The 55,951-nt window shown below is 62.2% G+C and carries 60 protein-coding genes and 1 tRNA gene (1 of these 61 only partly in view); 12 read left to right on the forward strand and 49 right to left on the reverse strand.

Features of this window, described 5'->3' with window-relative positions; translation table 11 throughout:
• The 36 genes from PY254_RS15375 to PY254_RS15550 all read right to left on the reverse strand — a co-directional run.
• A protein-coding gene (locus PY254_RS15375) for a MinD/ParA family ATP-binding protein (protein ID WP_281012913.1) crosses the window boundary here: on the reverse strand, positions 1-542 show its 5' portion. The gene continues 412 nt to the left of window position 1, outside the view; 542 of the gene's 954 nt are visible here — the first part of the coding sequence; the start codon lies at positions 540-542; its stop codon lies beyond the left edge, outside the window.
• A complete protein-coding gene (gene flhF / locus PY254_RS15380; protein ID WP_281012914.1) occupies positions 539-1,879 on the reverse strand; it encodes a flagellar biosynthesis GTPase FlhF in 1,341 nt (446 codons plus the stop codon). Before flhF ends, PY254_RS15375 begins: the two co-directional genes overlap by 4 nt.
• A 103-nt stretch (positions 1,880-1,982) precedes the next feature.
• Positions 1,983-4,076 carry a flagellar biosynthesis protein FlhA gene (gene flhA, locus PY254_RS15385; RefSeq protein WP_281012915.1) on the reverse strand — a complete coding sequence of 698 codons (2,094 nt, stop codon included), beginning with the start codon at positions 4,074-4,076 and terminating at the stop codon, positions 1,983-1,985.
• A 12-nt stretch (positions 4,077-4,088) separates the two neighbouring features.
• Positions 4,089-5,228: a flagellar biosynthesis protein FlhB gene (flhB, locus tag PY254_RS15390; RefSeq protein WP_281012916.1), complete on the reverse strand. Its 1,140-nt coding sequence runs from the start codon at positions 5,226-5,228 to the stop codon at positions 4,089-4,091.
• A gap of 4 nt (positions 5,229-5,232) precedes the next feature.
• Positions 5,233-6,003: a flagellar biosynthetic protein FliR gene (fliR, locus tag PY254_RS15395; protein ID WP_281012917.1), complete on the reverse strand. Its 771-nt coding sequence runs from the start codon at positions 6,001-6,003 to the stop codon at positions 5,233-5,235.
• Positions 6,000-6,269 (reverse strand): flagellar biosynthesis protein FliQ, encoded by a 270-nt coding sequence (fliQ, locus tag PY254_RS15400; protein ID WP_281012918.1) that lies wholly within the window; start codon positions 6,267-6,269, stop codon positions 6,000-6,002. Before fliQ ends, fliR begins: the two co-directional genes overlap by 4 nt.
• 64 nt (positions 6,270-6,333) lie before the next feature.
• A complete protein-coding gene (fliP, locus tag PY254_RS15405; RefSeq protein WP_281012919.1) occupies positions 6,334-7,080 on the reverse strand; it encodes a flagellar type III secretion system pore protein FliP in 747 nt (248 codons plus the stop codon).
• On the reverse strand, positions 7,077-7,472 hold the full coding sequence (locus tag PY254_RS15410) for a FliO/MopB family protein (RefSeq protein ID WP_281012920.1): 396 nt from the start codon (positions 7,470-7,472) through the stop codon (positions 7,077-7,079). Before PY254_RS15410 ends, fliP begins: the two co-directional genes overlap by 4 nt.
• Positions 7,472-7,819, reverse strand: a complete 348-nt coding sequence (gene fliN, locus PY254_RS15415; RefSeq protein ID WP_281012921.1) for a flagellar motor switch protein FliN — start codon at positions 7,817-7,819, stop codon at positions 7,472-7,474. The genes PY254_RS15410 and fliN overlap by 1 nt, the downstream gene beginning before the upstream one ends.
• Positions 7,816-8,832: a flagellar motor switch protein FliM gene (fliM, locus tag PY254_RS15420; RefSeq protein ID WP_281012922.1), complete on the reverse strand. Its 1,017-nt coding sequence runs from the start codon at positions 8,830-8,832 to the stop codon at positions 7,816-7,818. The genes fliN and fliM overlap by 4 nt, the downstream gene beginning before the upstream one ends.
• 15 nt (positions 8,833-8,847) lie before the next feature.
• Positions 8,848-9,447, reverse strand: coding sequence for a flagellar basal body-associated FliL family protein (locus PY254_RS15425; protein ID WP_281012923.1), 600 nt, complete (start codon positions 9,445-9,447; stop codon positions 8,848-8,850).
• A 177-nt stretch (positions 9,448-9,624) separates the two neighbouring features.
• Positions 9,625-10,818, reverse strand: coding sequence for a flagellar hook-length control protein FliK (locus PY254_RS15430; RefSeq protein ID WP_281012924.1), 1,194 nt, complete (start codon positions 10,816-10,818; stop codon positions 9,625-9,627).
• Positions 10,819-10,915: 97 nt separating this feature from the next.
• A complete protein-coding gene (fliJ, locus tag PY254_RS15435) occupies positions 10,916-11,338 on the reverse strand; it encodes a flagellar export protein FliJ (RefSeq protein ID WP_281012925.1) in 423 nt (140 codons plus the stop codon).
• Entirely contained in the window at positions 11,335-12,702 is a 1,368-nt protein-coding gene (fliI, locus tag PY254_RS15440) for a flagellar protein export ATPase FliI (protein ID WP_281012926.1), read from the reverse strand. The genes fliJ and fliI overlap by 4 nt, the downstream gene beginning before the upstream one ends.
• The gene (locus PY254_RS15445; RefSeq protein ID WP_281012927.1) at positions 12,699-13,340 is read right to left on the reverse strand and encodes a flagellar assembly protein FliH; all 642 of its coding nucleotides are present in this window, start codon (positions 13,338-13,340) and stop codon (positions 12,699-12,701) included. The genes fliI and PY254_RS15445 overlap by 4 nt, the downstream gene beginning before the upstream one ends.
• On the reverse strand, positions 13,340-14,356 hold the full coding sequence (gene fliG / locus PY254_RS15450; protein ID WP_281012928.1) for a flagellar motor switch protein FliG: 1,017 nt from the start codon (positions 14,354-14,356) through the stop codon (positions 13,340-13,342). The genes PY254_RS15445 and fliG overlap by 1 nt, the downstream gene beginning before the upstream one ends.
• Entirely contained in the window at positions 14,346-16,097 is a 1,752-nt protein-coding gene (gene fliF, locus PY254_RS15455) for a flagellar basal-body MS-ring/collar protein FliF (protein ID WP_281012929.1), read from the reverse strand. The genes fliG and fliF overlap by 11 nt, the downstream gene beginning before the upstream one ends.
• Positions 16,098-16,145: 48 nt before the next feature.
• Positions 16,146-16,487, reverse strand: a complete 342-nt coding sequence (fliE, locus tag PY254_RS15460) for a flagellar hook-basal body complex protein FliE (RefSeq protein WP_281012930.1) — start codon at positions 16,485-16,487, stop codon at positions 16,146-16,148.
• Between the two features lie 137 nt (positions 16,488-16,624).
• Complete coding sequence (locus PY254_RS15465; RefSeq protein ID WP_281012931.1) at positions 16,625-18,052, reverse strand: sigma-54 dependent transcriptional regulator; 1,428 nt, start codon at positions 18,050-18,052, stop codon at positions 16,625-16,627.
• Positions 18,053-18,418: 366 nt separating this feature from the next.
• Positions 18,419-18,976 carry a PilZ domain-containing protein gene (locus tag PY254_RS15470; RefSeq protein ID WP_281012933.1) on the reverse strand — a complete coding sequence of 186 codons (558 nt, stop codon included), beginning with the start codon at positions 18,974-18,976 and terminating at the stop codon, positions 18,419-18,421.
• A gap of 420 nt (positions 18,977-19,396) precedes the next feature.
• Complete coding sequence (locus PY254_RS15475; protein ID WP_281012934.1) at positions 19,397-19,699, reverse strand: flagellar protein FliT; 303 nt, start codon at positions 19,697-19,699, stop codon at positions 19,397-19,399.
• A 2-nt stretch (positions 19,700-19,701) separates the two neighbouring features.
• Positions 19,702-20,109: a flagellar export chaperone FliS gene (gene fliS, locus PY254_RS15480; protein ID WP_281012935.1), complete on the reverse strand. Its 408-nt coding sequence runs from the start codon at positions 20,107-20,109 to the stop codon at positions 19,702-19,704.
• A gap of 16 nt (positions 20,110-20,125) precedes the next feature.
• Positions 20,126-21,520: a flagellar filament capping protein FliD gene (gene fliD / locus PY254_RS15485; RefSeq protein ID WP_281012936.1), complete on the reverse strand. Its 1,395-nt coding sequence runs from the start codon at positions 21,518-21,520 to the stop codon at positions 20,126-20,128.
• Between the two features lie 289 nt (positions 21,521-21,809).
• Positions 21,810-23,255: a flagellin N-terminal helical domain-containing protein gene (locus PY254_RS15490; RefSeq protein ID WP_281012937.1), complete on the reverse strand. Its 1,446-nt coding sequence runs from the start codon at positions 23,253-23,255 to the stop codon at positions 21,810-21,812.
• A gap of 124 nt (positions 23,256-23,379) precedes the next feature.
• Positions 23,380-24,582 carry a flagellar hook-associated protein FlgL gene (gene flgL, locus PY254_RS15495; protein ID WP_281012938.1) on the reverse strand — a complete coding sequence of 401 codons (1,203 nt, stop codon included), beginning with the start codon at positions 24,580-24,582 and terminating at the stop codon, positions 23,380-23,382.
• A gap of 3 nt (positions 24,583-24,585) precedes the next feature.
• Entirely contained in the window at positions 24,586-26,463 is a 1,878-nt protein-coding gene (gene flgK / locus PY254_RS15500; RefSeq protein ID WP_281012939.1) for a flagellar hook-associated protein FlgK, read from the reverse strand.
• 231 nt (positions 26,464-26,694) lie between these two features.
• Positions 26,695-27,771, reverse strand: coding sequence for a flagellar assembly peptidoglycan hydrolase FlgJ (gene flgJ / locus PY254_RS15505; protein ID WP_281012940.1), 1,077 nt, complete (start codon positions 27,769-27,771; stop codon positions 26,695-26,697).
• Between the two features lie 16 nt (positions 27,772-27,787).
• Positions 27,788-28,861, reverse strand: a complete 1,074-nt coding sequence (locus PY254_RS15510; protein ID WP_281012942.1) for a flagellar basal body P-ring protein FlgI — start codon at positions 28,859-28,861, stop codon at positions 27,788-27,790.
• A 128-nt stretch (positions 28,862-28,989) separates the two neighbouring features.
• A complete protein-coding gene (gene flgH / locus PY254_RS15515) occupies positions 28,990-29,673 on the reverse strand; it encodes a flagellar basal body L-ring protein FlgH (protein WP_281012943.1) in 684 nt (227 codons plus the stop codon).
• Positions 29,674-29,684: 11 nt separating this feature from the next.
• A complete protein-coding gene (gene flgG, locus PY254_RS15520) occupies positions 29,685-30,470 on the reverse strand; it encodes a flagellar basal-body rod protein FlgG (protein WP_281012944.1) in 786 nt (261 codons plus the stop codon).
• 66 nt (positions 30,471-30,536) lie between these two features.
• Positions 30,537-31,277 carry a flagellar basal-body rod protein FlgF gene (flgF, locus tag PY254_RS15525; protein WP_281012945.1) on the reverse strand — a complete coding sequence of 247 codons (741 nt, stop codon included), beginning with the start codon at positions 31,275-31,277 and terminating at the stop codon, positions 30,537-30,539.
• 90 nt (positions 31,278-31,367) lie between these two features.
• Positions 31,368-32,588 (reverse strand): flagellar hook protein FlgE, encoded by a 1,221-nt coding sequence (gene flgE / locus PY254_RS15530; protein WP_281012946.1) that lies wholly within the window; start codon positions 32,586-32,588, stop codon positions 31,368-31,370.
• A gap of 37 nt (positions 32,589-32,625) precedes the next feature.
• Positions 32,626-33,273 carry a flagellar hook assembly protein FlgD gene (locus tag PY254_RS15535; protein ID WP_281012947.1) on the reverse strand — a complete coding sequence of 216 codons (648 nt, stop codon included), beginning with the start codon at positions 33,271-33,273 and terminating at the stop codon, positions 32,626-32,628.
• Between the two features lie 46 nt (positions 33,274-33,319).
• Complete coding sequence (gene flgC, locus PY254_RS15540; protein WP_281012948.1) at positions 33,320-33,742, reverse strand: flagellar basal body rod protein FlgC; 423 nt, start codon at positions 33,740-33,742, stop codon at positions 33,320-33,322.
• Positions 33,743-33,747: 5 nt separating this feature from the next.
• Positions 33,748-34,158: a flagellar basal body rod protein FlgB gene (gene flgB, locus PY254_RS15545; protein WP_281012949.1), complete on the reverse strand. Its 411-nt coding sequence runs from the start codon at positions 34,156-34,158 to the stop codon at positions 33,748-33,750.
• 167 nt (positions 34,159-34,325) lie between these two features.
• Positions 34,326-35,282 carry a chemotaxis protein gene (locus tag PY254_RS15550; RefSeq protein ID WP_281012950.1) on the reverse strand — a complete coding sequence of 319 codons (957 nt, stop codon included), beginning with the start codon at positions 35,280-35,282 and terminating at the stop codon, positions 34,326-34,328.
• 166 nt (positions 35,283-35,448) lie between these two features.
• Here PY254_RS15550 and PY254_RS15555 point away from each other — a divergent pair, with 166 nt between their 5' ends.
• The 5 genes from PY254_RS15555 (at position 35,449) to PY254_RS15575 (ending at position 39,756) form a co-directional block, all read left to right on the forward strand.
• Positions 35,449-36,753 carry a methyl-accepting chemotaxis protein gene (locus PY254_RS15555; protein WP_281012951.1) on the forward strand — a complete coding sequence of 435 codons (1,305 nt, stop codon included), beginning with the start codon at positions 35,449-35,451 and terminating at the stop codon, positions 36,751-36,753.
• Positions 36,750-37,472 carry a flagellar basal body P-ring formation chaperone FlgA gene (gene flgA / locus PY254_RS15560; RefSeq protein ID WP_281012952.1) on the forward strand — a complete coding sequence of 241 codons (723 nt, stop codon included), beginning with the start codon at positions 36,750-36,752 and terminating at the stop codon, positions 37,470-37,472. The genes PY254_RS15555 and flgA overlap by 4 nt, the downstream gene beginning before the upstream one ends.
• 109 nt (positions 37,473-37,581) lie before the next feature.
• Positions 37,582-37,917, forward strand: a complete 336-nt coding sequence (flgM, locus tag PY254_RS15565) for a flagellar biosynthesis anti-sigma factor FlgM (RefSeq protein ID WP_281012953.1) — start codon at positions 37,582-37,584, stop codon at positions 37,915-37,917.
• A complete protein-coding gene (locus PY254_RS15570) occupies positions 37,914-38,360 on the forward strand; it encodes a flagellar protein FlgN (RefSeq protein WP_281012955.1) in 447 nt (148 codons plus the stop codon). The genes flgM and PY254_RS15570 overlap by 4 nt, the downstream gene beginning before the upstream one ends.
• Positions 38,361-38,463: 103 nt before the next feature.
• Positions 38,464-39,756 (forward strand): EAL and HDOD domain-containing protein, encoded by a 1,293-nt coding sequence (locus tag PY254_RS15575; protein WP_281012956.1) that lies wholly within the window; start codon positions 38,464-38,466, stop codon positions 39,754-39,756.
• A 101-nt stretch (positions 39,757-39,857) separates the two neighbouring features.
• On the opposite strand, the gene PY254_RS15580 is transcribed toward PY254_RS15575, so the two are convergent.
• The 6 genes from PY254_RS15580 to rsmD form a co-directional block, all read right to left on the reverse strand.
• Positions 39,858-40,892, reverse strand: a complete 1,035-nt coding sequence (locus PY254_RS15580; RefSeq protein ID WP_281012957.1) for a TMEM43 family protein — start codon at positions 40,890-40,892, stop codon at positions 39,858-39,860.
• A gap of 101 nt (positions 40,893-40,993) precedes the next feature.
• On the reverse strand, positions 40,994-42,727 hold the full coding sequence (gene ggt, locus PY254_RS15585; RefSeq protein WP_281012958.1) for a gamma-glutamyltransferase: 1,734 nt from the start codon (positions 42,725-42,727) through the stop codon (positions 40,994-40,996).
• Positions 42,724-42,984 (reverse strand): YfhL family 4Fe-4S dicluster ferredoxin, encoded by a 261-nt coding sequence (locus tag PY254_RS15590; protein WP_281012959.1) that lies wholly within the window; start codon positions 42,982-42,984, stop codon positions 42,724-42,726. The genes ggt and PY254_RS15590 overlap by 4 nt, the downstream gene beginning before the upstream one ends.
• Positions 42,985-43,133: 149 nt before the next feature.
• Positions 43,134-43,637: a hypothetical protein gene (locus PY254_RS15595; RefSeq protein WP_281012960.1), complete on the reverse strand. Its 504-nt coding sequence runs from the start codon at positions 43,635-43,637 to the stop codon at positions 43,134-43,136.
• A complete protein-coding gene (coaD, locus tag PY254_RS15600; protein ID WP_281015244.1) occupies positions 43,630-44,169 on the reverse strand; it encodes a pantetheine-phosphate adenylyltransferase in 540 nt (179 codons plus the stop codon). The genes PY254_RS15595 and coaD overlap by 8 nt, the downstream gene beginning before the upstream one ends.
• Before the next feature lie 39 nt (positions 44,170-44,208).
• Positions 44,209-44,790, reverse strand: coding sequence for a 16S rRNA (guanine(966)-N(2))-methyltransferase RsmD (gene rsmD / locus PY254_RS15605; protein ID WP_281012961.1), 582 nt, complete (start codon positions 44,788-44,790; stop codon positions 44,209-44,211).
• An 89-nt stretch (positions 44,791-44,879) separates the two neighbouring features.
• Here rsmD and ftsY point away from each other — a divergent pair, with 89 nt between their 5' ends.
• From ftsY to PY254_RS15630, 5 genes are all read left to right on the forward strand, one after another.
• A complete protein-coding gene (ftsY, locus tag PY254_RS15610) occupies positions 44,880-46,016 on the forward strand; it encodes a signal recognition particle-docking protein FtsY (RefSeq protein ID WP_281012962.1) in 1,137 nt (378 codons plus the stop codon).
• A 27-nt stretch (positions 46,017-46,043) separates the two neighbouring features.
• Positions 46,044-47,114, forward strand: a complete 1,071-nt coding sequence (locus PY254_RS15615; protein ID WP_281012964.1) for an AsmA family protein — start codon at positions 46,044-46,046, stop codon at positions 47,112-47,114.
• On the forward strand, positions 47,111-48,172 hold the full coding sequence (gene mutY / locus PY254_RS15620) for an A/G-specific adenine glycosylase (protein ID WP_281012965.1): 1,062 nt from the start codon (positions 47,111-47,113) through the stop codon (positions 48,170-48,172). The genes PY254_RS15615 and mutY overlap by 4 nt, the downstream gene beginning before the upstream one ends.
• A 67-nt stretch (positions 48,173-48,239) precedes the next feature.
• Positions 48,240-48,518: an oxidative damage protection protein gene (locus PY254_RS15625; RefSeq protein WP_281012967.1), complete on the forward strand. Its 279-nt coding sequence runs from the start codon at positions 48,240-48,242 to the stop codon at positions 48,516-48,518.
• An 82-nt stretch (positions 48,519-48,600) separates the two neighbouring features.
• A tRNA-Phe gene (locus PY254_RS15630) sits at positions 48,601-48,676 on the forward strand.
• A gap of 100 nt (positions 48,677-48,776) precedes the next feature.
• Here the strand turns inward: PY254_RS15630 and PY254_RS15635 are convergent.
• From PY254_RS15635 to PY254_RS15645, 3 genes are all read right to left on the reverse strand, one after another.
• Positions 48,777-48,977, reverse strand: a complete 201-nt coding sequence (locus tag PY254_RS15635) for a helix-turn-helix transcriptional regulator (RefSeq protein ID WP_281012969.1) — start codon at positions 48,975-48,977, stop codon at positions 48,777-48,779.
• Between the two features lie 238 nt (positions 48,978-49,215).
• On the reverse strand, positions 49,216-50,061 hold the full coding sequence (locus tag PY254_RS15640) for a ParB/RepB/Spo0J family partition protein (RefSeq protein ID WP_281012971.1): 846 nt from the start codon (positions 50,059-50,061) through the stop codon (positions 49,216-49,218).
• A 205-nt stretch (positions 50,062-50,266) separates the two neighbouring features.
• Positions 50,267-50,650: a hypothetical protein gene (locus PY254_RS15645; protein ID WP_281012972.1), complete on the reverse strand. Its 384-nt coding sequence runs from the start codon at positions 50,648-50,650 to the stop codon at positions 50,267-50,269.
• A gap of 591 nt (positions 50,651-51,241) precedes the next feature.
• Between PY254_RS15645 and PY254_RS15650 the strand changes: the two genes are divergently transcribed.
• Complete coding sequence (locus PY254_RS15650) at positions 51,242-52,186, forward strand: DNA-methyltransferase (RefSeq protein WP_281012973.1); 945 nt, start codon at positions 51,242-51,244, stop codon at positions 52,184-52,186.
• On the opposite strand, the gene PY254_RS15655 is transcribed toward PY254_RS15650, so the two are convergent.
• The 4 genes from PY254_RS15655 to PY254_RS15670 all read right to left on the reverse strand — a co-directional run bounded on the left by PY254_RS15655 (position 52,183) and on the right by PY254_RS15670 (position 55,266).
• A complete protein-coding gene (locus PY254_RS15655; RefSeq protein ID WP_281012974.1) occupies positions 52,183-52,917 on the reverse strand; it encodes a BglII/BstYI family type II restriction endonuclease in 735 nt (244 codons plus the stop codon). The genes PY254_RS15650 and PY254_RS15655 overlap by 4 nt on opposite strands.
• A complete protein-coding gene (locus PY254_RS15660; protein WP_281012976.1) occupies positions 52,914-53,138 on the reverse strand; it encodes a type II toxin-antitoxin system RelB family anti-toxin in 225 nt (74 codons plus the stop codon). Before PY254_RS15660 ends, PY254_RS15655 begins: the two co-directional genes overlap by 4 nt.
• Before the next feature lie 169 nt (positions 53,139-53,307).
• Positions 53,308-54,270, reverse strand: coding sequence for a tyrosine-type recombinase/integrase (locus PY254_RS15665; protein ID WP_281012978.1), 963 nt, complete (start codon positions 54,268-54,270; stop codon positions 53,308-53,310).
• A gap of 795 nt (positions 54,271-55,065) precedes the next feature.
• On the reverse strand, positions 55,066-55,266 hold the full coding sequence (locus PY254_RS15670; RefSeq protein ID WP_345781840.1) for a hexameric tyrosine-coordinated heme protein: 201 nt from the start codon (positions 55,264-55,266) through the stop codon (positions 55,066-55,068).
• Between the two features lie 343 nt (positions 55,267-55,609).
• On the opposite strand from PY254_RS15670, the gene PY254_RS15675 reads away from it, so the two are divergent.
• Positions 55,610-55,933: a hypothetical protein gene (locus tag PY254_RS15675; protein ID WP_281012979.1), complete on the forward strand. Its 324-nt coding sequence runs from the start codon at positions 55,610-55,612 to the stop codon at positions 55,931-55,933.
• The last annotated feature ends 18 nt before the right edge of the window (positions 55,934-55,951 follow it).

Genomic DNA, 55,951 nt, shown 5'->3' on the forward strand with positions numbered 1-55,951 from the left:
GCTGCTGCAGCGAACATGGTGACGTTGTCGGAAAGCCCGGCCGCCGTATCCACCAGCAGGTACTCGGGCGGATGGGCCAGTTCATCGAAGGCGCGGATGATTGCCGCGTGCTCGCCATTGTTCAGCTGAGCCAGGCGGCGCGTGCCGGACCCGGCGGGAACGACCTGCAAGCCGCGTGCGGCCGGCAGCAGCAATTCCTCCAGCGTGCACTCACCGTCAAGCAGGTGACCGATATGACGCGACGGGGTCAGACCCAGCATCACGTCGACATTGGCCAGCCCCATGTCGGCGTCCAGCAGCATCACGTCGTGGCCGGCGATCGACAGCGACATGGCCAGGTTCACCGCGACCGTGCTCTTGCCAACGCCACCCTTGCCGCCCGCCACGGCAATCGCGCGACAAGGCGTGCGGTTGCGGCCATCCAGCAGACTGCTGGCCTGATGCCCGGGTTTTGGCAAAGCCATCGGTGCCGGAGCCGCACCCGCCGAAGCTGCCAGCATTTGTTGCAGCCCGGCTGCCTGATCCAATGCTATTTCGCTCATGCGCTAGCCACCGCGAGACCAAAACGTTCGGCCATCAGGTTATCGTCGGGAACGTTCCCCTTCAGTGATTGCGCGGCGCGGCAAACCAGCACGCGCGCATCAGCGGCGGAAATATCCTCGGGAACGCGCTGGCCGTCGGTAGTGTAGTCCAGCACCAGCCGGTGACGGATAAGCACCGACAGCGCACCGCCAAGACTTGGTGCCTCGTCCAGCTTGGTCAAGATGACCGACTGCGGCTTCAGCGGCAGGTAAGCGCGTACCGCATCGTCCAGCGACTGTGCGTGGGTATTGGCCGCCAGTACGAGAGTGGAACGCAGCTCCCTGGCATCGACGAGAATGTCCAGCTGCTGATTGAGCCGCGGGTCACTGTAGGCAACCCCGGCGGTGTCGATCAACACGGTGTGGTGACCGCGCAGCATTTCCAGCACCTTGCGCAGGCTGTCGCCGTCGTAGGCCGGATAGACGCGCACGCCCAGCAGGCGGCCGTAATGTTCAAGTTGTGCGGCAGCGCCAATGCGGTAATGGTCGGTGCTGACCAGCGCCACCTGGTTGGCACCGTGACGCATCACCGCGCGAGCGGCCAGTTTGGCGATGGTGGTGGTTTTGCCTACTCCGGTAGGGCCGACCAGAGCGGTGACGCCAGGCGTGTCATCGGCCAGACCGCGTCCACTGACCAACAGGCGGCGGCTCAACATGCCCAGCGGCAAATAACGGGCCTGCTCGGCATTGATCTGCTCAGGCAGCTCATCCACCAGCACGCGCGCCACGTCGGCATCAATGCCGATGCGGGTCATCTCGCGCAGCACTCTGGCCTGCAGCGGCTGGCGGCGCTCCATGTCGTTCCACGCCAGACTGGACAGCTGCAGCTCCAGCATGTCGCGCATGTTGCCCAACTCACGCCGCAGTTGCGCGGTGTCTTGCGCGGCGCGTTCCATGACGGGACTGGTCTCTACCGGCTTTGCCGCCGACTGAGCGGCGGCAGCCTGTGCGGCCATCGCACGTGCCACCTGGGCAACCCGGGTGGCGCTGGGTGCAGGCGGCTGCGAAATAGTGCTCGCTGGCAGCGGTGGCGGAGGGGGCAGCATGGGCGGCCTCGATGCGACCAGCGCGGCAGGCAGCGCCTCCGCCGGCGTCGTGGATACCGCCTCCACCTCTGCCGGTGAACCTTGACGCGAGGCCTCGCGCATCAGCGCCTCATCGTAATCCAGGGCAGCGATGATCTCGATGCCATCGGCAATTCGCCGGGTCGACAGAATGACCGCTTCAGGCCCCTGCTCCTCGCGGACATCGCGCATGGCCTGGCGCATATCGGCGGCTACGAATCGTTTGATCTTCATGCTGCGTTGCTCCGCCGGACGGCTGACCGGCTCAGGCGGTGGTTCCGCCGTGGGGAATGCTTGCTTGTGTACTGTGTGGCAGTGGCCATGTCATCGGTCCTGTTCATCGCCCCAGCGCCTGGACCAACCGCACACGACGGTTGTCAGGCACCTCGTTGTAAGCGAGTACGTGCAGGTTCTGTGCCACATGACGGGTGAAGCGTGCGAGCCATGGCCGAAGTTGTGGTGCAACCAGCAAAACGGCTGGTTCACCACTCATTTCCTGACGACGCGCCGCGTCGGCGACGCTCTGCTGCAAACGATCAGCCAAACCCGGTTCCACGGCTGCACCAGCCACGCCACCACCACCAGAAAGCGAGTTCAACAGGATCTGTTCCAGCTCCGGAGCCAGCGTAATCACCGGAACCTCGGTGCCCAGGCCGGTGATCTCCTGCACGATCTGGCGGCCCAGCGCGACGCGCACGGCGGCGCTCAAGACGCCGGGATCCTGACTCTGACCAGAGTGCTCCGCCAAGGATTCGACGATGCTGCGCATATTGCGGATGGGTACGCGCTCGGCCAGCAGGTTCTGCAACACCTTGACCACCACGCCCAGCGACAGACGCTTGGGCACCAGGTCCTCGACCAGTTTGGGTGCAGTTGCGGCCAGACGGTCCAGCAGTTGCTGCACGTCCTGGTGACTGAGCAGCTCATGCGCGTGGTTCTGCAGGATGTGCGACAGATGGGTCGCGATGACCGTGGCCGGATCGACCACCGTGTAACCGTAGCTTTGCGCCAGCTCCCGCTGGCCGCTCTCGATCCACACCGCCTCCAGACCAAAAGCCGGGTCCTTCGTGGCAATGCCTTGCACGGTTCCGTGCACCTGCCCGGGATTGATCGCCATGAGGCGGTCGTTGTAGACCTCTGCCTCGCCCATGGGCACACCCATCAAGGTGATCCGGTAGGCGTTGGGGCCAAGATCAAGGTTGTCGCGGATATGCACCGCGGGCACCAGAAAGCCCAGCTCCTGCGACAGCTTGCGGCGCACCGACTTGATTCGCCCCATCAGTTCGCCGCCCTGATGAATATCGACCAGCGGAATCAGCCGGTAGCCCACTTCCAGGCCCAGTGGATCGACGCTGGCCACGTCCTCCCAACCCAACTCCATGCGTTCCGTCGGAGCGCTGATCGCCGGCATCTCGGCCACCACTTCGGCCAGGCGCTCGCGCGTCTCATTCTGGCGTTTGTGCAGCATCCACGCGGCGCCACCACAAACCATACCCAGCAACAGGAAGGCCACATTGGGCATGCCCGGGATGACGCCCATGACGCCAAGCACCACCGCCGCCACACCCAGCGCGCGCGGCTGACCAAACACCTGGCCGATCACCTGCGTGCCCATGTCCTGTGACTTGGAAACACGGGTAACGATGATCGCCGCGGCCACCGACAGCATCAGTGCCGGCACCTGGGCAACCAGGCCGTCACCAATGGTCAACAAGGTATAGGTTCTGGCCGACTCACCGGCCGACAGCCCGTGCTGCATCACGCCGACAAAAAAACCACCGATGATGTTGATGAACAAGATCAGGATGCCGGCGGTGGCGTCGCCACGCACGAACTTGGACGCACCATCCATCGAACCGTAGAAGTCCGCTTCCTCGCGTACTTCCTGGCGGCGTTCGCGAGCCTGCTCCTGGGTCAACAGGCCGGCGTTGAGATCCGCGTCGATCGCCATCTGCTTGCCGGGCATCGCGTCCAATGTGAATCGCGCGGTCACCTCGGACACACGCGTGGCGCCCTTGGTGATCACCACGAAGTTGATCACCACGATGATCGCGAACACCACCAGACCGACGGCGAAGTTGCCGCCGATGACGAACGCGCCGAACGCCTCGATCACCTTGCCGGCGGCGCCGGGGCCGTCATGACCATGCAGCAAGACCACGCGTGTCGAGGCGATGTTCAGCGCCAGTCGCAGCAAGGTGGCCATCAGCACCACGGTGGGGAACGCAGCGAATTCCAGCGGCCGCAACACGTAGACCACCGCCAGCAGGATCACCAGCGACAGCGCGATGTTGAAACTGAACAAAATGTCCAGAATGAACGGTGGCATCGGCAGCATCAGCATGCCGAGCATCGCCAGCATCACTATCGGAGCGCCAACGCCCCGTCGTGCCAGCTGTTTGAAGTTACCCAGGACATCCGCACCCGTCATGGTTTTGACTCGTCAAGCGTCTCGATAAGGGCCCATCAGGTCTGGATCAACCTCGGGCCTGGGAGCGGCCGGCGGGCTCTCACCCTGCGCCACGGCTTGCTTTAGCTGATAAACATAAGCAAGCACCTGGGCTACCGCCACGTACAACGAGGCAGGAATTTCCCGGCCCAGTTCTGTCGTGGCATACAAGGCTCGTGCCAACGGCGGCGATTCCACCGTTGGAATGCGATGACCGGCTGCCACCAGGCGGATCTGGCCGGCCAGCACGTCGATACCCTTGGCGATGACCCGGGGCGCGCCCATGCGTCCATCGTCGTAACGCAGCGCCACGGCGAAGTGGGTCGGGTTGACCACCACCACGTCCGCCTTGGGCAATTCTTCCATCATGCGGCGCCGCGACTGCGCCTGCTGCACCTGGCGAATGCGTCCCTTCATTTCGGGGTTGCCCTCGCTCTCCTTCATTTCATCGCGGATTTCCTGCTTGGTCATGCGCAGGTTCTTGGCGTGGTCGTACTTCTGGTACAGCGCATCGATGGCACCGATCAGCGCGAGAATCGAGCCAAACCACAACGCCGCCCGGCCCATCAGACCGATCGACTGGGCGATACCAGCGGTAACCGAACCGCGACCGGTGGCCTGCAATTCGCCCTGCCAGTGCCGCAGCAGCAGCGCCAGCACCAGACCAATGAACAACAGCTTGAGTAAAGCCTTGCCCAGCTCGACCAGTCCGCGCAGCGCGAAAATCTTGCCGAAACCCTTGATCGGATCAAGCCGCTCAAACTTCGGCTGCAGCGCTTCTGCGCTGAAATTCAGGCCACCCAGCAGCAGCGGTGCGGCCAGCGTGGCCAGCATCGTGGCGATCGCCACCGGCCCGAACAGCAGCAAGGCCTCGTAGATGGCCGCGTGCAAGGTGCGCCCGGGCAGCGCGTCGGAAAACAGCGCGTCACGGGAATAACCCAGCCCCAGCTCGAAGATCCGCTGCACATGGCGCAAACCGCTCTGACCACTGTTCATCAACGCAGAAACGCCGGCCAACACCACCAGCGCACCCGACAAGTCACGCGATCGCGGAACCTCGCCCTTCTCGCGAGATTCGCGCAGGCGTTTTTCGGTAGGTTCTTCGGTTTTCTCCTGGTCGCTGTCCTCTGACACGGCATCAGCTCCCGAACAGATTTCGCATCAAGGACCACGCATCGGCCTGCAAGGCCTCGACAGCGCCAGGCAGACTGCGCAACGCCAGCCACAGGGCAATGAAGCCGAGCGAGACGGTGATCGGAAAACCCACGGCAAACAGGTTCATCGACGGTGCCGCGCGACTGATCGCGGCAAAGCCGATGTTCACTACCAGCAACGAGGTCATCGCGGGCAAGGCCACGCGCACCGCGCCGGAAAACAACTCCCCGGCAAACGTCAGCACCGCGTACAGCCCATTGGTACTGATCGCCGGCACGCCCGGAGGCAAGGTGTGGAAGCTGTCCGCCAGCAGCGCAATCAGTTGCAGATGACCATTCATCACCAGGAACAACAAGGTCGCCAGCAGCAGATAGAACTCGCTGAGAATGGTGGAGCTGCCGCCGGCCTGCGGATTGATTACCGAGGCAAAACCCAGGCTCATGCTTTGCGCCACCAGTTCACCGCCGAAAGACACCGCATCGAACACCAGCTTGAGCACGAAGCCCACCGCAGCGCCAACCAGTAGCTGGCCGACCAGCGTCGCTATGCCGGCGCCGCTGAGTGGATCAATGGTGGTCGGTGCCAGCGGCGCCAGCACCAGGGTCAGCATCACCACCAGCCCAAGCCGGACCCGAGCGGAAACCACCTTGGCGCTGAAGATCGGGGCGATCAGCAGCAGGCCGCTGACCCGAGCCAGCGCCCAGTAAAAGCTGCCCAGCCATGCCGGCAGCAAGGCCAGATCCAGCGCAGTCATCTGATTGCGCCAGGCAGGCTCTGGATCAAACCGGTCGTGAATTGCACCAGCATGCGCAACATCCACGGCCCGGCGATCAGCCCGACCAGGGCCATGGCGATCAACTTGGGAATGAAGCTGAGCGTCATTTCATTGATCTGCGTGGCGGCCTGAATCACGCCGATCAGCAGGCCGACCGCGAGCGCAGTGAGCAGCAACGGCGCGGCCACCATCATCGCCACATACAAGGCTTGCTGGCCAATCTCCATGACTGATTCGGGCGTCATGCGCACACTCCCGCGTGGTGGGTAGTCAGCGAAGCCCGTTCAGCCATCGACGGCGGGCGGATGCTCACGTGTAGAAACTCCCTGCCAGCGTTCCCAGCAGCAGCGTCCAGCCGTCCACCAAGACGAACAGCATGATCTTGAACGGCAGCGAGATGATCATTGGCGAAACCATCATCATGCCCATCGACATCAGCACGCTGGCCACCACCAGATCAATGATCAGGAACGGGATGAACAGCAAAAATCCCATCTGGAATGCGGTTTTCAGCTCGCTGGTAAGAAACGCCGGCATGGCGACCTTGAACGGCACATCGGCTTTGCTGGCATAGGGCTTTTCCTTGGCCAGGCGGGTGAACAGCTGCAGGTCCGCATCGCGTGTCTGGTCAAGCATGAATTGCTTGAACGGCATCGACGCGGCCGGCAGCGCCTGTTCGGCAGTGATCTGGCCGTCCATATACGGTTTGACGCCATCGTCGTAGGAACGCGTCAGCACCGGCGACATCACGAACAAGGTGAGAAACAACGCAAGGCCAAGCAAGACCTGGTTCGGCGGGGTGGACTGCGTACCCAGCGCCTGGCGCAGAAAGCCCAGCACAATGATGATCCGCGTAAACGAGGTCATCATCAGCGCGATCGCCGGCAGCAGGGTCAATGCCGTCAGCAACGCCAGTGTCTGCAGCGACAGCGTCCAGTTCTGCACCCCGTTCGGCGCATTCTGCACGTTCACCAGGGGTATGCCCGGCGGGCCTGCCAGCGCAGCCAATGGCAAAATCAGCAGGGTGAGCGCAACCATCCAGCGCCAGTGTTTCATGTGCGCGGCCTCCAGCGTGCCAGCAGTTCGGCAAAGGCCGGTTGCTTGCCCGCAGCCAAGTGCGCAGGCGGAATAACCTCGTCCGGTACAGTGCCATCGTAGACATGCAAGGTCTGCATGCCCGCCGGCCCCATGCCAATCAGCAGCCGCTTGCCGTCAGCCTCCAGCAGCAACAGACGGTCACGCGTGCCCACCGCAAAAGACTCAATGCAACGGATACGCCGCCCACCGGCGCCAGGGCGACGCTGCATGCGGCGGCTCAGCCACCCAGCCAGCAAGATCAACGCAATGATGCCGACCAGGCTGAGCGTCACCCGCGCCAGCTCGGCACCGGCATTGAACTCCGGAACAGCCGCTGGCGCAGCGGCGAGAATGAGTGACAGGCTGATCATCAGCGCAGCTTTCGCACCCGCTCGGCAGGGCTGATCACGTCAGTCAGCCGAATGCCGAACTTCTCATTGATGACCACCACCTCGCCATGCGCAACCAGGGTGCCGTTGACGAATACATCCAGCGGCTCGCCGGCTGCGCGATCCAGCTCCACCACCGAACCTTGATTGAGTTGCAGCAAATTACGGATGCTGATACGGGTGCGACCGACCTCCATGGCCAGCGTCACTGGCACATCGAGGATCATGTCCAGATTGACCTCACCGGCCTCGGATGTCGCCGCGCTCAGTGCATCAAATTGAACGCGCTCGCCAGCCTCGGCTGCGGCACTTTCTGTGGACTGGTTCATGCTGGTTTCTTCTCCAGGGATGGAATGCCGGCCGCCGGCTTTTCGCGCCGCGCGGTCTGAGCGTGAAAACGAATGGCGTTGCGACCGTTGGACTGACCATAACGGCCGCGGAATACGGGTACATCCTCGGCGTAAACCAGCGCGAGCTCGGGCAGCTGAATCGGAATTACGTCGCCGGGACGCAGATGCAGGAATTCACCCAGGCTCAGCCGCGTTTCCAGCAGCAACGAGCTCAGGTCAACCTCGGCGTCGAGCACTTCTTCCTGCAACAGTTCCGCAAAGCGACCGTCGCCATCCATGCGGTCGCTCTGCACACCCGCATCAAGCAAGGTGCGAATCGGTTCGACCATCGCATAGGGCATGGTCAGGTGCACATCGCCGCCGCCGCCATCAAGCTCCACATGGAAACGTGAAACCACAACGGTCTCGGTGGGGCTGACAATGTTGGCAAACTGCGGGTTGATTTCCGAACTGAGATATTCAAACTCCAGCCCCAACACCGGTGCCCAGGCTTCGGCCATCGCGGTGAACAATTCAGCCAGCATGATCTGGATTACGCGGTTCTCGGTGGCGGTAAAATCACGCCCTTCGATACGCGCGTGGTAGCGGCCATCGCCGCCGAAGAAATTGTCGATCACGGTGAATACAAGGCGCGGCTCGAACACCACCAGCGCGGTACCGCGCAGCGGCTTGATCTTGACCAGGTTCATGTTGCTTGGCAGCGCCAGGCCATGCACGTACTCGGCGAACTTCACCATTTTCACGCCCAGCACCGAAACCTCGCAGGTCTTGCGCAGCACGCTGAACAGCCCGGTGCGGAAGAAGCGCGCAAAACGGTCGTTGACCATTTCCAGGGTAGGCAGACGCCCCCGGACAATGCGGTCCTGCTGGGCAAAATCAAAATTGACCACCGCACCGGGTGGCAGCGGCTCGTCGCCACCGGTGGCAACGGCACCACCCGTCACGCCATCCATCAGCGCGTCAATTTCGTCCTGGGAAAGCAGGTCACTCATGCGCGCGAACCCCGATTATTGAATGACGAAACTGGTGAAATACAGGGCGTCGATTCCGGGGCGACCAAGCCGCTTCTCAACGATCTTGCGTACCGCAATCAGGGCGTCCGCCTGTAACTTCTGGCGGCCCGCGGCCTCACTGACAATTTCGAATTTCTGGCTGCTGAACAAGGCGACCAGGCTGTCGCGTACCACCGGGTCAGCTTCCTTGGCCACCCCGATCGCCGCCGCGTCATGCGACATCAAGGTCACGCCCACCTGCAGGTAGCGCAATGCGTCGCCGTCGCCTTCGCGAAAGGTCACCACAAAGGCCGGCTCCAGCGGCAGATAGATCTCCGGCTTGACCTCGCCCGCGACTGCCGCCTTGGGATCCTTGGCGTGACTGGCTGAGCGCGACATCCAGAAATATCCACCACCCAGCCCGGCCAGGACCAGCACCACCACGACAATAAGCAGTGGTTTGCGACTGCGCTTTATGGGCTCAACTTCAGCGCCTTCGGGATCTACATCATTAGCCATGAAAACCTCTTGCTGCATTGAACGAAAAGAAGGCGCCGGCAATGGCACCAGTGACCAATGCAATCCACGTGCCACAGATAAAACACGCTTCAGCATCAAATACTTGAGCCGTACCACACCACCACTCGGCACGTTATGGCGTTTTCTTGACGACCGCCAATCAAACATCGCGACGCAAACACAGCATGTCGCCGAGCCCACCGCGCTGAAAAAACTTCCGCCCGGATCAGACTACTCCGGGCGGTGGGCGGGGTGCGCTGTGAGCGCAAAACCTCAGGCGAAGGCGTCGAGCAAACCGATCTGACTCAGCGGCGTGACCAGACTGGCACCATGAACTTCTGCCGCATCCGCCACGCCGCCTTCGGACCTGGCCTGACTGCCCCGATCACCTTGTTGCTGCTGTTGACCGACTTCGGCATTGCCCAGCGAAAGTCCGTGCTGAGCCAACATGTCACCAAGCTGCGGCAAGCTCTGCTGCAACGCGGTCACCGCACCGGGGTGCTGTGCCTGAAAGCTGACGTCAACCCGACCGTGGCTCACGCTGATCTTCAAATCAAGCGAACCCAACTCTTCCGGATGCAGACGGATACTGGCCTGTTTCACGTCGTGACTGACGAACCAGGCAACCTGCTGACCCAGCTCCTGGGTGAACGCCGGAGTGCCTACCGGTGAGGCCAGCGGAACACTGACCGGCGCAGCCGGCGCAGTGGCAGCGGGCATGGTCGACGCGGCCAGCAGCTGCGCCGAGGCCGCATCCGACGAGGCCGACGCGTGCAAGTCCTTGTGGTCCGCCAGCAGGCCGTCGATGGCTGCGTGCAGCACGGGCATGGCAGCCGCAGTCGAGGCCGTATTGCTCAGCATCGTCGTCACATCCACAACGGGAAGCAGCACGGCAGTACCACGTTCTGCACTTGCCGCGGTCGGCTTGGCTGCCGGAGCGGCTACAGGCTGACCAGCCAGCACCTTCCCAACGGCGGGCCCGATCATCGCCAACATTGCACCTACCAGCGCGGAAGCGCCCTGTTGGTTGCCGTCGGTGGACTTTTCGCCAGCCGAAGGCTCCTCTGCAGTCGCCGTGGCGGAAACCGGCGCTGATGCCAGCACCGCCGCAGCGGTTGCTGCCGGCGAACTGGCAGCGGCGGCGGCCTCTGCCTGGGCCGCCGTATCGGACGGCGCAACCAGCTCGACTTTATCCGACTCGCGAGCTTTGCTGGCAGCCTCCGGGTGACGCATGTTTGGACCCACCGGTGACGGATCGTCACGGCGATTGCGACCGGGGTCGGGCCCGCGCTGTGGATGCGACTCGTGCGCTGAAGGGGGCTTCTGCGCGTTGGTGTTGCGCTCTTGATGCGCAGCATGCAACTGCTGTTCGAATGGCTTGGCTGCCGGGTCTTGCGGCGCGCTCCTTGCTGCGCCCCTGGATGCGGCAGCAGCGGCCGACGGTGAGTTGACGGCGTGGGCGGTCATGGCTGGAGTGCTCCTGCTGTGGACAACGGACTACGACTGCAAATACGCGCCGCCGAAACAGCTTGGCGACGTGGGGGATGGATGACGACGCGCCGTATCACGTGCGCCTCCGCTGGAAGCGCTCATCCATTTCGGACTGCTCATGGCGATCTTCGGCACGGCGCTCGAATTCAAGATGCTGGGACACCACCGTGCCCAATGCACTTTCGCGCGCATGCGTGTGCTTCCAGTGATCGCGAACGTGTTCCAGCTGACGCTGGTGGCGCGCCACTTCGGCAACCTGCTGGGTGATGGCCTGATCAATGCGCTGGATGAAACCTTGTCGATTGAGCATCGCGCTGACGCTTACCAGGGTATCGCTGCTGGTGGCATATTCCTCACGATAACGATGCAACTCAGCCAGCTGATGCTCGGCTTTCGCCAGCAACTGCTGTTGCGCGGCAAAGCGACTCAAGGCGTCTTCGCTACGTTGTTTTGCCTGGTCTACCGCAGGCTGCAATCGGCTGGCACGTGATTTCATTCGCGCACCTGTTCGGCAAGTTCGGCCAGCGCCAGAATCGCCTGCTCCAGCGTCATCGGCTCATCGACTTCCTGCTGCAGGAAGGCACGCAATTGGGGCCACATCTCGATCGCCAGATCGACCTGCGGGTCGGAACCTTTTTGATACGCACCTACGGCAATCAGGTCACGTTGCTGGCGATAAGCGGAATAGACCTGGCGAAACCGCTGCGCCGCGCGCATGTGCTCGCGCGTGGCCACGGCCGGCATTACACGGCTGATCGAAGCCTCGATATCAATGGCCGGGTAGTGACCCGCTTCCGCGAGATCACGCGACAACACGATATGGCCGTCCAGAATCGCGCGGGCAGCGTCAGCAATCGGATCGTGTCGGTAGTCGTCGCCTTCCGTCAACACCGTGTAGAAAGCGGTGATTGAACCGCGCCCCTCCGCATCGTTGCCGGCGCGTTCAACCAGCGCAGGCATCATCGCGAACACCGATGGCGGATAACCTTTGGTCGCCGGCGGCTCTCCAATCGCCAACGCAATCTCGCGCTGCGCCTGGGCATAGCGGGTCAGCGAATCCATCAGCAACAGCACGCGCTGGCCGCGATCACGAAACCATTCCGCAATCGCGGTGGCGTATTGCGCACCCCGCAGTCGCTTGAGCGGCGGCGCATCAGCGGGCGCTGCCACGATCACCGCACGGCGGCGGCCTTCTTCACCAAGCGTCTGCTCGACGAATTCCTTGACCTCGCGGCCACGTTCGCCAATCAGCCCCACCACCACCACATCGGCGTTCGTGTAGCGCGTCATCATGCCGAGCAGCGTGGACTTGCCGACGCCGGAACCGGCAAACAAACCAAGTCGCTGCCCGCGTCCCACGGTAAGCAAGGCGTTGATCGCCCGCACGCCAACGTCCAGCGGCGCATCAATCGGCTTGCGCGCCATCGGATTGATCGGTTCACGCTTGAGCGCGGCATGTTCGTTCGAATCCAGCGGACCCAACCCATCCAGCGGCACACCATCCGCACCGACTACGCGACCCAACAGGCCCGCGCCCACCGGCAAGCCGCCGCTGCTTGCGCACGGCCGCACGCGAGCGTTGGGCAGTACGCCATGCATGTCGCCCACCGGCATCAGCAACAGCCGTTCATCGGCGAAGCCGACCACTTCGGTATCCAGCTTGTGACCATCGGCCGTGTCGACAAGACAGCGCGCACCTAGCGCCGCTTCGCAGCCTTCCGCCTCCAGCGTGAGGCCGACCACCCGCCGCAGGCTGCCTTCCACCGCCAGCATGCTCGCGCGTTCCACCCGCTCGCGGCGAAGCGCCAACTGTTCCTGCCAGCGCAGCTTGCGTGCCCGTTCGGTGACGTCGGAATTCATGCGTCTCCCTCGTCCGCAGCGGCCTCGTCGCCAAGCAACGCGTCAATGACTGCCGCCAGTCGCGTTTCCACGCGTGCATCCAGGCGGGAGCGCTCACTTTCGAGCCGGCAATCACCACGAACCAGACTGTGATCACCCAGCAATTGCCAATGCGGTTCGGCTGTACCCAACTCTTGCAGCAAAGCCAGATCCTGTGGATTGACATGGATGCGCAATTCACGCGTGGCCATGGGCAGCGCCCTGGCTGACTGACGCACCACATTCGCAATCAATTCCGGTGAAGTTTTCAGTTCATGCATGACTACCCGGCGTGCGATCACGCCAGCCAGCCCGGCCAGTTCATCCGCCGCCTGATCGTCAAGCAGCTGCAGCGGACGCGCTGCCGCATCGTAAAGTGCCTCCAGTTCGGCCATGCGCTGGCGCAATTGCTGCTGTGCTGCCGCGCGACCTTCAGCGAGACCTTCAGCCATGCCAGCGGCGTAACCTTCATCGCGCGCCTGCTGCTCAAGCGCTTCCAGGTCGCGCACTGTCGGCTGAGCCGGCCCACTGGGCGCAGCCGCCATGGCCGCGCGGGAGCCCACTTCCGGCAACTCCCAGCGCTGAAAATCCTGATCGGCGGCGTTGAACATGTTGGTCATCAGACAAACTCATCGCCGCCACCGGCCAGGCTGAGCTGACCGGCATCGGAAAGTTTGCGCGCGATACCCAACACTTCCTTCTGCGCGGCATCGACTTCGCTCAGACGCACCGGGCCTTTCACCTCGAGGTCGTCGCGCATCATGTCGGCGGCACGCTTGGACATATTGGCAAAAATCTTCTCGCGAATTTCCGGCTCGGCACCCTTCAAGGCGGTGATCAAGGTGGCCGACGGCACTTCGCGCAGCAGGGTTTGCATGCCGCGATCATCCAGCCCGACCAGATCGTCGAAGACAAACATCAGGTCTTCGATCTTTTCGCCAAGCGCCTCGTCGTGCGTGCGGATGGCCGTCATCAACTCAGCTTCGCGACTCCCCTCCATGGCGTTAAGGATGGCTGCGGCAGCCTTGAGCCCGCCGACATTGGCGGACTTCAGCTTCTTGTTGTTGCCGGAGAACTGGCGTTCCATGATCTCGTCCAGTTCATTCAGCGCATGCGGTTGCACACCGTCGAGCGTGGCAATCCGCATCACCGCATCAGAACGCACGCGCGGCGGCAGATAGCCGAGCACTTCTGCCGCCTGATCCGGCTCCAGATGGGCCAGCACCAGCGCAATGATTTGTGGGTGCTCCTGGTTGATCATTTCGGCAATGGCGCGACTCTCCATCCACTTCAGTGACTCCAGGCCCTTGCTGCTGCGGCCAAGCAGGATGCGATCGATCAGGCCGCCCGCCTTGCTTTCGCCTAGTGCATTGACCAGCACCTTGCGGATGTACTCCTCGGTGCCCACGCCGAACGAAGTCTGCTGCCCCATGTCCTCGTTGAGCCGATCCAGCACGCCCTGCACGTGCTCACGCGACACGCTGGACAGCGCAGCCATGGCGGTACCGATGGTTTGCACGTCACGCGCACTGAGATGCTTGAGCACCTCGGCGGCATCCTGCTCACCCAAAGTAAGCAGCAGAATGGCTGCGCGCTGGGCGCCGGTAATCGGCGCTTCCTGTTGATTAGCCGCCATCTTCGCTCACCCAATTCTTGACGACCTGCGCCACTTGTTTGGAATTCTCGCCAACCATCTGACGGGCCAGGCCAATGCGTTGCTCGTATTCCAGCGTGGGGCTGGCGTCGGGTAGCCGGGCGGCCTGACCGGCCTTGGGCTCATCGTGGTCGCCATCAACCTTCACCGATATCCTGGGCATCGGCGCCGGCAATGTCTTGGCAGCCGGTGCAGCGCGCGTCACTCCTTTGAGCAATGGACGCACCAACCCAAAGGCCACCAGCAAGGCAATCAACACGCCCAGCGCCTGCTTGATCAGGTCCATCATGCCGGGCCGTTCCCAGATTGGTATCTCGGGCAGCGCATCGATAGCGGCCGGCCGATGAAACGCCTGGTTCACCACGCTGACACTGTCACCGCGGGCGGCATCAAAACCCACCGCGTTCTTGGTCAGCTCGGTCAGTCGCTGCAACTCCTCAGCGCTGAACGGCACGCCGTCATTGACCGGTGGGGCCGCAGCGGCGCTGGAACTCTTTGCCGGCGCCGCGACTTTGTTGGACAGCTTGTTGTCCAGCACCACCGCTACAGTCAGGCGTGCCAGCCGGCCGGCCGGGTCGCTTACATGGCTGATGGTGCGGTCAAGCTCGTAGTTGCGCGTGGCGCTGCTTGAACTGTCACCGGCAACCGTCGTGGTCGCCGCCGTGGCCGATGCTGCGCCGTTCTTGCCGGCAACTTTCGCTGCCGCCGTGCCGGCATCGGGATTGGCCGCCGTGGGTTGCGCCACCAGGGTTGGCGGCTGGTTGCTCAATGCCCCGGGAATGCCGCCCGCACCGCCGCCAGCGCTGTGTTGCTCACTATTGGTCTGCTCGCTACGCAGCGCCGGATGGTCGTGTCCGAAGGTTTCGGTAGCCTTTTCCTGCTGGCTGAAATCAAGATCTGCATAAACCTGTGCACGCACCCGGCCCGGCCCCACCAGCGGCGTCAGCAACTCCTCGATGCGCTGGGCATAGGTGTTCTCGATGCGCGTAGCCATGCGCAGGCGATCATCACCCACGGCCGACGGACTGTTCGGGTCAGAGGTAAGCAGCTGACCTTGCTGATCAACCACCGACACCTGATTGGCATCCAGTCCCGGCACGCTGGAAGCAACCAGGTGCACAATGGCCGCCACCTGACCGGCATCCAGTTGGCGGCCCTGATAAAGCGTCACCAACACTGATGCGCTGGCTTCACGATTGTCACGAATGAACGCGGACGGTTTGGGTAGCGCCAGATGCACACGGGCAGCGCGTACTGATTGCAGTCCCGTGATCGTCGAGCTCAGGTCCGACTCCAACAGTTGCTGGTATCGCGTGCGTTCGGCCAGATCGCTCATGCCGAACGGCGAATCCGTGGCTGGCATCACGCCGCTGTTGGCGGTGCCTTGCGGCAGACCTTTGGCCGCCAGTTTCAGGCGCAAGGCCGCCAGATCGGCGGCAGGCGCCATGATCGAGGCACCATCACTACTCAGTTGAAACGGGGTGTTGCTGGTCTGCAGTTCCTGTGCAACGGCAGCGGCGTCTTTCTGATCAAGACCCGCATACAACAGGCCGTAGTTCGGCCCGCGCGACCACAACACCACCGCCACGCCAAACGCCACGGCCGCAGCAATCGCCACCAGCAAAACGGCCTGACGCGCGCCCGGACTGCGGACAAACTGCCTGAGCGGATCGGGTCTGGCGCCGTTGTCGTTGTCACTGACTGCGATGGCGTTATCTGCCATGGTGTTGCTCGCTTGAAAAGTACGAAATCAAGATCTGATCGAGCCGCATCAGACCGGCATGTTCATGATGTCCTTGTAGGCATCGACCAATTTGTTGCGTACTTCCACCACCGTGCGCAGTGACAAATCCGCCTTTTGCACCGCAATCATCGTGCGGCCAAGGTCAGCGCCGGGATCACCACGCTCAAAACTTGCGGCCATTCGGCCCGCTTCCATCTGGGTGCGGCCCACCGCAGAAATCGACTGTTTGAGGATCGACGAGAAATCTGACGGCTTGCCCAGAGTTTCCGCACCGATCGGCGCCAACTTGGGCGCAATCTCCGCAGGACGCACCTGCGCCGTCATCTGGCGCATTTGCGAAAGCAGGTTATTGACATCAATCGTGCTCATCTCGACATTTCCTGGTGACGGATTTCCGGCACATGGCGGGTTTTCAAGAGATGGCTGCATGAGCCGTGCCAACGACTATGCCCAGCCGGCAAGGGCAGCAATTCGGCTCTGGATGTGTGACGGGGACCGCTAAGAGATCAGGCGGCCAAACTGCTGTGCAGTCCGTACTTGCGCAGCTTTTCCACCAGCGTGGTGCGCTGCATGTGCAGCAATCGGGCAGCATGGGCTACCACGCCGCCACTGACGTCGAGCGCCTGGCGGATCATGCAAACCTCGATATCGGCCAGGTGATCCTTGAGATCCAGGCCATCCTCCGGCAGCAATCGCTCCGAACCATGGCTTGCATGCGCCGCGTTCTCACCAACCGTTTGCGTTTCGGCATCCATCATCGCCAGCAGCGCCGCGCCATGCACTTCGCCCGCATCCAGCGGCCCCCGATATTTTTCCGGCAGGTCGCTGCTGCGCACCTCACCGTGCGGAAACAGAATCGCCATGCGTTCAACGAGGTTGGACAGTTCACGCACATTGCCAGGCCAGGCATGCGCATGCAGCGCCTGCATCGCCCCGGCACTGAAACGCACCAGGCTCAAGCCTCGACGAACAAGGCGCATGTTGAACTCGGCAATCAGCGTCGGCAGGTCTTCCAGTCGCTCGCGCAGCGACGGCAATTCCAGCGGGAACACGCTCAAGCGGTAATAAAGGTCCTCACGGAAGCGGTCCTTGGCAATGGACTGCTCCAGATTGCGGTGCGTGGCGGCAATGATGCGCACGTCGCAGCGCTGGGTCTTGTTGCCGCCGACGCGCTCATAGGCACGTTCCTGCAGCACGCGCAGCAACTTCACCTGCATCGGCAAGCTCATGTCGCCGATTTCGTCGAGGAACAGCGTGCCACCCTCGGCCATCTCGAAACGCCCTTTGCGTGCGCTGATGGCACCGGTAAAGGCGCCCTTCTCATGGCCAAACAATTCGCTTTCCAGCAGTTCGGCCGGAATCGCTCCGCAATTGATCGCCACGAATGGCTGATGACGACGGGGCGATTGCTCGTGGATCGCACGTGCAACCATTTCCTTCCCGGTGCCGGACTCACCCAGCACCAACACGCTGGAGTCAAACGGCGCCACCTGGCGAATCAAGGCGTTGACCCGCTGGATGGGCTTGGCATTACCCACAAAACGCTGACCACCTGACTGGTCACCTAGTAGTCGGGCGTAAAGATTGCGCATGGCTTCGGTCAGCTTCTCGTAGCTCAGCGGGAAGCTCAGCGTAGCCAGACGATTGGCGAAGGGTGATTTTGAGGCTGTGAGTCGCTCGACCCAGGGAGATTCCTCAGCCAGCAGCATCGGCACGTGGCCGGCATACTCACCCAGCAGGGCAAGCTGGCGCTCGGCTTCGGAGACATCGGCCACGCCGCCGACGTAAACCGCCCGCCAAGCATGGGACGCATCGCTGGTAGCGGCACAACTGGAGCCATGTTGCGGGTGGTAGCCAAGAAAGTGCAGCGCCGCCATAACCACGTTGACTCGTTCTGCATCTGACTCAATGACTAGAAAATCGTATTTCTGCATCGCACTTCTCCGCACTGCATCTATAGGTTCGGTCTTGCTTGCCGCACGACCGTTTTCCATCGGTGCCAACGATTCGTCGTTGGCGTAATGGACCATGAGCAACAATGGGGCCAACTTTGACGCCACTGCGACGGCGAAACGTCACGCGTCGAAACTTTCTCCCTGGAAAGGCTTCTCGATGCGTTCAAGTGGATTGATGTAAACATCTGAAACGAAAAGTTTTTTGCAGACTACGGCGTAGAATTCGCCGCCCCCCCGGGCAGGAAAGACCGTATGACAAGAGTTCACAAAACGGAGCCGATCCACGCGACAACTTTCCGTTATGCCAACTGCGTCACACGACATCTACAACATACGCCGGGGGATTCAAGCTGGCAACTGGCGCGCACCTGCCACTTTGCGTCGGTGATGGCGAAAAACTAGTCGCTCAATTGCGTCACCCAAGGCATCGTTTGGCATCAAAAAGCATACAAACGTTCGACCGTCGTCAACTTGACGTTCCGCCTTTGCCGGTAGCTCCAGCGGCAGGCTTGGGCAATTGTCGAAGCGCAGGCTCAGCAACAACGCCTCAGCGGAGGCGGGCACCATTTCGCTGGGAATGACCGCGCCACGCGCATTGAAACGGATCAGGCGCTGCACCGGCAATTTGTCGGTCGGCGTCAGCAGACGATTCACCACATCCACCAGCGCCGTGAGCTTGGCATCCATACGGCGAATTTCCTGCAGCAGAGGATTGTCGTCGTCGGCTGGTTCAACCCGTCGCTCTTCCAGGGCGGCAATCGCCGCCAGCGTATTGCCGTTGCGCTCAACCAGCGCCACCGCCTGCGCTTCCGGAACCGGCCAGACCAGCGGCGTCACCGCTACATGCAGCAACTCCTCGACACTGACCAGTTGTTCGAACTCATTCCAGTTGACCGTGCTCATGGTGCCCCCAAAGCATCCGTTGTTCGGGCGCCCAGGCCGATGCGGGCGTCATGCTGCGGTGCTGATTCATTGAATCACACAATCTCTGGCAGCGCTCCACGGCGGCGCCGGCTGTGGCGCTGAGGACCACGGGCTTCACGCGGCTGGCGGACCACACACTGTAATGGCGCCGTCAATGCCCCGACGCTTTTCACTCGCCGTCGTGTTGCTCAAACAGGCATCCGCCGCGGACTCGCACCCTTCGCAATATTGGCGTCACTGGATTCCCGCTTTCGCGGGAATGATGGTGACTGGAAGGAATACCGGCTGCTGGCAGGCATCGCATAGCGGGCGCACGCAATGCAGCACTTTCTGCCCACTCAATGCATCGGCGATGGGCAACCAGACGAAGTGAGGAGGGTCGCGTTGAAGTCGTACCACTCAGGGCTGTTCGTATGCCGCTATGGCGCGCGCACGGCCGCGGTCGTCCTGCCACTGCGCGGCCACGGCGTCACGAGCGGTGGCCAATAGCACTTGCAACTGGCGATCACTGGCCAACACTTCACCTATCTGGGCGCGACTGACGTCGTCAGCCGGGTGTTCACGGTGCAACAACGGCTCACGCTGATCTTCCAGCCGCCGCAATTGTTCCCAGTCAGATTGCTTGGCAGCCTGCAACATCGCGTGCGTCATGACCAACGCCTGCGTCAACGGCGATTCGGAATCGCTGGCTGACGGCTTCATGCTCACGCCGTTGCCACGCCACCGGCGTGCGCGGGTGCAACCTGCACCCACGTGTCGCGAACCTGCTGCATCAGGGCGCTGACCTCATCGATGATGTTGGCATCGTCATGCATATTGGCTTGCAACAGACGCCGGCTCATGTACTCGTAGAGCGAGTCCAGTCGATCCACCAGCGCTGGCTCCACCTTGCGATCCAGTGAATCGCGCAGGCCACCGATGATGTCAATGCAACGACTGATGGTTTCACCCTTGGCCGCGATTTCCCCACGCATGATATGAGCGCGAGCCTTCACCAGACGCTCCAGCGCGCCGTCCATCAGCAGCGTGATCAGGCCATGCGGGCTGGCTGACTCCACACCGCCGTGCGAGCGAACTTGTTGATACGCGTTGGCGCCGTAACCGAATCCCATGATCGTCTCCGTAGACTTACTTCTTGTTGCTGTTGTTCAGCGCATCAAACTGTTGTTGCAGATAGCTGCTGGTGCTGTTGAGCTTGCTCATCAACGTGTCCAGCGCGGTGAACTGCGCCTGGTAACGCGCCGTGAGATCGGCCATGCGGTTGTCCAGCGTGGCCTGCTGCGCGGTCAGATCCTTCAGTTGGGCGGCAATACTGGTGGTGCGATTGGCCAGCACGCCAGTGCTTCCCACCCAGTTATTCAACTGGCTGTTCAACTGTGCGGCGAAACCGTTGTCGCCGCCGAACACGTTACCAACCTGCTTGCCGCCGTCACTGAGCGCCGTACTCAACTTGCTGCTGTCCAGCTTCAGCGTGCCATCCACCTGCAATGAAATGCCGATGGAAGAGAGTGTGGTGCCGTTGGCCGTGCCGCCAACAATGCGCGACAGCGTGCTGTTGATGCTGTTCAGCGTGGCATCGCCAATCATCGCGCCGGCGGTGCCGCTGGTGGCGTCGTACTTGGTCAGGTTCTGGTAGATACCCACAAAACTGTTGTAGGTGCTGACCAGATTGGTCAAGGCCGAAGTTGCCTTGGAGCTGTCGTTGGTTACCGTAAGCGTGCTGGTGCCGGCGGCAACCAGGTTGAGCGTGAGCCCATCGATAGCCGTGCTGACGCTGTTGCCGGCACTGGTGCCGGCCAATCCGTCGATCGTGTAGGCGGCATCGCTCGCTGCTGTGATCACGGACAGGGCGTTGCCACTGCTCGCGTTCACGTCATAGTTCAACGCGGCCAGCCCGCCATCACCGCCGCTGCTGCTGACGCTGAAACCATTGGCGGCGCCGGTACGGGTGCCACTGAGTACGAGGTGCGCGCCATCAGTACCCGTGACAATGGTGGCGCTGATACCCGGATTGTCGCTGGCCTTGTTGATCGCATCGCGCACCTGAGCCAACGAATTGTTGGTGCTGTCGAGCTGCAGGCTCATCGACTGGGCGCCCACCGCAAAAGTCAACGTACCGGTACCGACCTTGGCGTTGTTGTCGACAAACGCGCCGGAAGAAGTCTTGAGCGAACTGGCGAGGTGATCAACCACCACTTCATAGCTGCCGCTGACCGGATTGCCACTGCTGCTGGCACTGAACACTTTGGGGTCGCTGGTACCTACCGAGCGGGCACTGAACGCGCTGCCGTCGGTGAGCGAAGCCATCGCTGATTGCAGCGCCGACAACGCAGCGCCAACCTGCCCCAAACCCGAAAGCTGGGTGTTGGCGTTATTCGACGCATTGGTGATCTGATTCTGCTGCGGCGCTTTCTTGGCTGCCACCAGCTTGTCCACCAGCGAGGCCACATCGATACCGGAGCCCACGCCCATGGATGTCAGCAAACCCGAGGTGGGTGTGGTGGAACCGACGGTAATGGCCATGAGCGTGTTCTCGTGTAGATGAAGAAGTGGCGGCGTTATTCTGCACTCACTCCGGGATCAAACCATGATTGCAAAAGCCTTGTCACACGTTGTGTCAGCGTGCCGGGCCAGTCGTCCATCTGTACACGGTCCAATTGTGGGATGGCAAGAAACACTGAAACCGCGCCCATTTTAGGTATCGGCAGAATCGGCATGAACTTGATGGTGTGGATCGCGTGATTCCTGAACGTAAACTCCAGGTACGACGAAGGGGCCGCGTGATCAACGCGGCCCCTTCGAGATCAAGCGATTACTGCAACAGCTTCAGCACACTCTGCGTGCTGGCGTTGGCCTGCGCCAGCACCGAGACACCAGCCTGTTGCAGGATGTTCGCGCTGGACATGTTCGCGGTTTCCTGGGCGAAGTCGGCATCCTGAATCTGGCTGCGCGACGAGCTCAAGTTCTGCGAAATGGTCTGCAGGTTGGCGATGGTCGACGTGAAGCGGTTCTGCACCGCACCCAAATCACTACGCATCGAGCTAATGGTGCCCAGCGCAGAATCGATGCGGCTGATGGTGTCGTTGGCACCGTTGACCGACTTCACATTGGCGGTGGCAAGATCACCACCGATTCCAATCTCCGTGGTCGCAAAGCCAAGGTTGCCGGCACCCGAGCCACCCTTGGTACCGCCGACCGTGAGCGCTTCCTGCGAGGCCAGATGCAAGGTGCCTGTAGCCGGATCAGCAAAGGCCGATACGCCGCTGATGCCCTTGGCATTGATGGCAGTAGCCAATGAAGCAGCGTCCTTGAACGTGCCTTCGATACCCACGGCCGAACCCGAAGCGGTCTTCAGGGTAAGGTCGCCCGTGCCGAGGACAAGCGGAGTCGCATCGCCCACCGCTACTGCAGCCGTACCTGCCACGACCGCGCCCGCGCTGCCGTTGGTGATACCCGTCACTGCCATTGAATCCGCACCAGCGGTGACCGCCGTGAGCTTCACACCCGTGGTGCTATCTGCGGACGCGGTGTAATGACCACCAGCAGCAGTAAGAGCGGTATTGATTGCCGACACCAAACCGGTCTGATCAGCCTGAGCCGAAACACTGATGTTTTCGCCACCAATCGTGAAGGCTGTCGCTGCGGTCATGGAGGTGATGGTCACCACAGACGTGCCCGCAGTTGCAGCTACAGGCGCAGACGCAGTAAAGACACCCGACGCAGCGCTGGTTGCCGAAGCAATCTTGCCAACGTCGCTGGCACCGGCGCCCTGGCTCAGATTGACCGAAATCGTCTCGCCGACATTGGCGCCGATCTGGAACGCGGCGCTACCAAAGCTACCGTCCAGCACGTGGCGGCCGTTGAAGGTGGTCTGCTGCGAAATACGGGTAATTTCCGACAGACGCTGCTGCACTTCGGCGTCCAGCGCGGCGCGGTCGGAATCGGAGTTGGTGGCATTCGCGGACTGGACGGCCAGCGTGCGGATGCGCTGCATGTTGTTGGTCACCTCGTTCAACGCCGACTCGGTGGTCTGCGCCAGCGAGATGCCGTCGTTGGCATTGCTGACTGCCTGGTTCAGGCCGTTGATCTGGGTGGTGAAGCGGGTGGAAATGGCGAGGCCGGCGGCATCGTCTTTCGCGCTGTTGATGCGCATGCCCGAGGACAGACGCTCGATCGCGGTGGCAAGCTTGGTCTGCGTGCTAGCCAGATTTTTCTGGGCATTCAGGGAGCTGATATTAGTGTTGACGCTCATGACCATGGGAATATCTCCAGAGTGGGTCTTTGATGCCGGTGGCCGGCGGTGATTGCCAGCGGGGATTCATGTGGGGAACACCGCCGCCTCAAATACGTTTTCGACCCGACTTCTGAAAACTTGAGAGATGTCAACGCAAATAATCAAATAATTTTGAACCCTGAATTTTTGTGAAGGTTTGCTGCGATGCCTGCAAGGCCGTGGTCTGCGCACCGAGCTGGCTGATCGCGTCGTAATAATTCACGTCCTGCACATCGGAAAGCGATGTTTTGTACTGCAGGGTCAGGTCGTCGTTGAGACTGCTCTGCTGATCGAGCGTATTCATGCGCGCACCGACCAGGCCGCGCGTACGCGTAAGCGTATTGATCGCCTGATCGAGGTTGGCGAACTGCGTGTTCAGCGCATTCTGCATGGGTGCCTTGCCACCATTGGGCGTGTTCAGCGCCTTGATGATGTTGTCCATCGTGGTGAACACGTCCTGCTTGGTGGACGCACCCAACGCAAACGTATCGCCTGCCGCAGGTGCACCACTGAAGGCGACCTGGGCACCACGAAAGGTGATGCTGCCATCGTTGGCTGGATCGTAGCTGCCGCTGTCGAGCACGGCGCCACCACCATCATGAATTTCGTACGCATTCGGCGCAGTGAAGACGATGCTGTAGCTGCCGCCATCCCACGCCGATGGATTGGCTGCAGGATTGGTGACATTGCTGGAACCCGCCACGGCGGTGCCGGTATTGGTGGCTGCCGCGCTAACCGCGAAGGTGCCGTTGCCGGTGGAAATGTTCATGAAGATGTCGCTGCCGGCATCACCGGTAGCCACCTGCAGACCCGGACCGGCTGCGACCATGCGCTGACCGTTATCACCGAGATAGTTCACGCTACCCTGCGAAACAAACGGCTGGGTGCCGGTGCGGTTGCCGGCAAAAATGTACTCGCCCTGGCCATCGGTGCTGTTCGCCTGGCCCAGCAACTGCTGCCGCAACTGCGACATTTCGGCGGCGATATCACCGCGGCTTTCATCGGTCTGGCTGCCGTTGGCAGCCTGCAACAGCAGCACGCGCACACGCCCCAGCACGTTGTTGGTGTTGCCCAACGTCTGGTCTTCCAGACCCAGCCGCGCATTCGCCGAAGAGATGTTGCGTTTGTATTGCGCGGCGTCGGAAATCAGGTGTGTCATGTCCAGCGCACGTGCCGAACCAATCGGATCATCGGACGGCTGATTGATCCGCTTGCCGGTGCTGATTTGTGTGCTGAGCCGGGACAGATCACTCTGGCGATTCATCATGTCGCCGATGGACTGTTGCTGCATCCAGTTGGTAGAAACGCGCATGACTTACCCCGACCGCACTGCACTGAGCAGCGCACTGAAAATGGTGTTGGACGCACTGATGACCTGGGCTGACGCCTGATAGGCCTGCTGGTAACGCACCATGTTGGCGGCCTCCTCGTCCAGGTTCACGCCGGAGACGCTTTGCTGCTGACCCATGGCCTGGCTGTAGACGGCGGTTTGCGTGGTCAGGTCGTCTGCTGCCAGCGCACCGGCGCTGCCGACCTGGCTGACCAGCTGGCTGTAGGCGTGACCGGTGCTGGTGATGCCACCGTCGAGCACACCGAGGTTGGCTACCTTGCCGAGCATCAGCGCGTTGCGGTTGTCGCCCTGCGCGTTGCTGTTGGCCTGCACGCCAAAGCTGTAGCCGGCTTGTGGTGCAGCGCTGAACTTCATGCTCCAGCCGTTGGCGACCACGGGCTGACCGGGCGTGAAAGTTTGCGACGGACCCCCGTTGATGCTGTAGGTGGTAGGCGAGGAGAACACGACGGTGGCCGCATCGAACAGGTTCGGGTTGCTGCCGTCGCTGATGCTGACCGTCGGCGACGGGATGCCCGCGCTGGCCGGGGCCGTAGTCACCACGAACGGTGCCGCAGCGGCGATCTTGTCGGGGTTGTTGATGGCCAGCGAGAAGCTGGCCGCGGCACTTTGGCTGGGTTGTATGCGAAAACTGTCACCCGCACTGGCTGCGCCACCTATCACCAGGCTCAGGCCAGCGGCGGTAAACGGATCGGCGGCGGTGCCGCTACCACTCAGCGTCACGGCGGCACCGCCGTTGGCGTCACTCATGCTCCATGCGGTTCCGTTATAGCGCATGAGGTAGTCCTTGCCGGTCAACGAACCGATGTTGCTGATGCTGGCATCCAGCGTGCCGGTTCCCGTGTTGGTCGACGCGGCCTGCACGACCGGACCGGCCACGTTGAAGAACGTGCCACCGACCGCACCCTGCAAATCCACGCCCTGCGCGTGCTGGGCATTGAACGCACTGGCCATCGCTTGGGCCGAGCGACCCAATTGGGCTTGTGCCGGATCGAGCACGTTGCTGCGGAATTCCAGCAACGCACCCAGCGAGCCGCCGCCGATACGGCCGCTGATCACCGCGCCCGTGGTGGCGCCGGTGACTTCCTGACGGGTGGCATCGTAGACATTCGGTGTCGAACCCAGCGGAAACGCCTGGGCGCTGGTCACCAGAGCCTGGCCATTGCCGGTGAAGATGCTGATGGTGTTGTCGTTCTGTGGCACCACCGTGACGCCTACTTCGCCGGCCAGCTTCTTGACCAGCGAATCACGCTTGTCGAGCAGATCAGAGGGCGGCGTACCGTCCGACGGCGTGGCACGAATCAGCCCGTTCAACTTGGCGATCGCTGCGCTGTCGGTATTGATCGAGCCGACGGTGTCGGTGATCTGTCGCTGCACCTGGCCAGACAGTTGGTTGAACTGATCCGACAAGGCATGAAAGGTGCTGACCACGCCACCGGCACGCGCCAGCAAGACCTGCCGCGAGGCCGCGTCCGATGGCGTATTGGCCATGTCCTGCACGGCGCCGTAGAAGCCGTCCAGCGAGGTCTGCAGATTGCTCGAACCCGCCAACTGGTTGTTGATCTGGCTGGTCAGGCTGTTCATGGTGGTGGCGCGGCCCTGGCCAGAACTGGCCGACCACAGCGAGCTATTCAAGAACTGGCTGTAGGCGCGTTGTACCGCCTGCGTGTCGACGCCGGTGCCGACGTAATAGCCGCCCACGGCTTCAGGCTGCTTGGTCTGGTACGACACCAATTGACGGCTGTAGCCGTCGGTGTTCACGTTGGCCACGTTGTGGCTGACCGTACTTAGCCCGACCTGCGCTGCAAGCAGGCCGGATACGCCGGTCGAAAGCATGTCAGCCATGGGAAATCCTCGACATCCTGGACACCGCGTAATTCACGCGGCAAGTGTTGTGGGTATCGGCGACCACGCCGTTTCCTTGAGTCCACACGCGGACGGCGGCCGAAAACAAGCTGCCGGCGCGGGAAAATTCGCGCATTGACAGGCTATCGAAACCTTTGCAGGCACGCTGTGAACACGGGCAGCGGCGACGCGAGCGCGGCGCCGAGCGGAACGAACAGCGGTTCATGCCACTCACTCCGCACCGCTGGTCGCTTGCAGACTGGCCAGCGCGGCGCGCATTTCCGGGCTGTTGGCGATGCGGGTGATCTTGGCCGCATAGGCGGGGTCGGTGGCATAACCACCTTGCACCAGGCCGTGCGCAAAGGCGGCAATGTTTTCGCCATGGCCTAGCGCCTGCGCATAACGCGGGCTGTCGCTAAGCATGCGCGCATAGTCGGCGAAGGACTCGGACGGTGAGTCATAGGCACGAAAAGCGTCGCGCCGACGCACAGCCACGCCATTTTCGTATTCCAGCGTGGGCACGCTGACCTTGTCGCCCACCCAACTGTTGCCAGCCTTTATGCCAAAAAGGTTATTGCTGCTGTTGCCATTGGCGCGACCGGGCAAGTGCTTGCCCCAACCGGTTTCCAGTGCCGCCTGCGCCAGCAACGCACGCACCGATACGCCCAGCTTCTTGGCCGCTTCGGCCGCATGCGGCGCCAGTGCACGCACGAAGCGCACGGGGTCACCGCCTGGCAGCACATCAGCCACGGCACCAGCCGCATCCAGTGCGCCACTGGCCAGGCGACCCAGTGTGTGCTGCCACGATGAACCGGCATCGGTGGCCGCCGGCACGCCGGGCATGTCCAGTCCACGGGACAAGGTATCGCCGCCGGCTGGCTGATCGGCGCCCAACTGCAGCAGCGCGCGCACGTTGGCGCTGATCACATCGGCAGTCGGCAACGGCCGTGGTTTGGATGAAGCTGCGGCCGCATCGACTGGCGCGTCTTTTCCGCCAAGCTGACGCACCAGCATCTTCGCGATGCCCAGTCCGTTCTTGCCATTGGCCAGCGTCAGCGACAATTGCTGGTCGAACATGTCGCGGTACGAATCCACCTGCTGACTGCCGGCAAGGTCGCTACCCATGCTGGCATTCGCCTCACGCATGGATTTCAGCATCATCTGGGTGAAGATCGCCTCGAACTGCTTGGCTACTGCCGGCAGCGCACTCTTGCCGCCGTCGCTGCGTGCCTGCGCACGCAATTGCTGGAAGCCGGACAGTTCAGTCCAGGTATCGAGGGCGGGTGTGGCGGCATTCACGGGCGTCATGATTTTGTCACCTTGATCAGATCACAACGAGGTCTGCATGAAGCGCGCCAGCCTGCTTCAGTGCCTGCAAAATCGAGATCAGATCGCTGGGCGTGGCCCCCACCTGATTCACCGCGCGCACGATCGTATCCAGACTCACGCCGGGGCCGAACTTGAACATGTGCGCGCCGTCTTCGCTGATCTGCACGCTGCTGCTGGGCACGATCGCTGTCTGGCCCTGACTGAACGGCGCCGGCTGGCTGACCAGCGGTTGTTCGCCAATCGTCACCTGGATCGCGCCGTGCGCGACCGCCGCGGCAGTCACCCGCACATCCGAACCGATCACCACGGTACCGGTGCGCGAATTCACCACGATCCGTGCCGGCGCATCACCGGGCTGTACGTCAAGATTCTGGATATCACCCAGCCACGCCACTTTCTGTGCCGGGTCCTGCGGACCACGCACCGACACCGTGCCGCCATCCACCGGCTGCGCGGTACCGGTACCGTAGGCCTTGTTGATTGCTGCTGCGATACGCGAGGCGGTGGTGAAGTCAGCGGTATTCAGGTTCAGCATCAAATCACCGCCACTGGCGAAGGACGAAGCCACCACGCGCTCCACCGAGGCGCCGTTGGGAATCCGTCCGCTGGCGGAAATATTCACCTGCACACTGGAGCCGCTTTTGCCCGAGGCACTGATGCCACCGACCACCACACTGCCCTGCGCCACCGCGTAGACATTGCCGTCTGCACCGCGCAGCGGCGCCATCAGCAACTGGCCACCACGAATGCTCTTGGCGTTGCCAATCGAGGCCACCGTGACATCGATCGTCTGACCGGGCTTGGCGAAGGCTGGCAGATCGGCGGTAACCATCACGGCGGCAGCATTTTTCAACTGCGGTCGCGCGTTGGCCGGCACGGTAATGCCGAACTGCTGCAGCATGTTTTCCAGGCTTTGCGTGGTGAACGGTGCCTGCGTGGTCTGGTCGCCCGAACCATCCAGACCAACCACCAGTCCGTAGCCGATCAACTGGTTGCTACGCACGCCTTGCACCTGCACCAGATCGCGGATCTTGTCGGCGTGGGCAGGCAGCACCGTAAACAAGGCCACCGCCAACACAAGCCCGGCCTTTCGCAGGAGCCCGCTCGCGGGCGATGCCTTTGCCCGGAGATGCCGACGAAAAAGCATCGCCCGCGAGCGGGCTCCGACGACGGCGGTGGTGGATCGGAGCGTGTTCATCAGAACGGCATCCATTTGGAATTGAAGAAGCGCGACAGCCAGCCGCGCGAGTTCGCGTCAGCCAACGTGCCGCGACCGGTATAGCTGATGCGTGCATCGGCAACGCGGGTGGACGGCACCACGTTGTCCTGACCGATGTCCTGCGGGCGCACGATGCCGGAAATACGTACCAGTTCCTGACCCTGGTTGATGGTCAGCCATTTCTCGCCACGGATCATCAAATTGCCATTGGACAGCCGCTGCGCCACGGTGACGGTGATCTGCCCGGTGAGCTGATTGCTCTGGCTGCTGGAACCGGCGCCATCAAAACTACGCTCGCCATCCAGGCCGATGTCAGCGACCTTGCCGCCGATAGACAGTGAGTGCCCAAGCACGGTAGGCGAGGCGATCTTGGCTTTGTCGGTCTTGCTGGTCGTGGTGCTGGCTTTCTTGGTTGCCTGGGTGCTTTCGACCAGCGCCACGGTGAGGATGTCGCCTACCCGATGGGCGCGCGGATCGGTGAACAGCTCCATGTTCTGCGAGTCGTGATAAATCGAGCCATCGGCTTGCACCGGGGCGACCTGCTGCGCCATCGGCGGCGTTGGCGCCCACGCCGCGTCGTCGCGTGCACGCGGACCACTCGCGCATCCAGCCAGCAAGGCCAACGCGCAGGGCAGCATCAAAAATCGCAGAACAGTCTTCATCACGGCGTTTCTCAGGTTTTATTGGTGAGGAACTGCAACATGCCGTCCGCAGCGGAAACGGCCTTGGAGTTCATCTCGTAGGTACGTTGGGTTTCGATCATGTTGACCATCTGCTCGACCACGTTGACGTTCGAGCTTTCCAGCGCGCCCTGCGCCAGCGTGCCCAGGCCATTGAGGCCGGGCTGACCGATCTGCGGCGAGCCGCTGGAGGCGGTTTCCAGATAAAGGTTGTCGCCGTTCGGCTGCAACCCGGCCGGGTTGATGAAGTCGGCGAGCTGCACGGTGCCCACCTGCTGCGTCGCTGCCTGCCCCGGCAGGCTCACGCTGACCGTGCCGTCGCTGCCGATGGTGATGCTTTGTGCGTTGGCCGGAACGCTCAGCGCCGGGTCCAGCGCGTAACCGTTGGCGGTGACGATCTGGCCGTTCTGATCCATATGCAACGAACCGTCACGACTGTAGGCAATGGTGCCATCGGGCATGGTCACCTGCAGGAAGCCGCGGCCCTGAATGGCCACGTCCAGCGAGTTGCCGGTCTGCTCGATGTTGCCCTGGGTGAACAACTTTTCGTTGCCCACCACGCGCACACCGGTGCCCAGCATCAGGCCCGAAGGCGCCTGCGTCTGTTCGGTGGTCTGGCCGCCTGGCTGACGCAGGTTCTGATAAACCAGATCCTGGAACGCGGCACGCGCGCTCTTGTAGCCGGTGGTATTGGCATTGGCCAGATTGTTCGAAATGACGTCCATGCGCGTCTGTTGCGCATCGAGGCCGGTCTTGGCTACCCACAGGGATGAAAACATGTCGATGGACTCCGTCTGGACGTCTGGACGTCTTTATGAATTTGTGTGCGAATCGCACGGTGAAGATCAGCTCAACTGCAGCAACCTGGTGGTCGACTGCGCGTTTTCGTCTGCGCTTTTGATGGAACGAATCTGCAACTCGTATTGACGCGACAGCTGGATCATCTGCACCAGCGTCTGTGAAGGGTTGACGTTGCTGGACTCCAGCGCGCCCGACTGCAAGGTGACTGTTTCATCAGCGGTCGCGGTGCTGCCGTCGTTCATGTGCATCAGGCCGTCGCTGCCTAGCGAGAGCTGGTCAGCGCCGGGATTGACCAGTTTGATGCGCCCGACCGCGGCAATGGTTTCCGGTGACTGCCCCATCGGCACCACCGAAACGGTGCCGTCGGTACCGATGCTCATGTGGGCGCTAGCCGGCACGCTGATCGGGCCGCCACCACCCATCACCAGGTTGCCGCGGGAGTCAGTCAGCAAGCCGTCCGGGGTCAGTCGCAACTCACCGGCACGCGTATAGCCTTCACTGCCGTCGGCACTCTGCACCGCCATCCAGCCCTGTCCTTGCACGGCCACATCCATGTCGTTGCCGGTTTGCAGCAGGTTGCCCTGGCTTAGATCAACACCAAGGCCGTAGGCGACGCCGTTGACTCGCGTGGGCAAACCCTGCCCCTGCACCGGCAACGGCCGGAATGCCGAAAGCTGCGCCTTGAAACCAACGGTGTCGGCGTTGGCCAGGTTGTGCGCCACCTCGGACTGCTCGCGCATCATCTGCGTGGCGCCAGTCATGGCTACGTAGAGCGAACGATCCATGGAGAAAATCCTCTGCGAGTGAGTGGAGAGAAGTGAGAAAGACGAAAAGGCCGCCTTCTTTCACTCCTCACTCCTCATCACTCATTTCTGTTAGTTGCGGATGTTGATGATGGTCTGGGTCAGCTGGTTGTCGGTCGAAATCACCTGCGCGTTCGCTTGGTAGTTGCGCTGCGCCTTGATCATGTTGACCAGTTGCGCGGTGAGGTCGGCGGTATTGGAGGCTTCCAGTGAGCCAGCCTGAATCGCGCCAAAGGTGCCATTGCCGGCCACGCCCATGACCGGCGTGCCGGAGTCGTAAGACGCCGCCCAGTTGGTGTTATCGAGTTGACGCAGACCTTGTTGATTGGAGAACTGCGCCATCGCCAACTGGCCTAGCGAGGTGGTCTGACCGTTGGAATATTTGGCCTGCACCACACCCTCACCGGACACGTCGATACTCGACAGCGTGCCAGTGGGATAGCCATTCTGATTGATCGCGGTTACCGCATAGGCGTTGCCGAACTGGGTTGAGGTGCCCATGTCCAGGGTCAGCTGCAAGGGGGTCGATCCCGGACTGACCACCACGGCGGGGAACGCCAACTTGCCGTTGGCGGGGGCCAACAGTCCGCCACTGCTGTTGTAAGTGAGCTGCTGCGCGGGGCCGACCGATACGCCATCAACGTAAAGGTTGGCATTCCACGTGTTGGCCGCCGCATCCTTGACGTAGTACACGGTGCCGTTGTGGGTGGCACCTAGCGAGTCGTACACGGTAAACGGCGTGGACTGGTTGTAGCTGGTCGGATCGTTGAGCGGATCGAATGGAGTCAGCGGCGCCGTCGCATCAGAGGGCAGATTGACTGACATCTGTACGGTGTCGGTGGCCTTGGCCGCGTTCTGCGCGGTAAGCAATTGCAGATCGACCATGGTGCTGTTGTCGAAACCATTCGGCGTCGGCGGATATACCTGCAGGCGCTGCTTGTTGGCATTGGTGACGAAGCCGTTGGCGTCTTTGTGAAACGCGCCGGCACGGGTATAGGAATAGCCCTTGCCATCCTTCAGGGTAAAGAAGCCTTCACCGCTGATCGCAAAATCCAGGCTGTTGTTGGTGGTCTCGATGCTGCCAGCGGTGAACTGCTGCGCCACATTGGTCAGGCGTACGCCACTGCCGACCTGGCTGGAGCTGAGGTTGGGGCCAGCGGCGCTGAACAGCTCGGCGAACTCGGCACGCGAGCCCTTGAAGCCGGTCGTACCGGTATTGGCGATGTTGTTGGCGGTGACCTCAAGATCCTTGGAGGCTGCGTTGAGACCGCTCAGTGCGATATTGAAAGCCATCTGGAAAATTCCTCTGTATTTGAGCCCGCGGGGCTCATCAATTGATCTGCGCGACCTGACTCAGCAGGACCCCACCAAAACCGTCCACATCCAGATAAGCGCCGTCAGCGCCGGTCATGCCCACGCCATTGACGCGACCGCTCACGTAGGTATTCACCGCGGTGTTGCCCACCTGTGCCTTGAGGCCATAGGCCCCGTTGGGCAATGCGCTGCCGTCATCGCCCTTGCCATCCCAGTGGAACGGAGCCAACCCCTGCTGCGGCCGGCCCATGTTGATGGTGCGCAACACGTTGCCAGCCGAATCGGTGACCTGCACCAGCACGTCGCCGGCGTCCGCCGGCACGTTCACCGCACCGTCCAATCCCGCGTCCTGCAACGTGCCCGCCGCTGACGGCACGACCACGCTGCGACCGACCATGCTGCTGGCCTGCAACAGTTGATTGCCCTGCATCGACTTACTCAAGGCGTCGAACGAGGTCTGCAAGGCCTGCGTGGCCGACACCTGGTTGATCTGCGCCAACTGGCTGACCATCTGCGACGAGTCGGTCGGCTTGGTCGGGTCCTGATTGCGCATTTGCTGCACCAGCAGACTCAGAAAGTCGGCCTGGTTCATTGTCTTGTTGGCCTCCTTAGTAACAGCCTGCGTCGCGCTGGTGGCAGGTCCACCAATGGCTATGTCGCTCATGTCGCGTTCCTCGAAAATGCTTGCTGCTTGTTCATCGGGAAAAGGCTCACTTGCCCAGATCCAGCGTTTTCTGCATCAGTTGCCGCGCGGTGTTCATCACCTCGACGTTGTTCTGATACGAGCGCGAAGCCGAGATCATGTTGACCAGCTCGTCGACCGGATTGACGTTGCTGGCATAGACGTAGCCGTCCGCATCCGCCAACGGATTGCCGGGTTCGTAGCGGCTGGGAATGGCCGCCTGGCTTTCGGTGACACCGAGCACCTGCACGCCTTCGCCCACGGCATTCTTGTTGCCGGCATCCAGCTGATTTTTTATCGTGGCAAACAGTGGCTCGCGCGAACGGTAGGCACCCTGCGCCGTAGTGGAGACGCTGTCGGCATTGGCCAGGTTGCTGGCGACGGTGTTCAATCGCGTCGATTGCGCAGCCATGCCGGAGCCGGCCACATCGAATATGGAGAAGAGTGACATCGGCTTCAGCCCCCGGAGATGGCAGTACGCAGCATGTGTATCTGCGCGGTAATGAAGGACAGACTCGCCTGGTAGTGCACGCCATTGGCGGCAAACGCGGCCTGTTCGACCTGGGCGTCGACGGTGTTGCCGTCCATGCTCGGCTGAGTCGGCCTGCGATAGGCCACGTTGTCAGCAAGCTGGCCATCCGACCCTTGCGCCAGCGAACCAATCTGGCCGGGCGTGTCGGTTTTCAGGGTTAGCTGGTCGCTCTGGCCGCTGGCTGCAGCGAGCACCTTGCGGAAGTCGACATCACGCGCCAGATAGCCGGGGGTGTCGGCATTGGCCAGATTATTGGCCAGCACCTCGGTACGGCGCTGCCACAGGTCAAGCGCCTGGGTGTGTATGCCAAATAGATTGTCGGTGCCTGGAATCATCACTTCGCTCCGCGTGCAGTTGCCGCACGAAGCGAAAGGCAAATTGCATGCCAGCAAGAAGAAGTGATTGATTACGTTGCATTTTAGTGCGCGGAAGGGTGGCCACCAAGGGGCACATCACGCAAGAAGACGGTTTGTTGACGCCTTGGCGACAGCTGGCGAAGGTGTCAGTCTGCTGACGCCTTCGGCGCGGTCGGGGCTGCTGCAACCTCTGGCAGCAACTCCATCACGGCCTGAGCCAGCAGGTCGGGCTGGAACTTGGCCACGAACCGATCGGCCTTGACCTCCTTGATCATGGCCTCGTTGAACAAACCACTGAGCGAACTGTGCAACAGCACCTTGAGCTTGCACAGGCTCGGCGTCTCGCGAATGGCACGAGTAAGCGCATAGCCATCCAGCCGCGGCATCTCGATATCCGATACCACCAGCTCGATCTGGCTCGCCGGGTCGCTACTGGCCAGATCAAGCAGCCGCTCCAGCGCCTCGCGGCCATCTCCGGCCACCAGGCAATCGATGCCCATTTGCTTGAACAGCGCCACCAGCCGACGCCGGGCAATACCCGAATCGTCAACTACCAGCACCCGGCGCATCGCCAGCGAACGGGTGGTTGCCTCTCGCTGCAGCTGGCCTGAAAGCTCGGCCGGTGCCGAGTCAATACTAGCCAGCACGTGTTCCACGTCGACGACAGCGAGCAGCGCACCATCTACACGCGTCACCGCATTGACGCGCGAACCGAAGCCCAACGAAGGGGCCGGCGCAGACATCGCTTCGCCATCGCAATGCACCATCCGCTGCAGATCGGCAACCAGGAAACCTTGCATCGACCGACTGAACTCGGTGACCATCAAATGAGCGGAATCGACATCGCGCAACGGCGGATAACCCAGCGCAGCGGCCAGATCGATCACCGGAATGGTTTGCCCACGATAATCGCAGCTGCCCGCAATCAGGTCGTGCAAGCCCTGCATGCGCTCCATCGGAGGCCGCCGCAACACCTCGCGCACCTTGAACACGTTGATGCCGAAGAGTTGCTCGTCGCCCAATCGGAACAACAGCATGGCGATCCGGTTATGACCGGCCAAGCGTGTCTGTCGCTCCACTTTTTCCAGCAATGAGCCGCTCATGCGGCCTCCTCGGATACATTGTCGCAAGCGCGACCGTCAGCAAGGTCTATCGACCGCACACACAGCGGCTTTAGCGCAAATCGTGGCACGTTGATTGCTTTCTCAAGTTTTGACGTTTTTCGACGATGTAACTTCAGTTCCCTCTATAGAAGTTGATGCCCAACCCATGAGCTTGATCTGGAATCAGCATATCGCCGCACTGGTAGAGGCCGCCGCCCAGGGCAATGACGCCGAAGTGGCCGTCTTGCGACGCAAGTATCCGCGCGCCGCGCAAGCGCTGGCGCCGTTGCTGGCCCGCGTTGCCAGCCGACCACCGGCAGCGGTGGCAACCCAGACGATGGAGCAACAAGGCCTGGTACTCGGAGCTGTGCAGCAACTGGCGCGCGAACAGGCCGCGATGGAAAAGGCCGCCGCCGACAGCCGCAGCGGCGTCGATCGCTTGACGGAGGGCAGTGCCGGGATATCGACGGTACTGCAACAAGTCGGTGCCGATCTGGACAAGGCCGGCCAGGCTGGCGCTGCCGGCACCGGCGGCATCAAGGAGCTGGACGGCCAGTTGCGATTGATGCGTACCGCACTGACGGCCATGAATCGCAACCAGAGCAAACTGGCCGAACAGGTGGCGCAGATCCGCAAGCTGACCGGGACGGTGCAGGAAATTGCCCACCAGACCAATCTGGTTGCGCTGAACGCAGCCATCGAGGCTGCCCGCGCCGGCGATGCCGGGCGTGGTTTTGCGGTGGTCGCCGACGAGGTCAAGCAACTTGCCGAGAAGACCGCGCAGACCACCACCGAAATTGAAACCGTTACCGGCTCCATCGGCGACTTCTCGCTGCAGCTGGACGGCGACGTGAATCAGGGCCTGCAACATCTTGAGCGCGCCCAGGCCAAGGTCAGCCAGTCGGGCAGCTTGCTGGACGAAGGCAGCGCCACCTTGCAGGCTGCCGGCGAACGCATTCACGGATTGCAGCAAGGGCACGACGCCCAGCATGCACGCGCCACTACCACCCAAACCGCGCTCGGCGCGTTGCAGCGCCGCAGCAGCGAGGCCCGGCGTCAGGCCGAGTCGCTGCATCGCGCAGCACTGCTCGCCCATCGACTGGGGCTGGACTGGATGGAAGGCGCCAGTGGCAACGACGCCGCCAGCCTCAGCCTCACCGTGCGCGAGTCCGCGCTCAACCTGCGTCAGGGGATGGAACTGGCCTTGGTAGACCCGGCGGCGCTGGATCGGCGCTGGTTCGACACCAGTGCACTCATGCGCAGTGTGGATCGGCTGGTGCTGCTGCGTCGCGGTGCGGCAGCGGCTCCCGCATTGAAGGATGCCGGCACCCAGTTGGGCGAGCAGAGCAGTCGTTTCGTTACCCTGCTGGGAGAAGGCCAGTTGGCCCAGGCCGGTGAACTGGTGCAGAAAATTGAAGCCGGCCGAGACGCGTTGTTGACCCATCTTGGCGCGCTGCTGGCTGACGCATGATCAAGCAGCTTTCCAGCGCGTTCGCGGGACTGGCCTTGCTCGCCTTGACGAGCCTGCCTGTCGTGGCGTCCGCGATGGATGGCAACAGCACACCATTATTGACCGAGATACGCGCCACCGCTGAACAGGCCGTACGCGAGCATTACGCCGCCCCGGCCGGTCGGATCGAAGTCACGACCGAACCGTTGGACACGCGATTGCAGCTGGCCGCATGCACGCAGCCACTGCATGCACTCATTTCCGACCAGACACAGCCGCGCTCCCGCATGACGGTTGCGGTGCAATGCCCGGACAACGGTGGCTGGACCGTCCGCGTGCCGATCCAATTGCAGTTGTTTCGCAATGTGCTGGTGAGCAGCCGCGCACTGCTGCGTGGCGACGGCATCCGTGTCACCGATGTCCATGCCGAAGAACGCGACGTGACCAAACTTGGCTACGGCTATCTTGAGAACCTGGATCAGGTCGCGGGCCGATCGCTGGCGCGCGCCGTGGCACGCGGAACCGTATTGAACCCCGCCACGCTGGGCGGGCGGCGGATGGTGCGCGCAGGCGACCACGTACAAATGCTGGCGCAACTGGACGGCGTTCAGGTGCGTGCCGACGGCATTGCCCTGGGCAGCGGCGACAACGGGGCTCGCCTGCGGGTACGCAATGCCAATTCGGGCCGGGTGATTGACGCCATGGTGAGTGCGCCTGGTGTGGTGGTGGCCTTACCATGAATGCAGACACATTTATCATGTCGCTGTCGATCTTTTGGCGCAGCCCTAAAGTTTCCATGGAATCAGCCGATCACTAAAGTACAGGGCAATACCCAGTGGAATTGAAACCATGAATACGACCATTACAAACAATGGCTTGCCGAAGCTTCAGCCGTCCAGCAGCAAGGCTGCCGGCAAGGCCGATGGCAACTCCTCCGCCAGTGCCTCCGCCGCGATCGATGGCGGCGCAACCTCGGCGAACGGGATCGATCAGCTCAAACTGACCGACTCCGCACGGGCACTGCAGGAAGCTTCCCGCCAGGGCGATGCCTCCCCGATCGATGGCAATCGCGTCGAGCAGGTGCGGCGTGCGCTGGCCGATGGCAGCTACAAAATTGATGCTGGCCGGATTGCCGACCGCTTGCTCGCCATGGACAACCAGCTCGGGGGCATCGGCAAGGCATGAACACTGTGCTGCAGCACGAACTGAACGATGCCCTTGCGTCCGTTCTGGACGACATGCAGCGAGCGACTGACCAACTACTGGCCGTGCTGGAGTCCGAGCGTGCTGCGCTGGTCAGCGGCGATCCCAAAGCACTGGACGAAGCCGGTACAAACAAGCAAACCATCATGCAGCAGTTGGAACAGCTGGATGTCGAGCGTCTGCAACTGAGCCGTGAGCAGCCGTCCAGGCAAGCTGCGCTGCAGCCCGAATGGACCCGCGTGATGGAGTCGCTGGCGCGTTGTCATGCACTCAACCAGCGCAACGGAAGCACGGTCAACCAACGGTTGATCCAGGTGCGGCAGGCACTCTCCATCCTGACCGGCCATGTCGGTGAAAGCGCCATCTATGGGCGCTCGGGAGAAATGCGTGCCAGCTTGCGTTCGCAGGTGCTGGCAGCGGCGTGATTCGGGCATGTAACATCGACCCCTGCCCCCTGTCCCCACAGGCCGCTCCTCCACCGATAGCGAAGCTGCCTCCCCGCGCTCGCACCGACAGCGATGACCGATCATGAGCACCCCACGCAACGTCCCTTCCAGCACCTCCTCTCTGCATGCTACGGGTGGCCAGGGTTCCACCGGAACACCGTCATCCACCCCACTGCCGGTACTGCGTACACCCATGCTCGATCGCGAACGCAATCTGTTCGCTTATGAAGTGCTGTTCCACCGCGAACCGGGCGATGAAGAAAGTCTGTTGCGCAGTGTTCTGTCGACCATCACCGATGGCTCGATGACGCGACTGGTTCGCGGCAATCGTGCGTTTCTGAATCTGCCAGCGGAATTGCTGCCCGAAGATTCCGACGTTTTGCTGCATCAGCCACGCCTCGGCCTGGTATTGCAGCCCTCGGTGGCCAATGATCCCGAATTGATGAAGCGTCTCCAGCGCATGGCTGAGCGTGGCTGTCAGTTTGTTCTTGAGGCCGGCGATACCGACCTGGAAGCCAGCCTGTCTTTGCAGGGCTTGCTGCAGATGGCGCAGATGGTCCGACTGGACGCCAGCCAGCTTGAGCCGGACGTGATGAAGGCGCGCACCGAGTCGCTGCATGCTCGGGGTATTCGCGTGGTGATCGGTCACGTCGACGACCATGAAACCTACGAGCGCTGCCTTGCGTTGCCCGTGCAGGCCATCCAGGGCCGCTATTTGCTGATTCCCCAACCGGTTGCCATTCCGGTGCTCACCGCCAACCGCATGAGTATTCTGCGTTTGATGGGCGCCCTGCAGGAAGTCAATCCGGGCCCAGTGGAATTGGGCGCGATCATCCGCGACGACGCCGTGCTGAGCTACAAACTGTTGAGCTGCGTGAACTCGGCTTATTTCGGCCTGCCGCGTCAGTTGAAGTCGGTCGAGCAGGCAGCGATCTTCTTCGGCGTGACACGCATGCGCAACTGGATCGAGACGATGTCGCTCTGCGGCCTGGACGACCAGCCGCCGGAATTGCTGCGCGCAGCCATGATCCGTGCCCACATGTGCGAAAAGCTGGCGACCGGCATGCCCGACGGCGGCCCGCAAACCGCGTTTACCGTCGGTCTGTTCTCTCTGCTGGACACCCTGATGTGCGCGCCGATGGAGTTCCTGCTGAGCCATTTGACGCTGGCGCCGGAAGTCAGCGGCGCACTGATGGATCGCAGCGGTCCGTTCGGCGCCCTGCTGAAAGAAATCATTACCTGGGAAGCTGGCGAAATGACCAGCGAGCGCGCTGCGCCGCAACGTATCCTGCGCATGGCCACGGTGTATCTCAGCGCAACCCAGTGGGCCGATCAGGTGTTCGCCTCGGCAGGCGAAAAGCACAAGACCTCCTGAGCGTTCGCCGCTGAAGCAGACGCAGCGCTTGCTGCGTCTTGCCGCTCATCGAGAGCTGAAGGTTTGCCTGCCTTGAGCACGGCCGCTGACCCGGCAAAAACTCAACGCAGGCGGTACAGTCGCCAGGTCACCAGCGCCAAGCCCGCCAGCACAAACGCCAACCAGCCACCCATGACGGTCGTGTCAGCGTGCAGCCAGAGCACGCTGGCAACCGCGCCGACGGCCGCGGCGCCAAGACCCGCCGCAAGCTGCGGATCACCACGACCACGTTTGGCTGCGATCAGCGCAAACGCACCCAACGACGCCAGCACTACCGACAGTAGTCGCCAGGTCCACACAAACTCGGGCGGCACCGGCAGGTCCGGGAAGATATCCAGCACCGGCACATTGCCCAACTGCACCACGTAACCCTTGCCATCGGCCGCGTCGGTCGCTGCCACCAGTCGATCGCCGTCGATGCGTCCGACGAAAGTCATCTGCTGCAACGGCACCTCGTCCCAGCTGACACGCACATCACCAAGACGCGGATCACCCGGCTTGGCGCTGGTTACCAGATAGTTCTGGTATCGCGTAAAACTTGCTGCCAGATTGTCTGGCAACGCGGTGATGTCGGGCGTCAGCCGGGATGTACCGGGCATGCCATGCAACAGGATCGGCCCGAGCTTGAAGCCGCCAACCTGCACCAGCCCCGCATCGAACTGCTTGCCGCTGACCGGAAAACCCACCGGATTGGCGTGCCCCTTGCGATCGACAAAGTGGCCCGCGTCCAGCAGGTGATCCACCCAATCCAGCTCATAGTGCACGCTGTCGCCAACCTTGATCTCGCGCCACTGGAACATCTCCACGTGACGTACCAGCACCGACGTGTTCGCGCGCAAGTTGAAGTCCGGGTCCTGCGGCGCCTCAACCACATGGGGCACAGCGACCACGCGAGCCATCGCACCATGTTGTCCAGCCGCCGGTCGTGCATCTTCGCCCAGGTCAATGACCTCACCGCCATGCAGGTTGGCGGCGACCCGGTAATTCTGCAGGCGACTCGCGGTGGTCGCCATCAGGCCGATGCCTGCCAGCATCAGAACAGCGCCACTGACATTCAGCGCCAAGGCAGGCAGTGACAAGCCTTTGTGCAAATCCATCAGCCCGCTCCTGGCTGATGGATCAACGAACGGCTTTCCGCCACGGGCAGATCACGCCGCGCCGGGGAACTGCCATGGGCAAGCATGCATTCCATCGACGGTTATTGCACCTTGCCCAAACCCGACGGCCGGCGTGGATCACTGGCCGCATCGAGTTTGTTGGCCTTGCGGTCCCACGTCACCACATTCATGAAACCCCAGGATTCGCGTTGTTTCAGCGTGTAACCCATCTTGGTCAGGGCATCGCTGGTGGCAGCATCGAAGGTGCCGTCCTCCATCATCACCACATCGGGCATGTACTGGTGGTGGAAACGTTTGTGCGCAGTGATCTGTTGCGCCGTCTGCCCGTCGATGAAATGCAGAATGCCTTCGAGCACCTGGGTGATGATGGTTGAGCCGCCCGGCGAGCCAATGACGGCGGTACGGTCGGCACCGATCACGATACTCGGCGACATCGAAGACAGCATGCGCTTGCCGCCCACCGGCGCATTCGCCTTGCTGCCAAGCAGACCGTAGACGTTCGGCTTGTTCGGCACCAGCGCAAAGTCGTCCATCTCGTTGTTCAACAGTACGCCGGTATCGCCCGCGACGAACTTGGAGGCCAGCGTCGTGTTGACTGTGGCTGTCACTGCAGCCATGTTGCCGTCGGCATCGATGATCGAGAAATGCGTGGTATGCATCCCCGGGTCCGCTGCCTCGGAGCGCGGCAGCATCGACGACGGCGTGGCCTTGTCCGGCAGAATGCTCTGGCGCAAGCCGTCGGCGTAGAACGGCGAAAGCAGCATATCCAGCGGCATCTTCACGAAATCCGGGTCGCCCAGATAGTCGTTGTGATCTCGGAACGCTCGGCGCATCGCCTCGACGATGTAGTGCACGCGCTGCACCTGGTCCATTTTCGTCAAATCGTAACCGGACAGGATGTTGAGGATCTCGGCGATCGCCACACCACCGGACGAAGGCGGCGGCGCGGTGATGATCTTGTAGCCGCGGTAATCCACCGTGATCGGCGTACGTTCCTTGGCCTGATAACTGGCCAGGTCAGCCAGCGTCCAGTTGCCGCCGGCAGCCTGCACCGCCGCAACCAGCTTCCGCGCGGTCTCGCCATGATAGAAACCGTCATTGCCGTGGGCCGCAATCAATTCCAGCGTGCGTGCCTGGTCGGGATCTTTCCAGATCTCGTTCTCGGCTGGCACCTTGTCGCCCGGCAGATACTTGGCGGCCGAGGCAGGCCAGCGACGCAGGTCCTTCTGCACTTCGTCAATGGCGTCGTGCAGGCGCTCATCGGGCTTGAAGCCGTCGCGTGCAATGCGGATCGCGGGCGCCAGCGATTGGGCAAGTGGCAGGCGTCCGTATCGATTCGCGATCAGCACCAGCCCAGCCGGCTCGCCCGGAATACCCGAAGACAACGGTCCGTTCAGCGCCGTATCACGATTCGGGCTGCCATCGGGGTTGAGGTAATCCTTGACATTCACTGCGGCGGGAGCGGTCTCACGCGCGTCGATGAAAACATTGCGGCCATCTTTCGCCCGATGCAGTACCGCCATGAAGCCGCCGCCGATCCCCGAGCTTTCCGGCTCGACGATGGACAACGTCGCGGCAACCGCTACCGCCGCGTCAAACGCATTGCCACCCTTGGCCAATATCTCAAGGCCAGCTTCGGTGGCGTGAAAATTCGCACTGGCAATCGCGGCATGGCCGGGGCGCTGGGCTGATGCATGACTCGCCGGGCGTGCCGTTGTCGCAGGCTTCGCCGGCAGACCATCGGCAGCGAAGGCGCCACCAGTGACCAGCAGCAGGCTCAGCGTCGCAACCCGCCAGTTCAGGGATAGGCTCATGCCACGGACTCCTTTGCCATCAAATGGTGGTACTTGAGTTCAAGCTGCTCGATCGACTCGGCATGCTCCGGATCGCTGATGATGCATTCGACCGGGCAAACCACCACGCACTGCGGTTCGTCGTGATGACCCACGCATTCCGTGCACAAGGCCGGGTCGATTACATAGAACTCTTCGCCCAGCGAGATCGCCTTGTTCGGACAAGCCGGTTCGCAGACATCGCAATTGACGCAGGTGTCGAGAATTTTCAATGACATCGGTCGATACTACAGGTCGGAGAGCGACGCCGTGGAAGCGCGTGCCAAGCCACCGGAAAACGCACGGTGGACAACCACCCGCTACCACCGCATACCGCGTGGCAACGGCATACCGCGCCGCGCCGGCTTGGCCGGCGCGGCGATCATGCTTACATGGCTACGAAGCGAATCTCGGCGCCGGTCGGCTTGAGCAGGTCAGTCACGCGCTGCTGGTCGGCCTTGTCGCCAATGAACAGGATGATCACGTCCTTGAACGAACCCGGCTTGGCATCCTTGAATGCCGTGGCTATCAGGTCAGCCGTCTTGGTCGAATCCGGGCCGGCAAATACCAGCATGTTGCCTGGCAGCACGCCGCGCGCCACGGTGTCCTGGATGTTCGATAGCTGGCGATCGCGAGCAGCAACCGCATCATCGGAATCACCGGCCGGCACCAGGTAAGGGTACGGACGATCGGCCTTCATGCCCTGCATGTTCGCCTGCACGATCTGGCCGAGATAGGCGTTCCATGCCTTGACGTCGTTCGGATCGGACGGCTTGGTCGCCTTCTGGCTGGCCTGCTGATCGGACTGCTGGGCTTCTTCGTGCTTGCTGCAGGCGCTCAGGGCCAGGCAGGCGGTCAGCGCGATGGCGGCAATGAGAACGAACTTACGCATGGTTATCACCTTCTGTTTCGGGTTGCATGTTGGAGCCGGCAAGGCTCTTCTGCCAGCGCTGCCGCATGGCCTGTTGTACCGCTGGATGAACGAAACCGGAAATGTCCCCGCCGAGGCGGCCGATCTCGCGTACCAGCGAGGAGGAAATGAAACTGTATTGTTCCGCCGGCGTCAGGAACAACGTCTCGGCCTGGGGAATCAGATGCCGATTCATGCTGGCCAGCTGGAATTCGTACTCGAAGTCCGACACCGCGCGAAGCCCGCGAATGATCACCCCCGCACCAATCTGCTCGACGAAGGTGGCCAGCAAACAGTCGAAGCCGCGCACTTCCACGTTCGGCAGGTCGGCCAGCGCCATCCGCGCCAGCGTGATCCGCTCGCCGATGCTGAAGGCCGGCCCCTTGCTGGAGCTGTCAGCCACCGCCACCACCACCCGCTCGAACAACAGCGAGGCGCGCGTCACCAGATCGGTATGACCGTTGGTGATCGGATCGAAAGTGCCCGGGTATACGGCCAGGCGAGGATTGCCCAAAGGTTTGCTCACGAGGAAGAAGCGGCAGCGGAATTGACCCTAGCTTAACGGAAGCGCGCGCCGATAGAGCGCAAAACGCACCTCGCCGGCCTGGCCTTCCCGGTGCAGTTGCCAGTTCGGCGGCAACACGGGCACCCGATCGCGCGGTGATTCCACATAGATCCAGCCCTGCGCAGCCAGCCAGCCGCCCGACTCCAGTTGTTCGGCCAGAGCCGGCCAAAGGTCAAGCGCAAAGGGCGGATCAAGGAAGACCAGATCGTGGACTTGCGCAGTGTGCTGCAGAAATCCGACGGCATCGGCAACCGCGACCTGTGCGCCGTCGGCCTTCAGTCGCACGATGTTGGCCCGCAGCGCCTGCGCCGCACGCGCCTCGCGTTCGACGAACTGTACCGACGCTGCGCCGCGCGACAACGCCTCCAGCCCGAGCGCGCCGGTGCCGGCGCACAGATCCAGGCAACGCATGCCTTGTATGTGTGGCGCCAGCCAGTTGAACACGGTTTCGCGCACTCGCTCGGCGGTGGGCCGCAGCCCCGGCAGGTCAGGCACTTCCAGCCGTGAATTGCGCAAGCTGCCGCCGATGATGCGGATGCGCCCGGAGGCTGGTTTGCGCGGCCCGTTCACGCGTTCGCACCGGTGGCGCGTGGCCCCTCAGCGGCCAGTACAGGTTGGAGTGTTAGCATGCCGCCCATTGTCTTTGAATCGCACCCGCAATGCTCAAGTTCTGGAAGAAAAAACCCGCTGAGAAGGAAGCAGGACAGTCGGCTTCCACCACGCAAGCCGCGGCCGACGTGCCGCCGGCCGAACTCGCCCCGCTGCCCGAAGTTGCGGTTACGGCGCCGAGCGCCGCAGTCGGTGACGATTTCGAAACCGCTGCCCTGGCGCCGTCCGAGACCGCGGTGGACGCTGCAGCCGCGCCGGCCAAACGCAGCTGGCGCGAACGCCTCGCCGGCAACGTGTTCTCGCGCAGCCTGAGCTCGCTGTTTGTACGCAACCCGAAGCTGGACGATGACCTGCTCGACGAGCTGGAAACCACCCTGATCACCGCCGATGTCGGTATCGAGGCCAGTACCGAACTGGTCGAGAACCTGCGCAAGCGCATGCACAAGCGCGAGTTCGCCGACGCGCCTGCCTTGCTCGCCGCGCTGCGCCAGTCATTGGTCAGCATGCTCAAGCCGGTCGAACAGCCGCTGGATGTCACCCGGCACAAGCCGTGCGTTGTGCTCGTGGTGGGCATCAACGGTGCCGGCAAGACCACGACCATCGGCAAGCTGGCCCGCCGCTGGCGCGATGAGGGACACGCGGTGATGCTCGCCGCCGGGGACACTTTCCGCGCGGCCGCAGTCGAGCAACTCAAGACCTGGGGCGAACGCAATCAGGTACCGGTGATCTCGCAAGGTCAGGACGCCGACGCCGCCAGCGTGATCTTCGACGCACTGCAGGCCGCCCGCTCACGCGGCGCCGACGTACTGATTGCCGACACCGCCGGCCGCCTGCACACCCAGGGCGGTCTGATGGACGAACTGGGCAAGATCGCCCGCGTGCTGAAGAAAATTGATGCCGACGCGCCGCATGAAGTGCTGATGGTGATTGACGGCACCACCGGCCAGAACGCGATCAACCAGGTGCGCCAGTTCCGCCAGATCGTCGGCGTCACCGGCCTGGTGGTAACCAAGCTGGACGGCACCGCCAAGGGCGGTGTGATGTTTGCGCTGGCACGCGAGTTCGGCCTGCCAATCCGCTTCGTTGGCCTGGGCGAAACCGCCACCGACTTGCGCAGTTTCGACGCCGAGGCCTTTGTCGATGGCTTGCTGCCCAGCAACCTTGGCGTCGCGGCGAGCGGCTCATGATCAAACTGCGACGACAGGGCTGAGCTGATGGCGCGCCGATGGCGGTTGACCCTGATGGTGCTCACCGGGCTGGCGCTGGCCTTGGTGCTGGCGGCTATCGTTTCGGTGTATTTGCTGCTGCAACCAGAACGCTTCACCCGCATGCTGCAAACCCAGGCACGCACGGCCGGACTGGAATTGAGTCTGGCCAGCCCGGCCAGCCCCAGCCTGTTTCCGCGCCCTGCACTGCAGCTGGATGGCATCACCTTGAATGCGGTAGGTGCGTCCGCGCCGATCCTGCTGGCGGCGCATGGTCAACTGGCGCTGCCTTGGCACACCTTGCTCGGCGGTTCTACCGCCATATCGGAACTGGAAATCGACTCACCCCGAGTGGATCTGGACGCGCTGCAGAACTGGCTCAGCTCGCTGCCGCCACAGCCTGAAGGTGCCCCGCCCAACATCCCGCGCATCGATACCGGTGTCAGCATCAGCCATGGCAGCGTGGTGCGCGGCAACCAGCTACTGCTCAGCAACGTATCGTTGCAAGCTGGCAGCCTTGCTACCGGCGAGCCCTTTCCACTCAGCCTCGCGGCAGTGACGGCGGCAGGTACGCCCCTTCAATTGCAACTGTCGGCAACACCGCGCATCGAGGGCAACGCGCTGCAGCTGCAGAACATCAGCCTGCATCTGGCTCAGGGCGAATCGATCAAGCTGGCCCTGACTGGCAGCGCTTACTGGCATGGCGCCGCCAACGCCAGCGCCAATCTGGCCGGCAAGCTTGAACAGGCCAATGCCGATCAATACGACATCTCGGTGCAACTGATTCCCGCCGACCAGAGCAATCCACTGCTGCTGGCATTGAAGCTCGATGGCCCCGCCAACCACGCCGACCTGCGCCTGCCGCCGCTGGCACTGGCGCACTGGTGGAGCAGCCTGGATGACCCTGCAACAACGCAACTGACCATTCCACCGGGCAGCGGCCACGCTGAAATCGCCAGCCTCGACGTCGCCGGCATCCGCATCGAAGGCCTCACCATCCAGGCCGGCGACGATGCGCCGGCAACGGCTGCCACGGCGGCAGCTCCGGCAGCGAAACCCGCGCCCCGCAACAAGCCATGAGCACGTGTTTTGCCGATCGCCTGCTGCGCTGGTTTGACCAGCACGGCCGCAAGGATCTGCCATGGCAGCTAGCACGAGAGGGCGGTCGCCGCGACGCCTATCGTGTGTGGTTGTCCGAAGTGATGCTGCAACAAACCCAGGTTGCCACCGTGGTCGGCTACTTTGAGCGCTTCGTCGGCACCTTGCCCACGCTCGACGCGCTCGCCGCCGCTGAGGAAGACACCGTGCTGGCGTTGTGGTCCGGGCTTGGCTACTACCGTCGTGCACGTTTCCTGCATCGCGCCGCGCAAATCTGCGTGGAACAGCACGCCGGCGCTTTACCGCAGGACTTCACTGCGCTGGTCGCCCTGCCCGGCATCGGCCGCTCCACCGCTGGCGCCATCCTGGCCCAAGCGCACGGCCTGCGCTTCCCCATTCTTGACGGCAACGTCAAACGCGTACTGACCCGTTATCACGGCATCCATGGCCACCCCGGAGAAAGCGCGGTGGAAACGCTGCTGTGGCAGCGCGCCGAAGAACACACACCACGCAGCCGCATCGCCGACTACACCCAGGCGATCATGGACCTCGGTGCAACACTCTGCACCCGCTCACGCCCTCAATGCGAGACCTGCCCACTAGCCGCGGACTGCGTCGCGCACCGTGACAACCTCACCGCCCAATTGCCCAGCCGCAAACAGGCCCGCACCCTTCCCACGCGCGCCACCATGATGGTGATTCTGCGCGACGCAAAGCGCCGCGTGCTGCTGGAGCGGCGTGGACCCCAAGGCGTGTGGCCCGGACTTTGGAGCCTGCCCGAAGCAACCGACCCGAATGACGCGTGGCTCGTCGCCCGGCAACACGCGCAGATCGATGACGCGCAAGCGCTCAGCGCCTTCACCCATACCTTCAGCCACTATCGCCTGAACATCGAGCCACTGCTGTTCGATCACGCGACAGCCAGCCACGCCATCGCCGATAATCCGCAACTGCGCTGGTGCAGCGCGGACGAACTTGAGGCACTCGGCCTGCCGGCACCGGTGCGCAACCTCCTGCTGCAAGTCAACGACGTCAGCTGAGTGGATGCCGCACACTACTCGCCTTATCTGATTTGCCAGCTCGCGAGGGCCGGACAGGAACGACACCATGAGCCGTACCATCCATTGCAGCAAACTCGGCATCGACGCGGAAGGCTTGGACTTCGCGCCGTGGCCAGGCCCGCTCGGCCAACGCCTTTACGCCGAGATATCCAAACCCGCGTGGCAGCAATGGCTGGCCCACCAAACCACCCTGATCAACGAATACCGACTCAACCCGCTCGACCCCAAGTCGCGCAAGTATCTGGGCGAGCAAATGGAGAAATTCCTGTTCGGCGGTGACTTCGATCAGGCCGCGGGTTTCAGCCGACCACCTGTAGAGTCTTGACGAAACGCCGCGTATTCGGTCTAATGCGCGGCTCCACGCATCAACAACAACCCATCCGGTTGGTCTTGATCGTCAAGTTCCCGGCCGGGTAGCTCAGTTGGTAGAGCAGGGGATTGAAAATCCCCGTGTCGGCGGTTCGATTCCGTCCCCGGCCACCAGTAATATCAAGGGCTTGCAGAGATGCAGGCCCTTTTGTTTTGGCTGAGAAACCACATCGGTTGCCGTTCGGTTGCCGTTCGTCTGAAAGTCGGCTGTCGTTCATGCGGCAACGCGCTCAGCTATCCAAGCATCGACCTCTTTATCTACCCATGCGACGCTATTCGCCGCGAGCTTGCGCTGACGGGGAAACTTCCCTTCGCTCATCAGCACATAGATGGTTGCGCGCTTGAGGCCGACACGCTTACAGACCTCGGGCAGGCGAATGAGGCGCACGGGTGCGCTGTTGTTCTGTTCAGTCATAATTCCTCGAAGTGAAAAGGTACCGCGCACGGGCAACGTCCAGCGATGCTTAGGCAAGCCGGAGCGATGCCCGTGGCGGGCAGTCGGTTGAAGGAACGGAGGGGGGGGTACGGGGGGGTCTCGCGCGTCGACCGTTGGTTAGATACCGTCTCGGAAATTTTCGCCAAAACATCGGCGGCTGTCCCTTTGGGACACGCGCGGCTGTCCCGCTAGGCATCCAATGTGGGACACGGGTGCCTTAGTAATCGCCGTAAGGGTCGGTCGCTTCCTCGGCCGAGAGGTATTGCTCTAGGAGCTCTACGGCCCCGTCCTTGCGCTCTGCCAGCAAGATCTCGGCTGCCATCCGGGAAACCTTCGGACCTGCCTTGTCGAGCATAGCCGCCAGCCGCTCGGCCAGCTTCTCTGCCTTAAGCCTCAGGCGATCGTCCAGGGAGATGTCGTCGAATACATCCCTCCAAGCGTTCCCTCGGCAATGGCGCCATCGGGGCCAGCCAGTGCCCGGATCTAGTGCGTCGTCGCCAAAGTCTCCTAGCTTCACCTTGGGAAGCGCCTCGATCATGCGACAAACCGTCGACTTGCTAACGCCGAAGGTGCCGGCGATCCCTCGGCGAGACTGGCCGGGCGGCAGCGGTCGCCGACCTCGCCCAGTGATGTGGGCCAGATATTGCCAGGCGGCCTCCTTGGCCTGCTCGGGATGCAACGGAAGCTTCACTCCTCCGCAGTTCACCAGCTTGGAGACCATGACTGCCTCGCTCATGCTCATGCGCAACAGTCGGACCGGGGCGACGCGACGGCGAGCCAGGCGATAAGCCTCCCTTCTGTGGTGCCCATCGACTAGCAGCCGCCGTCCGCCCACTTCGGCGACTAGCAGCGGCTCGGCTTCTTTGCCAGGGAACGCAGCAAGATCATCACGCAGTCGTGCGATATGCAGCTCGGATGCCTCGTCTAGTCGGTAACGATCTCGCGCCGCCACAACGTCGCGCGTGCGTGGCTGTAGGGCCTCGTCGGTCTCGATTTCCTCAAGGAGAATCATAGTGACCGGTAAGGCCAGCCAGCCCGTGAGGGTGCCTTGTATCTTCTCCATCGGCACGCCTTACGGGAGCGGAGCGGCCAGGATCAGCGCGTCCAGGACTTCCCCGTTAGTCAGGGGTCGACCTCCGGCCAACTCCAGGCGCCTTTGCCACGCCTTGAGTCGGTCGAAGGCGTCCAAGGAAAAGGAGACCTGCCGGTAGATCAATACGGGACGCTGCGAGCCGCTATGGGCTTCCTGAGTGGCCCTCGGGTGATTATTAGGCCTCCGCATCATCGGCCTCCGCCAGCAGTTCGGCGCAGTCCACTTTGGCGAAACCGCCTTCGGTGAGGTACAGGTTGTCGGGCCTCAGATTGAGATGATTTCCATCCCGGTAGTGGACCACTTCGCCCCGACCGGCCTTGAGGATCAACCGGGAGACCGTCCGCGGTTTGCCGCCTACGTAAGCCTTCACGTACTGCTCGCCTCGCTGGCCGCCTCGATTGTGGTTGTAGCACCACAAGGCCGACACGCCGGAGCCAATCAGCTCCCAGTATGTCTCCCAGTAGGTGACCGCCTCGCCTGCGCTGTTTGCAAGCGGCACTCGCACGCATCGCTGGCCGTTCTCGTCGGTAAAGGGTTCGGGGAGTCGTTCAAGTTTCATCTTCTTTCCTGTCAGTCTGGCGAGCGCGCACGGCAAAGCCGCCGTGGCCGTTAGGCCCAGCACTCGCGGGGTTGGTTAGGTTGGTTGGTGGGTTGCCCTGAGGGTCGCTGAGGGAGGCTCCAGGGCGGGGGCCTCTTTCCTAAGATAACGATTAAATTCGTCGCACTGCTCTAGCAGCAGAGAAGGAAAGGCATCGTTTTCTTCCTTCCAATATGACGACTAAACCCGTCGGAGCGCAGGACTTCGTGCGCCTACTTAGGGTGATGATGACCACTAAACCCAGGGCGCTTCCTTGCCCCGCGCATCACGTGGCGGGTCTCTCCTTTAGGATGCCCACTAAATGCCGGCGGCCTCTACCCTCTCCAAGCGCAGAAGCTTACGGGCCTCCTTTCCTAAGTTGTCCACTAAATTCTGCGGGAGGCAGAGCACGCACGGGCGCCTCTCGTACGCAAGCCCGGTCGCCCACCACTACAATTCATGGATGCGCCGGAAACTTGCGGCCGCAAGGCCGCTCAACCGCTGAGACACGTCAGCGATAGGTTGACGAGCGAAACGAGGCGGTTGCAACCCTCAGCCCGGCCTGCCAATATGATGACTATGATACCCATTCTTCAGACGCCGCTCGGTCGCCTTTACGAGGCCGACTGCTCAAAGCTACTTGCTTCTCTCGAATCAGAAACGGTCGACCTTGCCTTCGCCGATCCGCCCTTCAACCTCGGTAAGGCATACAGCTCCAAGATCAACGACGATCTGGCCAGCCACGAGTACCTCGACTGGTGCGAGGCTTGGCTAGCTGAGATGGTCCGCGTGCTGAAACCAGGGGGCGCGCTCATGCTGTGGAACCTTCCAAAGTGGAACCTTCCACTTGGGGGCTTCCTCAGCAGGCATCTGACGTTTAGGCATTGGATCGCTGTCGATATCAAGTACGCGCTGCCGGTTAAAGGCAGGCTTTATCCATCGCACTACTCGCTCCTCTACTTCGTCAAGGGTGCACGGCCAGCGATCTTCCACCCTGACCGCATACCGATCGCGTGCTGCCGCCACTGTGGTGGCGAACTCAAGGACTACGGCGGCTACAAAGACAAGATGAACCCCAAAGGGGTCAACATCGCTGACGTCTGGACGGACATTTCCCCGGTACGCCACTCGAAGTACAAGAAGAGGGAGGCGAACGCACTCCCTCTCAAGCTAATGGATCGCATCATCAGCATGAGTACAGACCCCGGCTCCCTAGTCCTCGACCCCTTCGGCGGCTCTGGTACAACCTTTGCGGCGGCAGAACTCACTGGTCGACGCTGGGTCGGGAGTGAGCTGGACTGCGCGACCATCGTCCAGCGGTTCGATGAGCTGGACGACGATCGCGAGCACCTTGCTCAGATCCACGCGACTAAGAACACGCTATTCACTCAAGCCGACCTCAGGAAGCGCGCGAAGTCTGGCAAGCCGCTCTCGAAGAGCTATCAGGTAACGCTTGAGGAAGAAGCAGAGTCTTGCAGTTGCTCTTCCTTGGCTCCAGTCCAATCGCAGATCTTCTAGCCTTCGCTAGGCTCGGCCGAAGATCCCCGCTTCCGCTGACCCTCACGCGACCGGCCATCGGTGCCTGTTTTTAGATATGAATGCGCACTGTCATCGGTCAACTCGTCGTGCTCGACCACGGTAACGGCCAGGAGGCCGCGTTCGACTGTGGAAGATAGGCCACTCCACATACCTAGGTAGGGCGAAAGCTCGCCGATATTGCCGATGCGGTCGGTCAGGTGCTCGTAAAGCTCTCGACTGGGCAGGATTAACACTCCGGCTTGGATCTTCCCCGCAGCAAGCGCGATAGCGAGCTTGTTCAAGCTCCTATGGGAAGAGGAGATATTCCCCGTCTCCCATTCGATCGCTACGTGAGTCCCTGAGGGAGCTGTTGTGATGAAGTCGAAAGCGCCGAAGTCAGAAGTAATCGGCTCCTCGTGAGGCGCCATCCCGGGGTACAGACGCACGTCGGGGGACCTTCTCGGACCGGAGATATCGAACGCCCCTTCCGGCTGCCAGTGCTCGTCCATCACCATGCTGCGGAGGAACTGCGCTTTAAGGGGCGTTACGCCATTGCGGTCCCACTGCCCTGAGGGGAGGCGCGCCTTTCGCCGGAGTTTGAGTCGTCCGGTTCCGGCCGGGTGCTCGACCCGGTTGATAGCGCGCACGTACGCCTCATGAAGGGTTTGCCAGTCGCTGCTAGAGACCACGTTACCCTTGTCGAAAAGAACCAGCGTCCTGAGCCACCTCACTTCGGCAGCTCCGGGAGACCCTCAGTAAGGGAGGCGACATCGCACCCTAAAGACTCCGCGATATCGCAGAGCATCGTGAATGTCAGATTGCGCTCGCCACGTTCAACGCCGCCGATATACGAGCGGTCGATCTCAGCCTTGGCTGCCAGCTCCTCTTGCGTCCAACCCAGCTTCTTCCGCGTCTCGCGGATTCGGCTCCCCAATTCTTCCAGCACGGCCATTTTCATAACCGGCAGGATGCTATATGTGCGGACTATGCTTCCACGGACTAAAGTACCCCGAGACGCGGGGCACCAAAACGACAGATCGTGACGAACCTAGGCGCAGGGGTTCGCGTGCCTTAGCCTCGCGTCACGGTTGAGCCTCAAATAACGCTTGGCGGCCAGCCTCCTATCGCCGCTTCCCCTTGCGCATTGGGATCACTTTGGCGCTCTCATTTGCGACCAGGCGGAACAAGGTCTCAAGCGCCTCTCGCTTCTCCTCTAGGTACTCGTGCCGGTCATAGTGACGGGCCTGCACACCGCCCAGCCCGTGGGATTGAAGCTGAGCGCGAACCTCTCTCGACACCCCCTCGGCCGCCAAGCGCGTCTCCACCGTGCGGCGAAGGTCGCCCAGGGTGAAGTAGCCGCCCGGCAGCTCGCCGGCTTCTTCCATAGCCCTCGCGACAGCAGCGCATCGCTTGTTCATTGTCGGATAGGTAACGCCATGCTCGCCGGCAGTGACGGTGAAGATAAAAGGTCCTAGGCGGTCCGGCGCCATTGCCTGCATGGCTTCCTCTGCGGCAGAAACCAAGGGAACGACGTGCGCCCGTGCATCCTTCCGGCGGCCTTTGGAGTCGCGGATAGTGATTGTCTTCTGGTCGTAGTCGTAGTCCGACTGCGTGACGCGCGCGAGTTGGTCCAGGCGTTGCCCGCCCGTCAGTAGGTGGAACCTCAACGCCGCGCCCTCGTGGTCCGGTAAGGACTTGATGCGCCGCCAGTAAGCGCGAAGCTCGGCCAAGCTCAGCGCCCGTTCGCGGGCTGCGGAGGCGCCCTCGATGGTCGCTAGGTCCCGCGCCGGATTCGTGGTGATCTTCAACGCTCTAAGCTCGGGGCTGGCCTTGGCGGACTGCCGTGCCTTGATGCCCGCGTTGTAGGCAGCTTGCAGATAAGAGCGGATCTTGGCTGCTTCCCGCAGCTTGTCGGCGTCGGCCAGGCGGGAGACCACGGCCAACAAGTCGTCCAGGGATATATCGTCAGCGGGGGTAGCGGCCAGGGCCTCCCAGGGCTCCTTGATGTTTCGCCTAATGGATGCCTCGACCTCCCGCGCGCTGGCCTTCCCGTTACGCCTAAGCTCGCCGACATAGGCGTCCAAGAGCGCGCCTAGCGTTGCCTCTTGGCGGCCCTTTGCGGCCTCCTCTGCACGCGCTGCGGCTTCCCGTCGGCGCTGCGCTTCCCGGGCCTCAGCGTCCAGGGCGGCGCTTAGATCGCGGTCCCCCGCACGGTAGCGGGTAGACAGCTCGTTCGCCTTATCCCGTGCGTCCTTCAGGGACAGCGGACCGCCGCTCCCCGACCACTCGCCCAAGGGAACCGGCACACGCTGACCTGAGGGATCGGTATAGCGGAAGTAGAACAGGACTCCGCCGCCGCCGAGCTTTCGGGCGACTAGCGTTCCTCCACCTCGGGCGCCTCCATCAGAGAGCCATTGCCCAGGCTGTGCCGTCTGCAAGGTGCGGTGAGTTAGCTTAACCATCGGTTCTTAGTCCCCGTTCGGTTGCCGTATCATACATGATCGGTTGCCGCTCGGTTGCCGTTCGTAGCCAGCTTACCCTAGACTCGCCTAGACGCCGTCAGACGCCTTAATTACCATTTTTCAACTACTTACGAAATAAACCAGACTTGACTAGATCGCCATAGACGCTGAGAACCTTGATTGAAAATCCCCGTGTCGGCGGTTCGATTCCGTCCCCGGCCACCATGTTTTTCAGTTTGTTGCAGAAGCCGCACTCGTTGCGGCTTTTGTTTGCGCGCCAGAAACGTGTCGGTGGGGCAGCTTGCGTGGCCCGGTCGTTGTTGCTGCAGCGATCAGGGGCGGACGAACAGGAACGGGATCGCCCTATTTCCAGTAACCATTCGCCGCGCCGATGCTGGCGAATTCCGCCGCAACCACCTAGCCAATCGGGATGGGCGCCATGGCATCGTTGGCGTAAATGTCTCGCAGTTTGACGCGAACAGCCTCATCCGGCCGGGTTGACTTGACGAGCAGTCGCGCCATCGTCAGCGCGAGCTGGCGGTGCGCTTCGGGGCTGGCGATGAGCAGGGTATGGCCGGGCAGCTGGGTGCCGTCTATCAGCGGACTCCTTCGGGATATGGGGAGGGCCCGGCGGACGCAAGACTTGCGTCACTGGCGCGCAGCGTATTGCCGGATCTTGGCGAGGACAGCTCAAACGTGCCGGATTGCATGCGGGCATGGCCGCTGCGGGTCACTCCGCGACAACTTTTGCGGCATCCGGCAACCTTTGGCTCGCGCACATTGGGGTCATGCGGCCAGGCTGCAGGTACTGCCGCCAGACCCGCTTTGCGGGCGCCGCAACACGCCCTTATCACGATCCGCAGCGTCCAAATTGTGACCGCAGCCACGAAATGCCGCCCTTGGCATGAATGCTGCTTTATCGTCTGTCGAGCCACTTCGAAAACTTTCTACGGAAACATCCATGGACGACGTCAGCAAATCTTTCAGCATCGACAGCACGCCGCAACTGTTGGCCGACCGCTTGCGTCGACGTTACGTGCGCTGTCGGGAGTCACTGGCCACGTTCATCCCACAGGCACCGGCAGCGCTCATGGAGACACGTACTCCGGTGCTGTTGAGCGTGGTTCCGGGAGGCAAGGCTGCCGCCCCTGTGCAGGTGATCTCCAACGCCTCGGCAGATCGCTTCTCCACGCTGTTCTCGCAGGCCTACAGTGCCGCCCGCCAGACCCAGAGTGACGCGCTCTCCAGCACGCTTGATCGTGTCAGGCAGCGCCTCTCGGCCTGAGTGATCGAGGCGCGCAGA

The sequence above is a fragment of the Rhodanobacter sp. AS-Z3 genome (assembly GCF_029224025.1).
Classification (GTDB): domain Bacteria; phylum Pseudomonadota; class Gammaproteobacteria; order Xanthomonadales; family Rhodanobacteraceae; genus Rhodanobacter.

Coding starts and splice junctions, on each gene's coding strand:
- flhF (WP_281012914.1), bottom strand. CDS start 1,879: ATGAAGATCAAACGATTCGTAGCCGCCGATATGCGCCAGGCCATGCGC.
- flhA (WP_281012915.1), bottom strand. CDS start 4,076: ATGACGGGTGCGGATGTCCTGGGTAACTTCAAACAGCTGGCACGACGG.
- fliR (WP_281012917.1), bottom strand. CDS start 6,003: ATGACTGCGCTGGATCTGGCCTTGCTGCCGGCATGGCTGGGCAGCTTT.
- fliQ (WP_281012918.1), bottom strand. CDS start 6,269: ATGACGCCCGAATCAGTCATGGAGATTGGCCAGCAAGCCTTGTATGTG.
- fliP (WP_281012919.1), bottom strand. CDS start 7,080: ATGAAACACTGGCGCTGGATGGTTGCGCTCACCCTGCTGATTTTGCCA.
- PY254_RS15410 (WP_281012920.1), bottom strand. CDS start 7,472: ATGATCAGCCTGTCACTCATTCTCGCCGCTGCGCCAGCGGCTGTTCCG.
- fliN (WP_281012921.1), bottom strand. CDS start 7,819: ATGAACCAGTCCACAGAAAGTGCCGCAGCCGAGGCTGGCGAGCGCGTT.
- fliM (WP_281012922.1), bottom strand. CDS start 8,832: ATGAGTGACCTGCTTTCCCAGGACGAAATTGACGCGCTGATGGATGGC.
- PY254_RS15425 (WP_281012923.1), bottom strand. CDS start 9,447: ATGCTGAAGCGTGTTTTATCTGTGGCACGTGGATTGCATTGGTCACTG.
- PY254_RS15430 (WP_281012924.1), bottom strand. CDS start 10,818: ATGACCGCCCACGCCGTCAACTCACCGTCGGCCGCTGCTGCCGCATCC.
- fliJ (WP_281012925.1), bottom strand. CDS start 11,338: ATGAAATCACGTGCCAGCCGATTGCAGCCTGCGGTAGACCAGGCAAAA.
- fliI (WP_281012926.1), bottom strand. CDS start 12,702: ATGAATTCCGACGTCACCGAACGGGCACGCAAGCTGCGCTGGCAGGAA.
- PY254_RS15445 (WP_281012927.1), bottom strand. CDS start 13,340: ATGACCAACATGTTCAACGCCGCCGATCAGGATTTTCAGCGCTGGGAG.
- fliG (WP_281012928.1), bottom strand. CDS start 14,356: ATGGCGGCTAATCAACAGGAAGCGCCGATTACCGGCGCCCAGCGCGCA.
- fliF (WP_281012929.1), bottom strand. CDS start 16,097: ATGGCAGATAACGCCATCGCAGTCAGTGACAACGACAACGGCGCCAGA.
- fliE (WP_281012930.1), bottom strand. CDS start 16,487: ATGAGCACGATTGATGTCAATAACCTGCTTTCGCAAATGCGCCAGATG.
- PY254_RS15465 (WP_281012931.1), bottom strand. CDS start 18,052: ATGCAGAAATACGATTTTCTAGTCATTGAGTCAGATGCAGAACGAGTC.
- PY254_RS15470 (WP_281012933.1), bottom strand. CDS start 18,976: ATGAGCACGGTCAACTGGAATGAGTTCGAACAACTGGTCAGTGTCGAG.
- PY254_RS15475 (WP_281012934.1), bottom strand. CDS start 19,699: ATGAAGCCGTCAGCCAGCGATTCCGAATCGCCGTTGACGCAGGCGTTG.
- fliS (WP_281012935.1), bottom strand. CDS start 20,109: ATGGGATTCGGTTACGGCGCCAACGCGTATCAACAAGTTCGCTCGCAC.
- fliD (WP_281012936.1), bottom strand. CDS start 21,520: ATGGCCATTACCGTCGGTTCCACCACACCCACCTCGGGTTTGCTGACA.
- PY254_RS15490 (WP_281012937.1), bottom strand. CDS start 23,255: ATGGTCATGAGCGTCAACACTAATATCAGCTCCCTGAATGCCCAGAAA.
- flgL (WP_281012938.1), bottom strand. CDS start 24,582: ATGCGCGTTTCTACCAACTGGATGCAGCAACAGTCCATCGGCGACATG.
- flgK (WP_281012939.1), bottom strand. CDS start 26,463: ATGGCTGACATGCTTTCGACCGGCGTATCCGGCCTGCTTGCAGCGCAG.
- flgJ (WP_281012940.1), bottom strand. CDS start 27,771: ATGACGCCCGTGAATGCCGCCACACCCGCCCTCGATACCTGGACTGAA.
- flgH (WP_281012943.1), bottom strand. CDS start 29,673: ATGAAGACTGTTCTGCGATTTTTGATGCTGCCCTGCGCGTTGGCCTTG.
- flgG (WP_281012944.1), bottom strand. CDS start 30,470: ATGTTTTCATCCCTGTGGGTAGCCAAGACCGGCCTCGATGCGCAACAG.
- flgF (WP_281012945.1), bottom strand. CDS start 31,277: ATGGATCGTTCGCTCTACGTAGCCATGACTGGCGCCACGCAGATGATG.
- flgE (WP_281012946.1), bottom strand. CDS start 32,588: ATGGCTTTCAATATCGCACTGAGCGGTCTCAACGCAGCCTCCAAGGAT.
- PY254_RS15535 (WP_281012947.1), bottom strand. CDS start 33,273: ATGAGCGACATAGCCATTGGTGGACCTGCCACCAGCGCGACGCAGGCT.
- flgC (WP_281012948.1), bottom strand. CDS start 33,742: ATGTCACTCTTCTCCATATTCGATGTGGCCGGCTCCGGCATGGCTGCG.
- flgB (WP_281012949.1), bottom strand. CDS start 34,158: ATGATTCCAGGCACCGACAATCTATTTGGCATACACACCCAGGCGCTT.
- PY254_RS15550 (WP_281012950.1), bottom strand. CDS start 35,282: ATGAGCGGCTCATTGCTGGAAAAAGTGGAGCGACAGACACGCTTGGCC.
- PY254_RS15555 (WP_281012951.1), top strand. CDS start 35,449: ATGAGCTTGATCTGGAATCAGCATATCGCCGCACTGGTAGAGGCCGCC.
- flgA (WP_281012952.1), top strand. CDS start 36,750: ATGATCAAGCAGCTTTCCAGCGCGTTCGCGGGACTGGCCTTGCTCGCC.
- flgM (WP_281012953.1), top strand. CDS start 37,582: ATGAATACGACCATTACAAACAATGGCTTGCCGAAGCTTCAGCCGTCC.
- PY254_RS15570 (WP_281012955.1), top strand. CDS start 37,914: ATGAACACTGTGCTGCAGCACGAACTGAACGATGCCCTTGCGTCCGTT.
- PY254_RS15575 (WP_281012956.1), top strand. CDS start 38,464: ATGAGCACCCCACGCAACGTCCCTTCCAGCACCTCCTCTCTGCATGCT.
- PY254_RS15580 (WP_281012957.1), bottom strand. CDS start 40,892: ATGGATTTGCACAAAGGCTTGTCACTGCCTGCCTTGGCGCTGAATGTC.
- ggt (WP_281012958.1), bottom strand. CDS start 42,727: ATGAGCCTATCCCTGAACTGGCGGGTTGCGACGCTGAGCCTGCTGCTG.
- PY254_RS15590 (WP_281012959.1), bottom strand. CDS start 42,984: ATGTCATTGAAAATTCTCGACACCTGCGTCAATTGCGATGTCTGCGAA.
- PY254_RS15595 (WP_281012960.1), bottom strand. CDS start 43,637: ATGCGTAAGTTCGTTCTCATTGCCGCCATCGCGCTGACCGCCTGCCTG.
- ftsY (WP_281012962.1), top strand. CDS start 44,880: ATGCTCAAGTTCTGGAAGAAAAAACCCGCTGAGAAGGAAGCAGGACAG.
- PY254_RS15615 (WP_281012964.1), top strand. CDS start 46,044: ATGGCGCGCCGATGGCGGTTGACCCTGATGGTGCTCACCGGGCTGGCG.
- mutY (WP_281012965.1), top strand. CDS start 47,111: ATGAGCACGTGTTTTGCCGATCGCCTGCTGCGCTGGTTTGACCAGCAC.
- PY254_RS15625 (WP_281012967.1), top strand. CDS start 48,240: ATGAGCCGTACCATCCATTGCAGCAAACTCGGCATCGACGCGGAAGGC.
- PY254_RS15635 (WP_281012969.1), bottom strand. CDS start 48,977: ATGACTGAACAGAACAACAGCGCACCCGTGCGCCTCATTCGCCTGCCC.
- PY254_RS15640 (WP_281012971.1), bottom strand. CDS start 50,061: ATGGAGAAGATACAAGGCACCCTCACGGGCTGGCTGGCCTTACCGGTC.
- PY254_RS15645 (WP_281012972.1), bottom strand. CDS start 50,650: ATGAAACTTGAACGACTCCCCGAACCCTTTACCGACGAGAACGGCCAG.
- PY254_RS15650 (WP_281012973.1), top strand. CDS start 51,242: ATGACTATGATACCCATTCTTCAGACGCCGCTCGGTCGCCTTTACGAG.
- PY254_RS15660 (WP_281012976.1), bottom strand. CDS start 53,138: ATGGCCGTGCTGGAAGAATTGGGGAGCCGAATCCGCGAGACGCGGAAG.
- PY254_RS15675 (WP_281012979.1), top strand. CDS start 55,610: ATGGACGACGTCAGCAAATCTTTCAGCATCGACAGCACGCCGCAACTG.